Source organism: Ligilactobacillus murinus (genome assembly GCF_003288115.1).
Lineage (GTDB): Bacteria > Bacillota > Bacilli > Lactobacillales > Lactobacillaceae > Ligilactobacillus > Ligilactobacillus murinus.
This window is the reverse complement of sequence record NZ_CP023565.1, coordinates 406,692-464,362: the sequence shown is the minus strand read 5'-3', so window position 1 is coordinate 464,362 and position 57,671 is coordinate 406,692. Positions and strand designations below refer to the sequence as shown.

Sequence of the window (57,671 nt, the reverse complement as noted above, 5' to 3'; positions counted from 1 at the left end):
ATACGAATTTTATGAAAAATAGCCGAAATATCCGAGTCTAATACACCTACACGCTCTAATTCACGAAGTTTATCTACTTGTGTTTCTAGATTCCACGGTGTTAATCTTTCCAAAGAAAAAATCGCTTCCGTCATTTGCTCTGCAAATTGGCGAATTTTAATCATGGAAATATTTGGATCACTATAGACATTTACCTCTGCACGCCCACCTAATTTCGCAAATATTGGCCATTGTTTTTGAAACATATCGAAATTACTCATTTTAAACTCAACCCTTTAATTTCTTATCTCACAATCAGCTCTCGAGAGCTTTGCACTTAGTATTTATTTATATTTTCGCTCAAATTTTAGTTCTCATAATAAAATTATAAAGAACTTTTACCATACAAGTATTATATCACGTTTTTTCAAGAAAATATGGGAAACTATAACTACGTATGCTAACTATATGACAGCGTAAAAACTTGCAAAGCACGTGCATATATCAGACAATATGTTCATCGTATCGACGATTTATGATAAGAATCGTATACTGTTTTTATCATCCATTTAGGGTGACATAGAAAAGGTGATTATTTGCAAAATAAATTAGGTATTACTGATCAAGCGGAGTTAGCGAAACAAGAAGAGAGCTTATCTAAAAAGAGAGCTAAAGAATTGATCGAAACCAAAAAATTATTTGAGTTTGAAATTGGAACCTTTAAGGGCTTATCGGCTATTCACCACTATCTATTCCAAGATATTTACGATTTTGCAGATAAAATACGTGATGTAAACCTTGCAAAAGATGATTTTTCAAGGGCTCTATACTTTTTACTGTGTAATGATACTATTTCATTACGCAGTTTTTGATTTATCATAAAATAAAGAGTATCCTGGTATACACAAAAAGAGCCATAATGGCATCTTTCTCTTGTGTATCCTACCACGAAAACTCAATTAGAAAGTATGGTGTCCATTATGACCTCTTTAAATTATACTACAAATATTATTGATTCAACAGTTAAATCTTGCCTTAATTGTCATGACCCGCATCTTATCTTTGATGACGAACCTTATAAAGATACTCTTAGAGGAACTAAATATCTCCTTTTCCCTGCTACTATTTACTTCTTGCCTCAGGAATTAGCTGATTTTAGATGTCATAATTGTGGTTTTACCTCTTTCTATCGTAATGGGTTCACTCCTATGCATCTTATAAAAGTTCCTTCTGTCAATTCAACATATCAAACAGCTATTGCTGCTCGTTCTGCCAGGATCCGTTGTCGTAACTGTAACTCTACTTGCTCCGCAAGCTCTGAGCTCACTGATCATGGTTGTCAGATCTCTAAACTCCTTAAAGCCAAAATAGCTGTCAGATTAAGAATGGATATCAGTGCTAAAACTATCGCATTTGAAGAAGGTGTTTCTGCCTCTACTGTCAATCGCACGCTAGACTCTACTCGTTGCGAGTTTCGGAATAACTTTAACTTCTTACCGCTCCATCTGTGCTTTGATGAATTCAGAGGCACTCACAACACATACCACTTTATTTGTCTAGATGCTGATAACCACGCCATTCAGACTATCTTACCTAACCGATTGAAACAGACTATTTTCAACTATTTCATGCGTTTCCCCGCTCCTGTAAGAAGCTTAGTTCGTACTGTTAGCTGTGATCTGAATTCGTACTACGTTGATCTTATCAAAAAGCTTTTCCCTAATGCTAAGATCATCATCGATAGATTTCACATCGTTCAAATGCTCAATCGCGCCGTAAATTCAATGCGTACTGATCTGATGAATCGGTTTGATAATAATTCTAAAAATTATAAGCTGTTTAAACGTAATTGGAAGCTCTTTTTAAAACGATATGATGATCTAAACTGTACCTATCAGTTTTATGAAAGATCTCAACGTGAATGGGTGACTGCGGAACAGTTAGTCAATCAAGGACTTCAATTAGCTGATCAAGACTTCCGCAAAGCATATTGGGACTATCAACGGCTCTTAGAGGTTATTGATGACCCAACACCTTCTAAAATAAAAATATTCAAGCAGTGCCTTACTGAAGTAAATCAAAAATACTCTGGCTCCCGTTCTGAAGCATCTAAGGCTGACAAAGCACTTCTAACACTTTATGATAATTTGATTCCCGTCATTACAGCTTTAGAACCCCAATATTGTCACTATACTAATGGGCCTTTAGAGGGGATAAATCGTAAAATAAAACAGATCCAAAGAACAGCCTATGGTTATCGTAATTTTGAACATCTCAAAGCTCGTATCTATCTCCAAACATATCTTGGTAAAGATACAAGAAGTTCTGTGAAAATAGCCTAAGCTATTCTCACAGAGCTTCTCTAAAAATATTTAATCTTTACACAGTGGTTGACAAAGAGCCAGTGTTTTTAAAGTATGATCTGTGCTCTAGTCGCGGTTGCCACCAGCACCAGTAAAGATATTCAACAAGAAGATAAAAATGTTGATAAAATCTAAATAGAGCTGTAAAGCACCCATCAAGGCCAAATTATTAACATTTACTTGTGAACCCATTTGAAGATACATTTGACGTAAGCGTTGGGTATCCCAAGCTGTCAGACCAGCAAAGATCACTAAACCGATAAAGGAAAAGACATAAGTGATCATTGGGCTTTGCAAGAACAAGTTGATCAACGAGACGATGATAAACGCGATCAAAGCGGCACGAGCTTGGCGACCGATCCCTGAGAGATCTTTTTTAGTTGTTGAGCCCATAAAGGACAAAACAGCAAACATCACAAAGGCGGAAACAAAAGCACTGGTAATGTTTTGAGCAGTGTAGACGATAAAGATCCCACTAAAGAGTAGACCTTCCAACCCTGCAAAGACGAACAAACCTAAAGCACTCACTAAAGGTGAACGTTGTGACTTAAGCGACGACATGGAGTAAGCCAAAACTAATTGGACCCCAAAGACTGCAAATAAGGCGATCGGATTACTCATAAACCGGATCACAGTTGGGCTAAACGAACCAAAGAAAGCCGTTAGCGCCGAAACTGCTACTGCAGCACTCATATACCCATACATCTTAGTAAAGAAACTGTTCAAGCCGGCATTACTATTGTTGTAAACTTCGGGATTATTATTCATAAAATTCTCCTTCTTTCAAGTATTTAATTGATCATAAATGTAGCTAATCTTGCTGACGCGGAGGCCGAGCCATGACAACTGAATCTAAAACACGTTCATTTTGACGGTTACTACCCTCAACTGAGATCATCACAACTTCTTTCATCGTATCAACTTTGATCACTTCAAAACTGAATGTGACGATCTCATCATGATAGACTGGCCGAATGAAGTTAGCTGAAAAATTCACCACTTCACTCCCAGGTCCAGGTAATAATTTTGAAACTGAGCTCGTAATGATCCCACTCAACAATACTGGCGGTACAACTGGACCAGCGTGCCCTAATTTTTGTGCATATTCATTTTGAATATACAGTGGGTTATTATCGTTAGTCAGTCCCAAATAGATCAATAGATCTCGTTCTGAGATACTTTCCGTTACAGTCAATGAATCGCCTTCTTTGATCTCAGCGATCGTTTTGCCCTGCCGATGCACATCATCAGGCATATAGCTTCACCTTCCTCTAAGTGGTCTGCCTTAATAATAGCATACCCCTTCTTTTTGCTCAAACGTTAGGTCTAGATCAAATTACCTAGATTTAGGGATAATTATTGTTCTTGCGCATTATATTGGGTACAATGTAATAAAATTTAAAAAATCGGAGTGATATGATGCGTTTAAAACGCGATTTTAGCTTACATTGGAAAAATTATCTGATCCTCTTTTTAGTGGTCGAACTTTCACTTGAGGTCGCGGTTATCCCCCTCTTTAATGCGTGGACTTCGTTACTATTGAATTTAGGTGCGATCCCCTATTTATCTTATACCAATGCACTTTCACTCGTTACGAGCCATCCCTATATCACCTTGGGCTTACTTTTGGAATTGATCATTTTGATCATCTGTGTTTTTGGACAATTTGCACTCATCCTAAATGGTGTTGTTTTGATCAGGCAAGATGAATTCAGCTTTCGTGCGATCTTAAAAAACACGGCTCGGCAATTACGCCAGCTTGATCCACTCGGGATCTTCTTTTTTGCCGGCTATTTCTTATTGATCGTGCCTTTTAGTGGGATCTTCTTTAGTTCGCCACTTTTGAGTAAAGTAGTCATTCCTGAATTTATCTTGGATTTTCTCTTACAAAAGCCGCTTTATGCAACTTTGATCAGTATTTTTTATTTAGCGATCTTTATTTTGAGCATCCGCTTGCTCTTTGTTTTACCCCTGATGCTTTTTGAAAAAGTCAAGATCAAAACAGCACTCGCGCAAAGTTGGCAACTGACTAAAAACAAGTTTTGGTCTTATACGCTAAAACTCCTAAAGATCTCACTTATTGCGCTTATCACCAACTTAGGGCTGACTGGTATTTTATACTCGATCCAGCTTGGACTCGATCAGACTTCTCCGTTGAGTGCACTTATTGGTGGAAGTATCAATGTCACCTTACTGCAGATCGGCTCATTTCTGATCTCGGTCTGGGCTAGCGTTGCTCTTTTGCAGCTCATTTTACCAACCAATGTTCCTTTAGCGACTTACAAAAGCACTAAAAAAAGCTGGCTCAGCAAGATAGCTAAGCCATTGTTCGCTTTATTTACACTTGGAACTCTTTTAGGTAACGGGGCCTACTTAGTTCATTTAGGTCAAACACCATTGATCATCTCACACCGTGGAGTCGATGCAAAAAATGGCGTCCAAAATACGATCCCTGCTCTTCGTAAGACTGCCCAAGCTAAACCAAATTACATCGAGATCGATATTCAAGAAACCAAAGATCATAAATTTGTCGTCATGCATGATGAAAATCTAAAGCAACTCGCCGATCTTGATACTAGCCCCCAAGAGCTGACACTGGCTCAATTGACTGCTTTGACCGTACACGAAAATGGTCACCAAGCTAAGATCCCTAGTTTCGACGAGTATCTGAGCGTTGCCAAGCAATACAAGCAAAAACTATTAGTCGAGATCAAGACAACTAAACGTGATTCAAAAAATATGTTAAAAAATTTCTTTGACACATACAAAACTACGCTCAAACAAAATAATCATGAGTTACAATCACTTGACTATAAAGTTATTACTAATGCTAAAAAATATGCTCCTACACTAAATGCTTACTATATCCTACCGTATAATTTCATCTTCCCGCAGACACCAGCTAATGGTTATACGATGGAAAAGACAACGTTAAATGACTCTTTTGTCACCCAAGCCAAGCTCAGTTTTAAAAAAGTTTATTCTTGGACTGTCAATAGCGAGGAAGATCTTAAAAAGGCTGCTTTCTTGGATGTAGATGGGATAATCACCGATAATGTCACTGAAGCAAGATGGGTCTACCATAACTTCAATGCTAATACCAGTTATGCTAACCGCTTGTTAGATGCTGTCATTCTCTTACCTGAATAACAAAAAACCTCACTATGCTGTTAAAAATCTGCATCATAGTGAGGTTTTGTTATTCATAGAGCGCTTAACGCATCGTCTTTTATTAGTTATTATTCAAGCTAAGATCGCTCAATAATTTTTCATAAGCATATTCGTATTTTTGAATATCACCGGCACCCATAAAGACAACGACATCATCATGGTAATCAAGTAATGGTGACATATTGTCTAGAGCTAAAACTTCGCCCCCCTTGGTGATCTTTTCACCTAGATCCTTGGCCGAAACTTTACCGTCATGTTCACGGATCGAACTGAAAATATCAGTCAAATAGACTTTATCGGCTAGATCTAAGCTCTTAGCAAATTCGTCCATCAATGCGACTGTTCGGCTAAAAGTATGCGGTTGGAACACTGCAATGATCTTCTTGTCTGGGTATTGTTGGCGCGCAGCATCTAAAGTCGCAGTGATCTCAGATGGATGGTGGGCATAGTCATCAATGATCACCATGTCAGCAACACGCTTTTCAGTAAAACGCCGCTTGACCCCCTTGAAAGTCAATAATTCTTTTTTGATCTCTTCTTGATCGACTTTTTCCATGTGCGAAACAGCGATAACAGCTAAACTGTTCAAGATGTTATGCTTACCAAACATTGGGATCTCGTAGTTGCCTAAATATTCATCGTGTAAATACACATCAAAAGTTGAGCCCTTAGTCGTACGTTTGATATTTTCAGCACGCACATCATCATCAGCTTCAGTCCCATAATAATATACTGGTACATCGGCTTTTAGTTTGCGAAGATATTTATCTTCACCCCAGACAAAGAGGCCTTTTTTAGTTTGTTTAGCCAACGTTTCAAAAGCATCACAAACATCTTCGATCCCCGTGAAATAATCAGGGTGATCAAAGTCGATATTGGTCATGATCGTGTAGTCTGGATGGTATGCTACAAAATGGCGACGATATTCATCAGCTTCAAATACAAAGAACCGTGCATCAGGAATCCCTTTACCTGAGCCATCTCCGACCAAATAACTTGTTGGTGAGACCCTACTTAAAACATGGGCCAACAAACCTGAAGTACTCGTCTTACCATGGGCACCAGCGACCCCAATGCTTGTCGTCTCTTCGATCAACATTTCAACAACTTCCGGATAACGCATAACTTTTAAGCCTAAGTCATGTGCTTTTTTGATTTCTTCTTGATCATCACCAAAAGCATTACCAGCGATGATCGTCATCTTGTCATGGATATTTTTTTCGTCAAATGGGAAAATCTCAATTCCAGCCTGTTCTAAACCACGTTGTGTAAACGTGTATTTTTCAATGTCTGAACCGGCAACTTTACAGCCCTTGTCGTTTAAAATAAGGGCTAATGCACTCATCCCCGTCCCCTTGATGCCTACAAAAAAATATGTGGTGTCCATATTCATGGTAAATATCCTCTTTTCTTAATTAACAATTAAGCTAAGTTTACCATAGATCACAAACCTTTTTAAAGTCATAGCCATACAAAAAGCCGGTCAAACTTTTGATCGGCTCATTTCCTATGCTTGCATCTTAAGTGCACCGACAAATTCAATTATCTCGTGCATCTGTTCTTTAGTCTCAGTATTGAAAATATAACCAACATCTCCCATGATCTCAGCAAACACTCCTGGAACATGTTGGATCTCTTTTAGCTCATCTCCATATTTTTGTTTGATATTATCTAGGTCATAGCGATAGTCTTGCTTGTTACTTCGCGAAATATAAACACTGTAATACGGACAAGTACTATCTCCATAAAATTTATTTTCTTTAACTATATGAGCATACTCTTCAAATAAGCTCAACTGATGGGCATGATTCATCAGATCGATTGAAGGCCCACCTGGTGGACGACAGTTGATCTCTAAAGCATAGAGCTTATCATCTGCTGTTCTAAAGAACTCGAAGTGGAAAAATCTTTCCCGAATATCAAAAGCTGCTACACTTTTCATCCCTAACTCATAAAGATCCGCGTCAATGTCACGTGTCTCATAAAAATACATGTCACCTGTGCGATGGACTGTATCTAAAGCAGGCTCCTGGTAAACGAGTGAAGAATAAAAAACCACACGTCCGTTTTGATCTGTCAGCCCATCAAAAGTTATGATATCTCCTTTGATGAATTCTTCCATAAAATAAGTCACATCGGGATTACGTTTGGTCAAAAAATCAGTGAAGTCTTCGGGCGTACTGATCTTATACGTGTCACTAGCTCCGACTCCAGAATCGGGTTTAACGATCACTGGATAACCGAACTGTTCTAGTAAATTCCAGCCTTCCTCTGCGGTCTGAAAAACTTTTCCTAGTGCAACTGGAATATCGTGGCTCAAAAAGACCTGTTTCATCTTTGACTTATACTTGATCTTATCCATCTCATCACTCTTATAGCCGGGGATATTAAAATCTGTCCGCAATCTAGCATCCTGAAACAGCCAATATTCATTATGTGATTCCAAGCGATCGATCTTACCGTATTTAAATGCAAAGTACGCTACTGCTCGATACATTTGGTCATAATCTTCCATATCATCGACTCTGTAGTACTCATGCAACGCGGTGCGCAAACTAGGTGTCAATTCATCGTAAGCTTTATCCCCGATCCCCAAAGTCGTGATCCCATTATTGCTGAGACTCACTGAAAATTGCTCAAAATTTGCAGGAAAATGGGGCGAAATAACAATAAAATTCATTACAACTTGTCCCTTCTACTCAAATTTGTCCCGTTTCAGATAATTTACTTAAATAATATGGCATCTGTTTTTTCCACCAGATCCAGTCATGCGAAACATCTTCTCCCCAGTAATCAAACCAGCCGGGGATCTGCTTAGCCTTAAAAACTGCTTCAAGCTTACGAGTCTCATCAACTTCTTCCCAAGGTCCTAGACCGGTACAGATGATATAAGTATTTTGCCGATATTTTTCAAAAAACCATGAATCAGCTAAATTCCATAGATAATCAGTTGGTGAATTGTAGTAAACTAGCTCATCAGCGCCATAATCACCTACGACAAATCGCAGATCATATAGTCCACTTAACGAAATAACAGTATCAAAGATCTCAGGGAATTTGAGCCCAAAATTCATCGCATGATATGCCCCCATCGAACAGCCAGTTGTTATCAAACTTCCGGACCAGTTTGTCTTGTCATAGATAAGTGGTACTAATTCTTCAACGATAAAGCGCTCATAAGCCATATGCGCTAAGGCACGATCATGGGGACTTTTCTCATTAGCCTCAAAAGCTTCCTTATCAAACGAATCTGGGGTAAAAAAGCGTACCTGACCACTATCGATCCAGCGCTGACATGCTGCGATCATCCCAAAATCACCATATTCATTATGACTACCACCAGAAGCCGGAAAAACTAAGATCGGCTTTCCCGCATGCCCATAAACATTAAAATTCATCGAACGTCCTAAAACCTTACTATGTAATTGACATTCCTCAAAATGCATATAATTTCCTCCACCTTTTTTAATTTACAATACCTTAGTCACTCTAAGCGCTGATCTCGCTTAAAAAACCAAAATAAATTTTATTTTACCCAGCGTTAACTAACTTTTATTTAATTTTTCGTTAATATTAACACAAATTATAACTAATGTGAATACTATTTTTTATCATTTTATTTTTATATAAATAAAATTTTGACCATAGCTGGACAAAAAGTTTTTTTCAGTATATCTTGGTCATATATGCAAGAAATTGGGAAAGGAACAGCTATATTATGCCTCAAAACAGTTATTATCTCGAGCTACGGACTCATTATCTATTTGTGCCTTATTTTTCAAATGAGCGCAGGATCCGAGTACTACTTCCCCGAGATTATTTTAAAAATGAGCGTCATTATCCGGTTTTATATATGCACGATGGGCAAAATGTTTTTTACAGTCGCGAAGCGTTTGCAGGTTATTCGTGGAAGGTCATTCCCTTGATCAAACAACACCTCGAATTGCCACAAATGATCATTGTTGGGATCGACAATAGCGCCGAACACCGTCTCGATGAATATTCGCCATGGAAGACTGAATTTCAAACATCTGATGGTACCGGGTATTTTGGCGGTCTAGGTCGAGCATATGTTGACTGGCTAGTAGATACTGTCAAGCCATTCATCGATAAAAAATATCGTACCTTGCCTCAACGTGAGACCACGTTACTAGCCGGAAGTTCAATGGGGGGCTATATCACAGCCTATGCCGGTTCACTGTACCCTGAGATCTTTGGAAATTTGGGCGTTTTTTCTAGTGCTGCCTGGTTGAATCAAGTAAAATTCACGCAATTTATCGCTTCTCATCCCTTGCTCCCTGACAATAAGATCTATATTCAAACCGGAGCTAGTGAAAATGATGCCGGTGACGATGAAGTTTTGGCTCCTGAAAAGCAGGCCCAAGCCTATATTGATGAATCTTTGCGCTACTATCAGACACTTTTACGAACAGGGCACCCAATGGATAATATCTCACTAAATATTTTTGCAGCTGAATCCCATAGTGAATTTTACTGGGCTAAACATTTCCCAGAATTTTTAAATTTTGTATTTAACGAATAACTGTATCAAAAAAAGACTGAGTATACCTCAGTCTTAGATCGAAGACAAACTTCACTTATTGAGCGTTTGTCTTTTTATTATACACTGCGCAATTTATTCAAGCCTTCTTGAGTCAAAAAGACCTTCCGTGGCTTGGCACCATGCGCTGGTGAAATATATTGTTTAGCTTCAAGATCATCGATGATCGCGGCAGCACGATTATAGCCGATCGAAAAGACTCGTTGCAACTTGGAAGTTGAGATCGTCTCTTCATTAACGATATAGTCTAAAACTCGAGGCAAAAGATCATCTTGTTTTTCTGATTCTACCGCACGTTTTTTCAAACTATCGGGATCAAAAGCGTACTTAGGCTTACCTTGCTGTCTAACAAAATCAGTCACCGCATCGACCTCATCTTCAATATAAGTCCCTTGCAAACGGGTCGGTTGCCCCGAACCATTTCCCAAATAAAGCATATCGCCACGACCTAAAAGGCGTTCGGCCCCAGCATTATCCAGGATCGTTCGTGAATCGACTTGGCTTGAGACCATAAAAGCGATCCGAGTCGGAATATTATTTTTGATCGTTCCGGTCAAAACATCCACACTTGGTCGTTGGGTCGCAACTAATAAGTGGATCCCAGCTGCCCGAGCTTTTTGCGTGATCCGGGCAATATGATCTTGGACCTCAGACGAAGCCGCCATCATAAGATCAGCTAATTCATCGATCACTACCACGATATATGGCAATTGCAGACCATACTCACCAGCTGCCTTAGCTTTTTCATTATAAGCCTCTAAGTTACGAGCCCCAGCAGCAGCTAAACGTTGATACCGCTCTTCCATCTCATTTACGAGCCATTTCAACGCGGCCGCAGCTGCTTTAGCATCAGAGATCACAGGCGCTAATAAATGGGGGAGATCATGATAAGGTGCCATCTCGACTGCTTTAGGATCGATCAAGACCAACTTCACTTCACTAGGTGAAGCTTTATAAAGCAAAGAAACAAGCAGACTATTGATAAAGACTGATTTACCCGAACCGGTAGCCCCTGCGATCAAGCCATGGGGCATTTTTTGTAAGTCTGTGATCTGGGGCTCACCAAATAGATCGACTCCTAAAGCTACTGTCAATGGTGAAGAAGCTTCTTGGAATTTATCTGAACGTAGGACTTCAGATAACATGACTGGGCGTGAAGTTTTATTGGGGATCTCGATCCCAACACTACTTTTACCTGGGATCGGTGCTTCGATCCGAATGTCTTTAGCAGCTAAGGCAAGTTTGAGATCATCATTTAAATTGGTGATCTTGTTGACCTTGACTCCCCGTCCTAAAGTCAATTCAAATTGCGTAACCGTCGGGCCAATAGTCCAATCACTAACAGTCGCCTCAACATGAAACGCTTTGAGTGTCTCATTTAACGTTTGGACCTGACTTTTGACCCAATCATCCAATGCAGGATCGTCATCGATCACTGGTGCAGGTAATAAACTAAGTGCTGGAAATTGATAAGGCTCAGGTCCATCCTTAGGTGATGTCAGTTTGGCTGACACACTTGGTTCGCTTTGCGTCAAAGAGCTCTCATGTGCCAAAGCTGCTTTGAGCCCGGTCATTTTGGGAGACTCTGGTCTAGTAGTGATTTCACTAGTGAGGTCAACTTGTGAACTAAGCTCTGAAGTTACTTGACTTTGGCTTACACTCTTTGCCTCACTGTTACTGTTAGCTGGGCTCGTGCTTTGAGTGCGCGTATCACTTACTGAACTTTGCAACTGGCTAGTCGAACTTGTCGAATGGACCTGGCTTGTGGTGTCGCTCATACTTTCACTAGTCGCTAAACTAGAACTAGTTGATCGACTGTCCGAAGCTAATGTTGGTGTTTTTAGTTGTGATGATACCGTCGGGTGTTTAGGCAATTTAGTATCTGTATTATCAAACTGGCGACTTACCGTCAGATCAATCGCTTGAGTTCCTAGTAAAACAGTCCCTTCAAAGAGTAAATAATCTTCGGGGGCTTTCTTTAATGAACGCACCAATTTATCGTAATCAGGGCGTTTTTTTACAACACGCTCGGCAACTAAAGAGCGCGGGACTTTTCTTGGACTAAAAGCCCGTGAAGTTCCATTTAAACGTTCCTTTTGGTTACTTGTCGCTATTTTAGTCGGCGCTTTTTCAGTTTTAGCTGGTACTTTAGTCTGAACCCGCGTTTTTGTAGCTGGGCGACCATTATTTCTGTAAAAGGCTGGTCCATCATAATGTTCCATGGTGTTCATCCTAACTGTCTGTCTAATTTACTTCTAAATTCATTATAGTAATTATTCAAAATGGAGAAAAGGTTTTTTACTACTTTTATAAAACTTTATGTAAAAAAACACCTAGGACTTATCACAGTCCCAGGTGAGGTCTACTAAACTAAGCTGTAAATAGCTTAGCCCCCTTTTCAAAATCAAAAGCTGTCCTAGCTGCAAATTCAGCGGGATCAAGAACTAAGATACCACGCTTTTTAGGCGCATTAGGTAACTCAAGCTCACGAGCAGCACAAACCATCCCATAGCTATCGACACCACGCAATTTACCTGGCCAGATCATCGCACCATTTGGCATCATCGCACCAACTTTAGCAACGACCACGTTTTGCCCAGCTTCAATATTCGGTGCGCCGCATACGATCTGCAAGGTTTGGTCATTATCGACTTCGATCTTAGCGATATGCAAATGATCTGAATCTGGATGTTCTGTCAATTCAGCTACATAGCCCACCACAAATTTAGGTTCATCATCAAAGACCAATTCAGGTTCGAACCCCGCTGTTTGTAAAGCTTGATTCAAAGTTTCAACTTGAGCTTGATCCAAGAAAACTTGACCTTTGACAGCTAGATCAGCCAAGATCTCACTGACATCAAAAAAGTTAAACCCTAAAGTTTCATTATTTTCGGCATTAAAAATACGAACGATCCGTCCTTTTTGTTCAGTTGCTTGCGCTGCTGCTTCAGGGCGCACCATCGTCAGTAAAACATCACCCATTTGGGTCGGATTATAGCTAGCAATTAACATTATTTGATACTTCCTTTGTTTTAGATATTATTCAAGAAGTCTTCTACTTCTTTTTTCGTCTTACGATCTTTATTCACAAAACGAGCTTTTTCTTTACCGTCTTCATACACGACAAAACTTGGGATCCCCATGATCATCATTTCTTGGCAAAGGTCGATATTTTCATCACGATCGACTAAGATAAATTCGAATTGTGAAAAGTTGGCTTCGATCTCAGGCATTGCTGGTTTGATAAAACGGCAATCTGGGCACCAGTCAGCGGTAAAGAATAATACATACTTCCCTGTGCTCAATTTTTCTTCTAATGCTTTTTTATCCATCTTTGCTAATTTTTCCATCTTAAATCCCTCCAAGATAAATTACTTACTTTTTGTATATTATAACTTATCCTCTTAGCTTTTAAAATTTTTTTGCCTAAGCTTTGAAATGAGCTTCGAGTTTATAGATCGGTTGACCTTTTTGGCTGAATTTTTCTTCATATTCAGTCATCACATTATCTTCAACATCTGGTGTCTGATGAAGATCTAGCCATACTTGATCAAATACCATCCCATAATTGTTCAAACTCGTCAATGAATATTCAAATAAGCCACGATTATCGGTCTTGAATTCAAGATGACCGTCAGCTTGCATCACTTCTTCATATTGAGTCAAAAAACTCTTATAAGTCAAGCGCCGTTTTTCATTACGATTCTTAGGCCATGGATCAGAAAAATTCAAATAGATCCCACTAACTTCATTTGGTTCGAAGAATTCGGTCAAACCACTGCCGTTAGCACACACTAACTGGAGATTAGGCAATTTGGCCTCGAGTTGTTTTTTCAAGGCGATCCCTGTAGCAACTGTTTGCATTTCAAGACCGATAAAATTACGCTCAGGATATTTCTTGGCCATCTCAACGATAAAACGGCCCTTCCCCATCCCGATCTCGATATATAGTGGTTGTTCTTTTTCAAAACGACTTTGCCAATTACCACGTAAAGTTGCCGGATCAGTTACGACATATTGTGGGTTTTCTTGGATCAAGGGCTTAGCCCAAGGTTTATTTCGTAAACGCATGATAAATTGCTATGTAGTTAATACATAGACTTCCTTTCAACTAAAATTCACTAAATAAGGGACAAAAGGTTTTTGATGCCTTTTATCCCCATCAATTTTAAATATAATTTTGCTTCTTGATTACTTGATTAAGCTTGATAATGTCTTGGTTCATTTCATGGAAATGACCACGCTGATAGTTGTGTTTGATAACTAACAAAAGATTCATGACCGCATACCAATAAATGCGTTTCATCATATCCGGTGACGGTTCTTTTTTTGCATACCGCGTCAACCATTGCTTCCAGTCTTTGCGTGGGACATATTGACACATTAACATACTAAGGTCTAAAGCCGGATCAGCCAACTTAACGGCTTCCCAATCTACTAGATATAGCTGTCCTGTCTCAGATAAGAGCCAGTTTTTATGATTTAAATCGCCATGACATACTTCGTAATTCGAGCGTTCAAGTTGCGGCTGGTTTGCCTTCAATCGCGACGTTGCTTCGGATAATAGTGGATGCTGACGTAATTCAGAACTCAAACCATTAAAATATTGTGCTAACAGATCAACCGGCGTATACGTCTTGCCTCCGACTCGTAACAGCATCTTTTTTAAAAGTTTGGAACCATGCATCCGAGCTAATAATTCCGAGACCTGGAGCGAACACATCTCTTCACGTTTTAGCGAACGACCATTCAACCACTCTTGTGCAGTCAGAGTGTCACCTGAGACTGTCCGCTTTGACCAGATCAAGCGTGGAACGATCTCTTCTAATGAAAGAGCCGCCAAAAACGGCGAAGTGTTACGCTTGATAAAGATACGTTCATCGTTATTCACCGCCATATAAGCAGTGCCAGTATCGCCATCGATCGGTAAGATCTCCCAGCCATGTTCCAAATTGAAATCCATCTGGGGCTCTCCTTTTGAAAATATCGATAACTAAAATAAGTCTACAAAGAACTAGACTCAGTGTCAAGCTCTTTTTGCTAAGCGTCCCTTAAGATAAGGCCGAGTCAATAATACGATCTCAAGCACTAAAACACCTAAAAATTCGAGACTAAATAAAATATTTTGTAACTGTATCCAGCTAACTAACGTAAAGATCACCGCGATCACAAACAATAATTGCCCTAACATTTTCTGAAATGCTTTTTGTTTATTTCCTGGATCTAACGGATAGATATGCATAAAAACTACTTCGTCGTAGTGGTGATACAAAGAAAACAATTGAAATCCAAGCAAATAGACAAATAGCACTGCTAGAGCTAAGGCTAGCCACGGTTCAGTGATGAAATACAAGATAACAGCACCTAAGACCGTTAACCGTAATACTAAGCCACTAGTTTCACCATTGCGTACCAAGGCCCGCCAGTAGAGGTAAGTAAAACTTCCACCAGGCTTAGCTTGTGGTAACAGACGATCTAAATAGCGCCGTCGTTTGGCTGCGACTTGCAAATTAGGTACATCGGTAAAGAGCGCAAAGAAACGATATAACTGCAACATTCTTTCATTTTCAGTCTCAATGGCCACTTCCCAGTTGAATACAGCCTGTGTCGTGAGAGCTTTTTTTGACTTATCGATATAACCTGTCAAAAGTGCAGCTACTAATAATAGATATAATGGATCTAAATAAAGACTTGTCCCTAATAAGAGACCACAAAAGCCAATATCTAAGAACCACTTCCATCGTCCACTAGCAAATTGAGCTTGATAAAGGCCTAGTAGTTTTCGCTCTAGTTGTAAATATTTCAATACTAGTAGCAATAGCCATAAAAAGATGAGCTGGACTACTGTCAATTTGGCAGCAACAAGTAAGAATGGCGTCAAAGCCAACATCACTAATGTATCAAACACCCAAGCAAAAATTAACGATGACTGTAAAGCTTTTTGTAAATATTGTCCCATTTCAGCTTGTCGGGGTGAAATAAATACGATATCAGCTGGTTTTAACAATGTTGCCAACCGTCCGACTTGTAAGCTTATGACTAAAATAAGTAACACTAACGGTTTAGCATACCAGATCTCTGCTTGGGGCGAGAGGGCTTTGAGATAATTTGAATAGCTCAAAGCTAAGCCACCCAAGATGAAAAGCAACGCTAAGATGAAGTGATCATTTAGTACATAGCGTAAATACTTAAACATCTGCTTTTGATGAGTTTTTTGGCGCATTTTCCACAGATCAAGCATGTTTTTCACCTGCCCCTGTGAGCTTGAGATAGATCGTTGCTAAAGAAGCTGTTTCATCGCCAAACTGTGTCCGCAAACTTGCTAGATCACCTTTAGCAGTTACTTGACCTTGATCGATCATGACAAAGCGATCACAGTATTCTTGGGCTGTGCTCAAAACATGCGTCGACATCAAAACGGCTGCCCCAGCTTGCTTTTTTTGATCGATCAAATCTAAGAGATCTTGAGTCGCTAAAGGATCAAGTCCCAAAAATGGTTCATCGATGATATAAAGTTTAGCCTCTGTTATAAAGGCACAAACGATCATCACCTTTTGTTTCATCCCCTTAGAAAAATTAGCTGGAAACCAATCCAATTTATTTTCTAATCTAAAGAGCTCAAGTAGCTTTTGAGCGCGTTGCCAAGCACTTTTAGCTTCTAATCCATAAGCCATGATCGTTAACTCGATATGCTCACGTAAAGTCAATTCTTCGTATAGGATCGGAGTCTCAGGAATATAAGCCATTTTTTGCTTGTATGTTTTAGGATCTGATTTTAAGGTCACACCTTCTAAAGTTATCTTTCCCTTTTGTGGGCGTAACAATCCAATAATGTGCTTGATGGTCGTAGATTTACCTGCCCCGTTCAAGCCGATCAAACCGACTAATTCACCGGCTTTGACCGTAAATGAAATATCTTTTAGAACTGGAACACGTGAGTAACCACCGACTAAATTTTCAATTTCTAGTGTCATCTAAATTACCTACTTATCTAAATTTTGGTGGGATCATAGCCCGTTTTATCAGCTGCTGTGATCTTTCGTGCGACTCGGCAAGGATCGCCATATGCGACCACGTTAGAAGAAATATCATGTGTGACCACACTTCCCGATCCGATCACAGTATTATCGCCGATCGTGCCCCCTGATTGATATGCACTGCTGCGCCGATCCAAACATTATCGCCGAGCGAGATGTTCTTCCCAAACTCGCATCGAAAAGTCGGTTCAAAATGAACATTTTTTCCGATCTTGCCTAAAATTTTTGCTAACAATGCTTCGCGTTTTGCTGGACTTTGCGAGTAACTTTGAGCATACGCAGTCGTTAAGGCCATAGTCTTTTGACGTGCTCGCATCAGCTCAGGATCTAAATCATTATACATCATACCGCACTGCATTCTATGTGTTTGTTTTCCCAACATGATCTTACTACATTATTTCCTTTTAATATTTAGTTTACAACAAATTCGGCTCAAATAGTGTATACTAAGAGCAGATTTAAAATTTTTGAAAGAAGGTTTTTATATGACAGACTGTATCTTTTGTAAAATCATCGCCGGGGAGATCCCAAGTGTGACCGTCTATGAAGACGATAAAGTCAAAGCCTTTTTAGATATCTCACAAGCAACCACAGGGCATACATTGGTAGTTCCTAAAAAGCACGTTTCTGACCTTTTTGAATACGATGAACAATTAGCTAGTGATGTTTTTAGCCGCTTACCTAAGATCGCACGTGCAATCAAAGCGTCCGACCCAACGATCAAGGGACTAAACATCGTCAATAACAACGGTGAAGTCGCCTATCAAACGGTCTTTCATTCACATATCCATCTCTTACCACGTTATAGTAATGAAGATGGGTTTGGGATGACCTTTACCGATAATTCTGCTGACTACACACCAGAAAAATTGCAAGTGGTCGCAAATAAGATCACCGAGCAGATAAAGGACTGAAAAAAATGAAAAAATTTTTGTGGACTTTGACCATTACTGGGGCTCTCGGCGCTTATGCTTATAGTAAGCGCGATGAGATCTTAAAATATCTCATCCAAAAAATGATCGCTTTTGATCAAACTGTAGAACAAACAACAGATTATCTTGCTAAAGTCGAAAAAGTCAAAGAAAATGTGGCTAAATTTTCAGCAGAACTCAAAGCTTCTGAGCCTGTGATCAACAGTTTGACCCAAGAGATCGAAAACTATCGTGAACAAGTAGAACCCTTAGCCAAAGAGATCCAAGCTAAATTGCCTCAACAAAACAATTGATTTTTCTTAAAAATTATTAAAACATTGATAATTTAGACGTGACTTGTGTTATATTAGAATTATTAATTTTACGATTGGATGTGTAACATAATGAAAAAATGGTTTGCCGCTTTAGCTGGCGTCTTGTTGACTTTCACCTTGGCAGCTTGTTCATCTAAGACAGTTGCAACAACATCAGGTGGTAAGATCACTGAAAGCCAATACTACGACAGTATGAAAAAGACTACTTCAGGTAAGCAAGTCTTACAACAAATGATCTTAGATAAGATCTTAGAAGGCAAGTATGGTGATAAAGTAACTGATAAAGCAGTTAACAAAGAATACAACAAGTATAAAAAACAATATGGTTCTTCTTTCTCGACTGTTTTAGCACAAAATGGTATGACAGCTTCAGCATTCAAGAAGAGCATTCGTTCTAACTTATTGCTACGTCAAGCTGTGATCGCTAATACTAAGATCACTAATGCCGACTTAAAGAAACAATGGAAGAGCTATGAACCAACGATCACAGTCGCACAGATCTTAGTATCTAAGAAAGAAGATGCTGATGCGATCATCGAAGAATTGAAAAAAGATGGCTCTTGGGATAACTTCAAGAAGTTAGCTAAAGAAAAATCGATCGATGAATCAACTAAGAATGATGGTGGTAAATTACCTTCATTCAATAACATGGATACTTCTCTTGACAGTGACTTCAAGAAAGCTGCCTTTGCTTTGAAACAAGGTGAATTCTCACAAGAACCAGTCAAGACGAGCTATGGTTACCACATCATCTACAGTATCAAGAACCCTGGTAAGGGCAAGATGGCTGACCATACAAAAGAATTGAAAGATCAAATCATTGATGAAAAACTAAATGATTCAACAGCATTACAAAAGATCATTGCTAAAGAATTCAAAGAAGGTAATGTAAACATCAAAGATAGTGACTTAAAAGATGTCTTATCCGATTACATTTCTTCTACATCTAGCTCCAGCTCAAAATAAGCTTTGGGCTTTCACGGCTACCTACATTTCGTGGGTAGCTTTTTTTTACCATAAAAAAAGAAGCCTAATACAGCTTCTTTTGTACTCAACTAGTTATTTCTGCGGCTTGTTTAGCTAATTGATCGGCCCGTTCGTTGAATTTTACCCCTGTATGAGCCGAGATCTTTTGAAACTGGACCTGTAGCCCCTCTTTTTTGATAATTTGCTCAACAAATGCAGCATAGCGTTTAGTAATATCTTGTTTTGCTTGCCAAGAACCATCTGCCCAGCTAGCGATCCCTTGGTAGTCATGACAGATCGTAACTTCTTTCATTCCAAGCGACAATGCATACTTTAAGGCATAGATCGTAGCTAACAGTTCACCTCCGACATTGCGTAAACGCAAGATCTCAGTATGCTTATCATCTCGGATCGTTTGTTCATGAACACTTTTGTCATCTTTTACCAGTACAAAAGCACCCCCGACGATCGCTTTATCCGCATTAAAACTACCATCGACGAAAATACTTTCACTTGGTAAACTTGCAGTCGGACTTTTTCCTGCTAAAAATGCCTTAGCTTCTGCTTCAGTGGCAAAGCCCTTGAATACAGGTGCTTTGACTTTTTTAAGTGCTGTTTGGCATTCCGCCCAAGAGCGATAAATTTCCCCCGTATTTTTTATTGCATAAAAATGTTTTTTTGCCATATGACCTCATTGATCTTTCTTATCTATTTTGTAATGTAATTTCTCAATTTCATAGTTTAACACGTGATTTTCAAAATTATCTAACTTGTAATTTAGATAATTCAAAGTTTTTTCGATCTCGCGCTTTTGTTGCTCTAATTTATCTCGTTGTTCGACAAGTAATTGTTTTTGGGCAGCGCGCGTATCAGTCTTTAGACGATATAGCTCAACAAATTCAACTAGCGCCTCGATCGATACTCCAGCTTTGCGCATAGCCTGAATAAAGAAGATCCAATTCAATTCATATTCTCCATAATCACGATAACCACTCTCATTACGTGGGATCGTAGGTAGTAATCCTGATCTTTCCCAATAGCGCAAAGTTTCTTTGGTGATATCAAATTTTTCACTGACCTGTGCGATATTCATCATCTCTGCCCCCTTTAGTTTATTGTAAGGCTCTTTGCTTTATGTGCTTTTAAGGCCTAAGCTACATAAAATCCACTTTCTGATCTATAGTTTTCATCGTAACTACAAAAACCAAAGTGACCCTATCAGGCAACTATTTTTGTTTAGGCTGATAGAAATTACGCCCCTCCATCCCAAAGATCCGCTCTGAAAAATTTCCTGGCTCGGTATGGGCTAAACTTTTCTTTAGCATTTGGATCGAAGCATCAAGATTATCTAATTGATGTAAAATATCAGCCTCTAACAAATGTGGTTGCACTGGTGAACCATACTCCAATAATCCATGATGAGCTAAGATCATGTGTCGCAATAAGATCGCATCTTCACCTTCAAGCTCGATCTTTAACGCCGCGCAAGCTTTAACGATCTCTTCATCGACCAAAACGATATGTCCGATCAAATTACCAGCTAGCGTATAAGTTGTTGCTACGGGTCCCGACAACTCTAAAACCTTACCTAGATCATGTAAAATAGTTCCCGCATAGAGTAAGGCTTTGTCAACTTCTTCATATTGTTCCGTTACCGCTTTAGCCAAGCGTAAGATCGATAATGTGTGGAACGCTAAGCCCCCTGCATAAGCATGGTGATTGGATTTAGCAGCTGGAAATTTAAAGAACTCATCATGGTATTCTTTGAGTAAATAACGCACGATCCGATTCCATGTTGGATTAACGATCTCAAAAACATATTGATTCAGTTCTTCTTCCATCACAAGGGTCTTTTCTGGTGCCGCTTGAAGATAAAGCGCCGGATCATTTGGCTCTTTGTCATTAGCCAACCTGAGCTTGAAGATCTTGATCTGGGGATTGTTTTGATAATTTTCGCGTTTACCTTTCAAGAAAACAACTTTGCCCGCCTCAAACCGCTTGATATCATCATCTGAAGCATCCCAAAATTTAGCACTGATCACACCAGAGGTATCAGCAAAATTAAAAGCAATAAACTTTTTACCATTCTTAGCGATCCGCGTTTCAGCTGACTTGATCAATACAAATAATTCTAAATTTTCATCAACTTTATAATCAAATAATTTTTTTAACACGCTCTTGTCCTATCCATTCATTTATTTTTCCTCGTTTCGTACTAACTTTACCACATTTTCGATCTAGTTAGTAGGACTAAAAAAAGAGCCCCGCAGAGCTCTTTTGTTCATTTTAATCTTGGTATAATTCTTGAACTGGTTGGAAGATGATCTTGCTTACTTCATCCATCAACATGCTCAAAGCTTGTTCTTTCAACATCAATGTTTGTAATGTTTCAAAGTCCTTAGCTTTAGCACCAGCTTCTTGTAATTCTTTGAAATCTTCTTCTGTGATATTGCCTTGCATTTGTTTTTGTTGCAATTGACCTTGAAGATCTTGCAATTCTTTGAAACAAGCATAAGCTTTTCCATCAGCTTTCAAAGCTTCATAAGCTGCTTTTAATTCTTGATATTGTTGTGTTTGCTTCAAATCTTGTTCCATTTGATTAGCTGTATCATAAATATTGACCATAATATCGCTCCTTTGATTCTTAATAAATCTATTATAACGTACTTTGATAAAAAAGTTTTACCTAAAGCCTTAAAAAACTAATTTCCAAACAGGCTATTTAATGCATCTTTTCCTTTTTGAAGCCACGAATCTGCAGTTTGTTTCCAATCACTTGTACCCTCTTGTCCCGCATTCTTGATCTTATCCCACCAGCTCTCATTGCTATTATCGACAGCACTATTCTCAGCTGCCATCGTTGAAGCTGCCTTGACTTCGAATTTTGTTTCCTTAGTATATGGTAAGATACCTTCCATCTGGGTCTTAAAAAGACTAGCTCCACCACGATTGCCAGCATCTTCGATCGAATCTTTGCTAGAATCATAGCCGACCCATGTAGCCACAACTACATCTGGTGTATAGCCCACATACCAATGATCAGTATCGGCAGCCATCGGATCGACCCCATTACCTTGCGTCGATCCCGTCTTACCAGCGATCGTATAACCAGCTGGTTTAGCATTCGTTCCTGTCCCCATCGTATATACATCGATCAACATACTCGTCATCTCATTGGCATTCTTAGCTGAAAGGACTCGCGTTGAATCAACTTCAGTATTATCAACGATCGTCTTGCCCGAAGCATCAACGATCTTCGTGATAAAATGGGGATCATAGCGTACACCATCATTAGCAAAAGCCGTATATGCACTTGCGATCTGATAAGGCGAGACCCCTTTTTTTAGTCCCCCTAGTGCTAAGCTCAAATTTTCATCAGAAGGATCCAGCGTTATCCCAAATTTCTCAACGCTATCAAAACCAGTTTTGACCCCGATCTTATTTAACAACCATACCGCTGAAGTATTTTTACTTTCAGCTAAGGCTTTATACATCGGAAGATCACCGCCGTAAACATTATTCCAATTATGTGGCGTATATTTATTAGTTCCATAAGCTTTCAATTCGTCGGGCAGTTCCGAATCATAATGGTAACCCTTATTTAAAGCCGGAGCGTACACGGCCAATGGTTTGATCGTTGAACCTGGTGAGCGCACCAACTGTATCCCCCGATTATAGCCACGAAAGACATGGGTCCCACTCCGACCACCAACGACAGCCGCTACACCACCTGTTTTGGGATCAAGCGCCACCGAAGCTCCTTGCGCTTTAGCCCCATTAGCAGCGTTATCTGGAAATAAGTAGTCATTAGCAAAATCTTCTTGGAATGTCGCTTGGTAATTTTGATCAAGTGAAGTATAGATCTTATAGCCACGGTTCATAATATCTGCTTCACTCAAACCATACCGATCGATCGCTTCTGAGATGACTGCATCAAAATAATATGGATACTTATAGCCTGAATTATAGGTATACGTATTACTTGTTACCATCGGTGTAGCTTGATATTCTTTAGTTTGAGTTGCTGTCAGTTTATTGTTATCTTCCATCAAACTTAAGACCACATCCCGCCGTTTTTTAGAAGCCTCGGGATGATCGGCTGGATTATAGGCATTCGGACTGGTCAACATCCCAGCTAAAGTAGCTGCTTGCGGAACCGTCAATTGGCTAGCAGTTGTTCCAAAATAACGTTTAGCTGCATCACCAACACCCCAGACCCCATTGCCAAAGTAAGCGTGATTTAGATACATTGCCAAGATCTCTTTTTTACTATAAGTATTTTCAACTTGCATCGCAATAAAGATCTCTTTAGCTTTCCGAGAAAGCGTCTGCTCTTGTGAAAGGAAAGCATTTTTAACTAACTGTTGCGTTAAAGTGCTCCCCCCACCGGTGACCGCATTTCCACCAGTCAATTTATTTTTAACGTGCATCAACCCCGCACGTGCGATCCCCTTGACAGAAAAACCATATTCTTTATAGAAGTTACGATCTTCTGTCGACAATACTGCATCAATAACGTTAGGTGAAATATCATCGATCGCAGTCCAAGTACCTTTTTGGGCATAAAGATAGCCTGCTTTTTGATCATTTTTATCGTAGATCTCAGTCGCTTGCTCTAACGCATTCTTTAGGCCTTTAACATTAGATGTTTTGGCTATAAATGTTAGATAGATACTCATGCATAAAAAACTCGCTAAAAAAATAACTACCAACCACCGCCATAATTGGTAACGCCGGCTCTTGGCTAGAAACCAACTCCAGAACTTTTTACCATAGTAGCCTATCGCTTGGCGCAATTTTTCTAAAAAATCGTTCATCGCATAAATTCCTTTTCTGTTTATCGTTAATTATCATCTTAGCACATCTCGGCTAAGTTCCACCAAACTTGAAAAAAATTTAATATTATTTAACGAGCAAAAAACCGTAACACAACTGTCACGGCCTTTTAAGAAATAATTATCAAAGTAGATTATCTGGATCAACATGTTCCATAAATAGTTCATACAGTTTAATGGCTAACTCACGTGAAGGGCTGATCACAACTACTGTGTCGAAACCAGCTAAAGTCCCTGCAACTTCAGGTAGCGCTAAATCATCCAAGATCGCTGCCAAAACATTGGCATTTCGCGGTGTCGTGTGGATCACGTTCATAAACTCGACAGTCGTGATCGCCGTAACTGCATCAGAAATCGCTTTATACAGTTTATCTTGCTCAGATTGATTATTAGCTTTAAAGATCACATAGCGCAAGTTACCATTACCATCCTGTTGCTTAACGATCTGCATCTCACGGATGTCTCGTGAGATCGTAGCTTGCGTCGCACTGATCCCGATCGCTTGCAATGCTTGCATCAGCTCTTCTTGATTAGAGATGACTTGCTGATTTATCAGCTGCTCGATCTTTCCTTGGCGCATTTCTTTTTTCACAAAAATCACCTCAAAACAAAAGATTGTATCTCTATTTTAACAAACTTCTGCTAGCAAGCAAAATCAGGCTCACTCGACCGCTACCAAAAATTTATTAAAACCTGTCTTTGCAACATAATCCATCACTAACTTGCGGTCTAGCAATAGCTTTCTTCGTCCCCGTTTAGCTAATCCTTGACTGCAATATTCTTTGACGATCATATTGACTAGTGACGTAGATGCACGGGTATAAGAAGCTAAAACATTTTGGTCGATTCGCCGAGGCAAACGGACCCACTTCTCATCTGTGACATCCCCATAGAGCACAGCCAAGTAGAAAAGCGTATTCTTGATCCGTTCTCTTGTCGAGGATAGATTGCAATATATATTATAGAGCCGTTCTTTTTGCAATTGATAAGCCATCTGCTCGCGCAACATTTCATTGAAGAAGGGCGATTTATCTTGGTATTCATGCATAATATCTTCGGGAATAACAACAATGATAGCTTTATCCGAAAATACGACCAGTTCTTCTTCAGTATGATCTTCATCAAATACCTCATGCGAGGGATAAAATAACTCTTGTTGCTTATAAAACGTCATATACTGGTCTTTATTACTTTCAAAATTGTAATAACGGCTTGCCACCAATCCACTGACTAAAAAGCAAGCAAACTCACCACTAAACCCATTGAACATCAACATGTCGTTATAGTCATAAACCATTACTCGACAAGATGTTCGAAATTTTTCTTGGTCTTTTTCTGGTAAACTTCCGATTTTTTGAATCAAATCAAAAACATAGTCCTCTTTTTTGGCATAATTGTTGATCTTCACCGTGAAACTCCCCCTCATCGTTTTATTGCACCAAGTTTACCACTAAGTTTCCTTACTAAAACTTATTTGTCAATAAATTATTTCTAACTATGATTTCATAAAAAAACACGAGGAGAACTAAAATAGGCCTCCTCGTGTCTTCTTTAAAATCAGCTAGTTACGATCTCTTGCTAGATCGTTTTTTCTTTTTAATTTCATCTACTAAATCTAACATTCCGGCAATGAGCAAAGCACCAACACCAAGCATATTCAGGCTCGGTCTGTAGCACTGTAGCCTGTTTTACCATAGTTGTTGATACTGCATTCATGACTGGTACTGTGACTTTTTTATCGCCTAAGATAGTAGGTGTGATCGCAGTTTCAGTTGATGTTGTTTCATTTGGTGCTTCAGGTCGAGTTAAAATATTTTATACGACTGGTATATCAACCGCTAGATCACTTAGATCGTTTCGATACTGTAGTGTTGGAACATTTGGAATTGGTACACTACTTAGATCGACTAGCATCACCTTACCTAATCGACTTTTTCTATCAAATCAGTTTGTTCAATTGGCTTTTCTGAAACTACTGCAACATTTACTTTAGAGTAATTTGATCTATCTGATGTCTAAGCTTCATTTGGATTTAAGCTCTCGCCTGGATTTATCTACATTATAAAGGACGTATCCATATAGATATTTGCTTATCATCAGGAATATTAGGCATCTTATTGCCTTGTTCATCAACAAATTCAATGGTTGAAGTATATTTCTTTTCGTATTTGTCTTTTGTAGCCCATTTGGGATCGCCTAGATCATCAGCAAATATTTGACCGTTCATTAGCAAAAGTTGAACCTACTCAAAATATATCGTAGAATGTCAGCGCTCAGATTTCAATTTACAGGCTTAAAGTTTATAGTTATTTTTTGAAATCATCTATAATTTCTCCATCCTAGCTTAATAATGAATTATATTTTGGTTATATTGTCACAGAGTAAGTTTGATTTTTGTTAAATAAAATTTAAAACCATTTTCTTCAAGATAGCAAAAGAATAATAAACGCCGGAAGCTGCGACATAAGTAAAAAGACATCTCCAAATTCCAAACATTGAAATTTTGAAGATATCTTTCTTTATCTCTAAACATACCATTTTTCAAAGATTTGTAGAGGTAAGAACAACGACACTACTTAGGTCACAGCCTCTGTTTTTTAGCTTTTCAAGTCTTATTTAGTAGTATATTTTTACATTTCATCTGGTGCCGCTACACCTAAAAGACGTAAGGCTTCTTTCAAAACATCAGCTACACTAGCTACTAAAGCCAAGCGCGCTTCTAATTGGTCATCTTCTACTAAGATCTTAGAATGTGCGTAGTACTTGTTGAAGGCTTTTGCCAAATGGATCGCATACTTAGCGATCACAGATGGTTCGTATTCCGCGACTGCTCGAGCGACAGTTTCTGGGAATTCACCTAATAGGCGCAAAGTTTCCCAAGCATTTTCATCTGTTACTGCATATGCTTTAGCCGGATCGATCTCAGTCACACCCGCTTTACGCAAAATACTCATTGCTCTTGCATGTGAATATTGAACATAAGGTCCAGTCTCACCTTCAAAACGAACGACTTCTTCTAGGTCAAAGTCAAAGTTATTCAAACGTTCATTCTTAAGGTCATGGAAGACTACGGCACCAACACCGACTTCTTCAGCCACTTGATCTTTGTTGGCTAAATTAGGATTTTTAGTTTCGATCTGCTCTTTAGCCAAAGCAACCGCATCATCCAAAACTTTTTCTAACAAGATGACACGTCCTGAACGTGTAGAGAGTTTCTTACCCCCTTGTGTGATCAAGCCAAATGGAATGTGATGGATATCATCGGACCAATCATAACCCATTTCTTTTAAGACTGCCTTCAATTGTTTGAAGTGATTTGATTGTTCGTTCCCAACGACGTACAAGGATTGCGCAAAATCATAAGTCCGTTTACGATACATTGCTGCTGCTAAGTCACGTGTAATGTAAAGGGTAGCCCCGTCAGTCTTTTTGATCAAAGCAGGATTCAAGTTATACTTTTCAAGATCCACGATCTGAGCTCCTTGACTTTCTTTTAATAATCCCTTATCTTCTAAGATCTCGACGACTTCATCCATCTTATCGTTGTAGAAAGCTTCACCGTTGTAAGAATCAAATTCGATCCCTAGACGGTCATAGACAGTTGTGAAAGCTTTAAGTGATTCTTCTCTAAACCATTTCCAAAGACGAGTCGCTTCTTCATCCCCATCCTCTAAACGCTTGAACCAATCACGAGCTTCATCATCTAATTGAGGATTTTCAACGTCTTCTTTGTGGAAACGTACGTAATAGCCTAATAAGGAGTTGATCGGATCATTTTTAACTTCTTCTTCACTTCCCCAAAGTTCATAAGCGCGCATCAATTTACCAAATTGTGTGCCCCAGTCACCTAAGTGGTTGATCTTGACCGGTTTGTAACCAGATTTTTCCATTAAAAGTGCGATTGAGTTACCGATCACAGTCGAACGTAAGTGGCCCATCGACATTGGTTTAGCGATATTAGGTGAAGACATATCGATCGGAACTTGACGACCATTTCCAGTCGTTGCATCGCCAAAATGTTCTTGTTTAGTCAAAACATCATGTAAAACATCTTCACTGAAAGCTGCTTTATCTAGAAAAAAGTTTACGTAAGGTCCGACAGCTTCAACTTTTTCAAAATTAGTCGTATCGATCTTTTCGACCAATTCTTGTGCGATCATTTGTGGTGCTTTACGCAAGACCTTAGCCAACACGAATGCTGGAAAAGCATAGTCCCCTAACTTAAGGTCTTTTGGTTGTTCGATCTTTTCAACGATCGCTTCTTCACTTAACTGGCCATCAACTGCTGCATATACTGCTTGAGCCACTAATTGTTTGTAGTCCTTCATCACTAATATCCTCCTTTAAAAATAAAAACGTCTCTTGCATAGCGTTAAATAACACTTTGCAAGAGACGAGAAATTCCCGCGGTACCACTCTATTTGATCAATATCCACTCAAATATTCACTTGTACTCTAAAAAGCGCGCTTCACCTGTTTACACGATCTGGCTTCCACCCTCCCAGACTCGCTTAACGCTGCCACAGGTTACTTTTCTTCTATCATCGAGTTTTCTTAACTTAAATAAAAAACATCTCCGGCCGAGACCAAAGATGCTCTTTGAAGCGGGTGACGAGAATCGAACTCGCGACATCAGCTTGGGAAGCTGGGATTTTACCACTAAACTACACCCGCAACAACAAAGATAATTATAGCACCCTTATCTTCGTTTGTCATCTTTTTTTTGAATTTTTATGCCGTTTTCTTTTTCATGTGATCTAAAGCTACTACAGCACGATTATGGAAATCGCTCACAACTACGGTATCATCTTTATGATGTTCTAAGATCTCAACAACTGCAGAATTTTCATAGATCTTTTCGATCGCACCGACAAAATCATGTGTCAATGAAGCAAACTTATCACATGTCACTTTGTCGCCAACTTTTAATTTTGTTTCCATTGATTAATATTCACCTACTTTGCCTGGCAATGTCCTATGAATATTAACAAACTTTAATGCTATATGCAAGTACCTTAGTCCATAAATTCGACTTTATTTAAAATTTTTAACAATTCTTACTATGATCAGTTACACTAAACCACCATAACGCTTTGTTAAATAGTCCATAATGACTCGGATAAAAGCCCGTGTCGAAGGTGTTTGCTGGGCTTTATTATGCGTCACTAGAGCAATTGTCCGAAAATGTCGCTTGGCAAAGGGATACTGCACGACATTACCTGAAAGTTTTTGTAGAGCTAATTCTGGTAAGATCCCAAACCCCAGTCCTGATTCGACCATTGCAATGATCGAGGCATCATCGATACTGTACTGGATCGAATTGACAGAAACATTATAATCATCCAAGGCTTCTTTAGTATTGCGATCATAATCGATCTCTTGGAGAATAAACGGTTTATCCGCCACATCACTAGCCACAACAGCTTTTTTATCTTGTGGTGTAAATCCTTCAGGCGCAACACAGTAGATCTCATCTCGATATAACGGTAAAACTTCCAGATTCTCTTTGATCGGTAGAGCGGAAAAGCCAATATCGAGCTCACCTAATTTGATCTGTTGGATAACTTCATTAAAGTTCCCCTGCCAGACCGAAACTTCGATCTCGGGATAATTCTTCTTGAAGGTATTGATCATATCAGGAAGCCAATTGATACAGACACTACTAAAAGCCCCGATCCGCAATCGTCCCTGATCCAGCCCGTTGATCCGAGCGGCTTCTTCTAATAACTTATCTTCAGTATTCAATAGTTCACGGACGATCGGTAAGATCTTTTCCCCAGCAGAGGTCAATTGAACTCCATTGCGATTACGGAAAAATAGTGCAAAACCCAGCTCTTTTTCTAGGCCATTGATCGAATGACTGATCGCTGATGGTGTCACATTCAATACTTTAGCTGCCGTTACAAAAGCTTTTTGCTTAGCGACTTCACTGAATGCTTGATACATAAAATTACTCATCTAGTTTCCTACCTTGTCCAAATTATTTCTCCCTAAAAATACCATTTCTCAAAATATAAGACAAGTCAAAAAAGTTTTTATTGTCCTTCATAGATAATGAACAACAAAAGGCCACCACAACGCTATGCATCATGATGACCAAAATTATCTCACACGTTTTATCCTAGCTCAAATTTTCGAGTTTTCCAGTAACTCCAGCAAACTTTCCTGTAGCTTTAGCCCCGATATCGTGTCGATAATAGCAATCCACAAATTCATGTTGAGCCAAATAACTATATACCTTCGCTTGTGCCAACTGAAGGTCGTCTTCTAGCGCTAAAACACACAGTAAACGACCACCATTGCCCACAAATCGCTCTACCTTTTCACTGACATTAGCATAATCGACCTTGATCTCATCTGTTGCTTGCAATCCGGGCAAAGCTTGCCCTTTGAGATACTCACCAGGATAGCCAGCAGCCGCTACGACTACACCTAAGCAAGCTTTAGCTGTTACTTCGATCGCTGGCAAGGCGTCACCATTAAGGGCACAGTCGATCAACTGCGCAAAGTCAGATGTGATCCGGGGTAAGACGACCTGCGTCTCAGGATCGCCTAAACGCACATTGTATTCAATGACTTTAGGACCTTGCTCAGTCATGATCAACCCGATATATAAGATCCCACAGTAATCAAACTTCTCTTGACGCAAGCCAGCGATCGTTGGTTCAACAACTTCATGTAACATCCGCTGATAATCTGTTTCTGGCAATTGTGGTAATGGACTATACGCCCCCATCCCGCCAGTATTCAAACCTTTATCAAAATCAAAGGCTCGCTTATGGTCTTGAGCCATTGGAAGTATCCGGTAGTCTTTACGACCTACCGCAACAAAGAGTGAGTATTCTGCTCCAGACAAAAATTCTGAGAGTACGAGGCGCTTTTGCCCTTTTTTAAACATCAACGCGATCTCTTCTCTAGCCTGGTCTTTTGTTTGGGCGATCACGACCCCCTTACCAGCTGCTAATCCATCTGCTTTGATCACGACGGGTTCACTAAATTCTGCTAGCCCTTCGATCGCTGAAGCCGAGTCAGAAAAAGTGGCAAATTTTGCCGTTGGAACAGCATACTTATTCATAAAGCGCATCGCAAAGTCTTTTGAACCTTCCAACTGAGCTGCTGTCTTAGCTGGACCAAATATCTTTAGACCATCTGCTTCAAATGAATCCACGATCCCAGCGACTAATGCATTTTCGGGCCCTACAAAAGTCCAGGCGATCTTTTCTTCATAACAAAAACCTTTAAGTGCCAAAAAATCGAGTTCAGAGATCGCAACTGGTATGATCCCATCCACTGTCATTCCCGGATTACCTGGGGCACAATAAACTTGACTAACATGTGAACTAGCTAATAATTTTTTAGCGATCGCATGTTCACGTCCGCCAGAACCAACAACTAACAACTTTAAATCATCTTTCATTTGCGTTTCACCCTCGCCTATCAGTGTCTAAAGTGTCTGATACCCGTAGTCAACATTGCGATGCCATACTTATCAGCCATTTTGATCGAATCTTCATCGCGGATCGACCCGCCCGGTTGAATGATCGCCTTGATCCCATTTTTAGCCGCATATTCAACACAGTCATCCATTGGGAAAAAGGCATCTGAGGCCAAAACTGTTTCAGCATCAATAAATTCTTTAGCATGGCCCACTGCGATCTTGGTCGAGTCGATCCGATTAGGTTGACCAGCTCCGATCCCTAATGTACGTTCAGTATTAGCTACTACGATCGCATTAGATTTAGTATGCTTGACCGCCTTTAAAGCAAGTAATAATGCTTTTTCTTGTGCTTTAGTTGGCGCTTTTTTCGTAACAACAGTCCAATCGGCGAGATCTTCTAACGTCATATCTTGTTCTTGGACCAACAAGCCTCCCATAACAGAAACCGTTTCAAAAGCTGGCGTCTCATCTTTAGCACTAAAATCTAACTCTAATAAACGTAAATTCTTCTTTTGCTTCAAAACTTCTAGAGCAGCAGGCTCAAAACTAGGTGCGATAATGATCTCTAAGAAGAGCTTATGCATTTTTTCAGCCGTTTTGACATCGACTGGACGATTCAACACGATAATACCACCAAAGATCGAGATCGGATCGGCCGCATAAGCTAGATCCCAAGCTTTTTCCAAGTTGTCTGCTTGTCCGATCCCACATGGATTCATATGTTTTAAAGCGACCACTGTTGGTCCTTCAAATTCGCGTGCGATCCGCAGTGCAGCATCGGCATCCTTGATATTGTTATAGGATAATTGCTTACCATTTAATTGCTTAGCGGAAGTGATCGCATATTTTTTAGGCAAAGCATCCCGATAGAACCAAGCCGGTTGATGCGAATTTTCGCCATAGCGCATTTTTGATTCTAATTCATAAGTCAGCGTCAACTTCTCTGGTGCAACTTCATGTAATTGCTCAGCAAAGTAATGTGCGATCATCGCATCATAGCTCGCTGTATGTTCAAAAGCTTTAGCCGCTAATTTTTTACGTGTTGCTAAAGTCGTATTACCTTCATTGTTCAATTCTGCTAAAACTTTCTCATAATCAGCTTTATCTACGACCACCGTCACATCATTGAAGTTTTTAGCGGCTGAACGCAACATACTTGGGCCACCGATATCGATATTTTCGATCGCATCTGCAAAATCCTTGCTAGGATCGGTGATCGTTTCTTTGAAAGGATATAAGTTGACACATACTAGATCGATCGGTCTGATCGCTAATTTTTCCATTGTTGCAACATGCTCGGATAAGTCACGTCTACCTAAAAGACCACCATGGATATATGGATTCAACGTCTTGACCCGACCATCTAAGATCTCAGGAAAATTAGTTACTTCTTCTACCGCCAGGGTCTTGATCCCAGCTTCTTCTAACATTTTTTGGGTGCCCCCTGTCGAAATGATCTCAAAATCATTTGCGACTAATCCTTGGGCGAATTCAACGATACCACTTTTATCTGAAAGACTGATCAATGCTCTTTTCACGCTTATTCTCCTTTAAATATCTGCTTTAGTGCTTGAGGATACAATTCATGTTCACACGCATGGATCCGCTGCTCGAGCGTTTCTAACGTGTCATCTGGATAGATCGGGACATGCTTTTGTAAGATCGCTGGCCCCGTATCTAAGCCAGTATCGACATAATGGATCGTCACGCCGGTCTGACTTTTGCCTTGCGTTTGATGATCGCTAAAAGCACGTTCGATCGCATGTAGCCCTTGGTATTCAGGCAAATATGCTGGGTGTAGATTAACGATCCGTTTATCATAGGCTAAGACGATCTTTTCACCTAAAACACGCATATAACCCGCTAAGATGATAAAATCGATCCGATACTTCTTTAAGGTCTCCATAATACGTTTTTCATATGAAACTTTGTCCCCACATTCTTTGACGGTAAAAGTCTCGTAGGGGACCTTTAGTTTCTGGGCACGTTTGATCACAAAAGCGTCCGGATGGTCACTAAATAATAGCACCAGCTCAGCCTTAAATTCACCGGCTTGAAATTTTTGGGCTAAAACTTCAAAATTTGAACCGCTACCCGAAGCAAAAATTGCTGTGCGCATCAAATCCCCCCTTAAAAATCGATCTCGATCTTAGCTGCATTTTCAGGCCGTTTTACCAGTTCTCCGATCTCGTAAAACGGCTCAGCAGCCTGCTGTAATAAGTCTTTGACCGCTGGAACATTCTGCGGCGCAACGGCTAAAACTAATCCGATCCCTAAGTTGAAAGTCTCTAATAAATCAGCTTGCTTTAACTCACCTAGATCTCTCAAATACCCAAAGATCACAGGCTTATCCCATGAAGCATAATCCAATCGTGCCTGCAACCCATCTTCAAACATGCGCGGTAAGTTTTCGAGCAGACCACCGCCTGTGATATGACTAACACCACTTATCAAGCCCTGTTTGATCAATGGTAAAACAGCTTTGACATAGATCCGAGTAGGCTCTAATAACACTTCGCCAACACTTTTGCCTAAAAGTTCTGCTGGGCGATCGTCCAAGTCTAGCTGATGATCTTTGAATAAGATCTGTCTAACTAATGAAAAACCATTAGAGTGTAGACCACTTGAAGGCAGACCGATCAATTTCATCCCTGCTTTAGGGTGAGTTTCATCCAAAAGTTTACTCTTTTCGACCGCTCCGACAGCAAAACCAGCCAGATCATATTCAGTTGGAGCATACATATCAGGCATTTCAGCTGTTTCGCCCCCGATCAAAGCTGCCCCGGCTTGGCGACAGCCTTCTGCTACACCAGAAACGATCTGTGCCATCTTAGTCGGATCATTTTTTCCAGTAGCGATGTAATCTAAAAAATATAACGGTTCAGCCCCTTGAGCTAAAATGTCATTGACACACATCGCTACGCAATCGATCCCGATCGTGTCATGCTTATCTAATGCCTGAGCGATCATCAATTTCGTCCCTACACCATCAGTTCCTGAAACTAAAACCGGATGCTTTAGATCTAAAACACTCAGATCAAACATCCCACCAAAACTTCCTAGACTACCTAGCATCCCTAAACGTGCAGTCGAAGCAACATCTTGTTTGATCTTTTTGACCATTTCATAACCAGCATTAACGTCAACACCAGCTTCTTGATAACGACTCATCGCAAAAAATTCCTTTCTTCTTGTTGCTTGAGTGAGGCTAAATAATCAGCTTCATAATCATACAGTGGCGTCGGATATTTGCCATCAAAATAAGCGACTGTTAGGCCACCATTTTCAACCTTTCTACCACTAGGGATATCGATCGCCTTGATCAAACTTTCCGTACTCAAAAATCCCAGTGAATCAGCACCGATCAACTCACAGATCTCTTGAACACTGTGATCAGCTGCGATCAATTCTGCTCTAGTTGAAATATCGATCCCATAAAAACATGGAAAACGTAATGGTGGTGAGGCGATCCGCATATGTACTTCCTTAGCGCCCGCCTCTTTTAAAAGTTTAACGATCTGCTTTGAAGTCGTCCCCCGCACGATCGAATCATCAATGATCGCAACTTTTTTACCTTCCACGACCCCCCGAACAGCTGAGAGCTTTAATTTTACCCCCCGCTCACGTAACTCTTGGGTCGGCTGGATAAAAGTTCTAGCCACATATTGACTCTTGATCAAGCCCATTTCATATGGTAATCCAGCTTCTTCGGCAAAACCCGAAGCTGCTGATAAAGATGAATTGGGAACGCCGATCACGATATCAGCATCAACTGGTTGTTCTTTTGCCAACAAACGCCCCATCCGTTTACGAGCAGTATGCACATTAACACCGTGGATGATCGAATCTGGTCGCGCAAAATAAATATATTCCATTGAACAAACTGCCAATTTAGTGGCATCAGTATAAGTATCGATATGCAGACCGTCTTTATCGATAATGATCAATTCACCTGGGTTAACATCTCGGACGAATTTAGCGCCGATCATATCCAAAGCACAGGTCTCGCTTGCAACGACATAAGCTTTATTTTTAAGTTGTCCGATGCATAACGGCCGAAAGCCATTGGGATCTAAAGCTGCGATCAAGCGATCCTTTTGCAACAAAAGAAAGGCAAAGCCACCTTTGACCTCATTTAAGCTTGCTTTTAAGGCATCAATAAAATCCAGATCTCGCTTTTGCCTGATCAAATGGATCAAGATCTCAGTATCAGAATTAGAGTGAAAAACAGAGCCAGCTTTTTCCAATTGATGTCTGAGGCTTTTAGCGTTAGTCAAATTACCGTTGTGTGCCAATGCAACTTCATCATCATAAAAGTTGAATAAAAAAGGCTGGAGATTATTGATCGAATCATTACCACTAGTTGCATAGCGAACATGCCCGATCGCAGCGTTCCCGTCTAAACTATCCAGATCAGCTTCATTAGCAAAGACTTCAGCCAATAGACCCTTATTTCTGAATTGCTTGAGTTTGGTACCATCACTTGAGACGATCCCCGCACCTTCTTGACCGCGATGTTGTAGACTGTGTAAACCAAAATATGTCAGTTGATTGGCCTTTTTAGTATCAAAAACACCAAATACACCACATTCTTCGTTTAATCCTTTGATTTCATAAGGCACGGTATCGCTTCCTCCCATAATTTTTGTGCTTCGCTTACTTCAACTTCAAATTCTGCATCAGTTAAGGTCACAGCTAACTTAGGCACACTATCTACTTCACCTAAAAAACTTTGCGCTGTCCCTAAAGTTTTCTCAAATTCAGTGCGCTTATTTTGCGGAACACTGACGATAAAACGACCTGGCGTTTCACTAAAGAATTCTGAACTACTCAAGTTTAGCGTTACTTTAGCCCCTAGCTCACTGTTAAATAATGTTTCAGCTAAACAGACACCTAAACCACCTTCACTAGCATCATGACTGCTTGTGACCAAGCCAGTTTGCATGGCTGTTAAAAGTTGTTTCATTACCTTATTTAAATTAGACAGATCTAATTCATTTAGCGTCCCAAAGATCTTACCCGTCTGCATCTTTTGGATTTCACTACCCGAAAAGTCAGCTTTTGTCTTTGGACCAACTAAATACAATGCATCACCCGCATTTTTTACAGTCGAAGGGATGATACGCGTAACATCTTCGATCAACCCGACCATACCGACCATCGGAGTTCCGTAGATCGCTTCACCATTGGTTTCATTATATAAAGATACGTTACCTGAGATAACTGGCGTATCAAAGACTTCACAGGCTTGGGCCATCCCCGCAACAGAATGATGTAATTCATAGTAGATCTCAGGATCATTGGGATCACCATAATTCAAACAATCTGTCATCGCTAGCGGCAAAGCACCACTAGAGATAATATTGGCACAGGCTTCAGCGACTGCCATTTGCCCACCGATCTTTGGATCTAAATAGATAAAACGCCCATTACCATCTGTTGTCATCGCTAAAGCTTTATTTGTTTTTCGAACTCGGATCACACCTGCATCGCTTCCTGGTCCTAAGACTGTGCTCGTGCGTACTTGTGAATCATAAGTCTGTGTAAACATTTCTTTTGAAGCGATCGTTGGTTGTTGCAACAACTCGAGTAAAGTTTGTTTAGGCTCGGTGATCGTTGGGACCCATTGGGGCATTTCTTTAGCTTTTAGCAAACGTTTGGGTACTTTTTCTTGGCTTGGTTCTTCTAAAACGTCATCCGTTAACGTTTTGACTGGAATATCACAAACTACTTGACCATGATGTTTCAAAAGATATTGGCCATCATCTGTTACGCGCCCGATCACAACCGCTTCAAGCTCAAAATCTTTGAACAAGTTGATGACCTTTTCTTCATAACCTTTATGCACACAAAGTAACATCCGTTCTTGGGATTCAGATAACATGATCTCATAAGCAGACATTTCACTTTCACGTTGTGGCACTTTATCTAACTCTAAAACTAATCCGCTATTTGCCTTTGAGGCCATCTCACACGAAGATGAAGCGATCCCTGCTGCTCCCATATCTTGGATCCCGACCAACCAATCTTTATGGTCATGGGTCAATTTCAAACAAGCTTCCATGAGTAATTTTTCCATAAATGGATTACCGACCTGAACAGCCGAACGTTGCGTCTCTTTTTCGTCACTGAAATCACTTGAGGCAAAAGTCGCACCGTGGATCCCATCACGTCCAGTCTTAGCCCCAACATAGATCACCGCATTCCCAACACCAGCCGCACGTCCTTTTTGCATGTCTTTTTGTTCCATCAAACCGACACTCATCGCATTAACCAAACAGTTGCCACGATAACATTCATCAAATGTCATCTCACCGCCAACAGTTGGGATCCCCATACAGTTGCCATAACCGCCGATCCCGGCCACAACGCCATTGACTAAGTACTTGGTCCGCGCATCTGTCAATTCACCAAAATGTAATGAGTCAAGTGAGGCAACGGGGCGCGCACCCATACTAAAAATATCGCGCAAGATCCCACCGACCCCAGTGGCTGCACCTTCGTAGGGTTCAACAGCAGAAGGATGATTATGACTTTCAGCTTTAAAAACTACCGCTAAGCCATCACCAATATCAACGATCCCGGCACCTTCCCCTGGTCCTTGTAAAACACGTTCATTTTTGGTAGGAAATAAGCGCAAAACTGGCTTAGACTTTTTATAAGAACAATGCTCGCTCCACATGACCGAAAACAGCCCTGTTTCCGTATAGTTTGGTAAGCGCTGGAGCAATTCATCACAGATATAATCGTATTCTTTTTGCGTCAAACCCCATTCAAGATATGGTTTTTTGGTTTTAATCTCTTCTGGTGTCATTTCAGCCATTAGCTTTCCTCCGTTTTAACTGTGCCATTTTCCAATAATGATTTGAAGACACGTAAGCCATCTTCATTGCCTAATAAAGCTTCTACTGCTCGTTCTGGGTGTGGCATCATCCCCAAAACATTTCCTTGCTTATTGCAGATCCCCGCAATATCATGCAAACTACCATTGGGATTTTCTCCCGCATAACGGAAAACAACTTGTCCATTAGCTTCTAGTTCAGACAAAGTAGCTTCGTCAGCAAAGTAACTGCCATCAGCATGTGCGATCGGTAACTTGATCACTTCATCTTGCTGATATTGATGTGTAAATGGCGTTTTAGTATTTTCGACTCTCAAAGGTACTGTCTTGCAAACAAATTTCAAACTATCATTTTGTTTCAATGCGCCTGGCAACAAACCAGCTTCAGTCAAGATCTGGAAACCATTACAAGTTCCAAAGACTGGTTTACCTGCTTTGGCCATTTTTACGATCTCAGGCATGACTTTTGAAAAACGCGCGATCGCACCACAACGCAAGTAATCCCCATAAGAAAAACCACCGGGTAACATTACAGCATCAAAAGCGCTCATATCTTCACATTTATGTGAAACATACTCTACGTCTGCATCTAAAACTGTGTGCAAAGCTTCGTAGAGATCGATATCACAATTGGATCCTGGAAAAACAACAACTGCGATCTTCATTAGGCTTCCTCCATGATCTCATAGTGATAAGTTTCAAGATTAAAATTGACCAGTAATTCTTCAGCTACTTCTTTAACTGCAGTCTCAATATCTTTTTTACTTGGATCAAGAGTCACATCAAAGAATTTACCTACCTTAACATCTTTGACTTCATCATGACCTAATGCATGGATCGCTTGTTTGATCGTATCACCTTGGGGATCAAAGACGGATTCCTTATAAGTCACATAGATTCTTACGTCAGTCATTACTTTTCCTCCTCTAAAGCTTGTTGTAAGCGGGCTAAAACTTCTTCATAAACCGGGGTCAACTCACCTAGATCTTGTCGATAAACATCTTTGTCCATATGAGCCTTAGTTTTTTTGTCCCAAAGCCGGCAATTATCAGGTGAAAATTCATCGGCTAAAACTAAAGTACCGTCACTTAAACGCCCAAATTCAAGCTTGAAGTCCACTAAAGTCAGATCAGCTTTAGCAAATAACGCTGTTAGCAATTGATTTGTCTTACGCGAAAGCTCCCAGATCTCTGTGAGTTCAGCTTTGGTCGCTAAGCCCAGAGCTAAAGTCTGTGATTCGTTGATAAAAGGATCATCTAAAGCATCACTTTTGTAGTATGTTTCTTCAACTGGTGTCTTAAACACCTGACCATCTTTAACGCCAAAGCGTGTGACAAAGTGCCCTGTGGCTACATTACGTGTCACCGCTTCGAGTGGAATGATCTCAACTTTATGTACCAATTCTTCTGTCGGGGATAACTTTTTGATGAAGTGGGTCTTGATCCCTTGCTCAGCCAAATATTCAAAGACCAATGTCGAGATCTCATTATTGATCTGTCCTTTACCTTTGATCTGGTCTTTTTTCTTACCATTCAAAGCAGTTGCCTGATCCATATAAACGACCCGCAAGACCTCGGGATCATCTGTACTCCACATTTGTTTTGCTTTTCCTGTATAAATTACTTCACCCATGGCTATATTTTTGCTCCTTTAACTTTAAAAAACGAACTTTAAAACAACATGCAACAAATATAATTCGACAATTCACATCTATAAGATAACAAACTCCTTCTATCACGTCAACAAAAAACACCGAATATTCATTGTTAAAATTTTAAAAATATAAACTTAAATATATAAAATAACTCAAATAAAGTTCGTATTTCAATATAAAGGTACATCAAAACACGAACTTTCCTTTGGATACCGTTTTTTAACTAACTAAGGTCGGCCACTACACTGTAAATTTTATGTTGTTTATAAAAAAGCCTTGATCACACAGATCAAGGCTTTTTAAATCTTAAATTTATATTATAGGTGCTATTCTAAACCAACACGTTTAAAAATATCATCAATATGTTTCAAATGCCAATGATAATCGAACGCATCGTCAAGATCTTCTTTGGATAAACGACTCATGATCGTTGCATCACTTTCAAGCAATGGGCGGAACTGTGTTTGTCCATCCCAAGCTTTAGCTGTATATGGTTGCACAAGGTCATAAGCTTCTTCACGGCTCATACCAGTATCGATCAACTTCAGCAAGACCCGTCCACTGTAGATCAAGCCAAATGTCTTATCCATGTTGCGCTTCATGTTTTCTGGGAAAACCGTCAAATTCTTCACGATCCGACCAAAGCGATTCAACATGTAATCGATCAAGATCGTTGTATCTGGTAAAATGATGCGTTCTGCTGAAGAATGAGAAATATCACGTTCATGCCATAAAGCAACATTTTCATAAGCTGTGACCATATGACCACGGCAAACACGAGCTAAACCACAAATATTTTCTGAGCCGATCGGGTTACGCTTATGTGGCATTGCAGATGAACCTTTTTGCCCTTTAGCAAAATATTCTTCGACTTCACGTGTCTCTGATTTTTGTAAACCACGGATCTCAGTTGCAAATTCTTCCAAGCTTGTAGCGATCAAAGCTAAAGATGCCATGTAATCAGCATGCAGATCACGTGGCAAGACTTGACTCGACACTTCTTGTGCACGGATCCCTAATTTTTCACAGACGTATTCTTCAACAAAAGGATCGATATTAGCATATGTTCCGACCGCACCACTGATCTTGCCTGCTTCAACACCTTTAGCAGCACGATCAAAACGTTCGATATTACGTTTCATTTCTGAATACCAACGAGCTAACTTAGCACCAAATGTTGTTGGTTCAGCATGAACACCGTGAGTCCGCCCCATCATCACTGTATTTTTATGTTCTCGTGCTTTATCAGCTACGATCTGAGTAAAATCTTTAAGGTCTTTTCGGATGATATCGTTAGCTTGCTTTAATTGATAACCATAAGCTGTATCGACCACGTCTGTGCTGGTCAAACCATAGTGGACCCATTTTTTTTCTTCCCCTAATGATTCAGATACATTACGTGTAAATGCGATCACATCATGGTGGGTCACCGCTTCGATCTCTTGAATGCGGTCAACGTCAAATTTAGCATTTTGCTTTAATTTTTCGACATCTTCGGCTGGAATATGTCCTAATTTAGCCCATGCTTCATCAGCAGCCAATTCAACCGCTAACCAACATTCAAATTTTTTCTCATCTGTCCAAATTGCAGCCATTTCAGGCCGTGTATAACGTGAAATCATTAATGATTCTCCTTTGATTGTGTTTAATCCCAAACTTGAGTTGCTTTGATCTCAGCTAAAGTCTGTTCTAGATCGTCAGTCAAGATCGTAATATGCCCCATCTTACGATCTACTCTAACATCTTTTTTGCCATAGTCATGGAAATGCCATTGTGGCTTTCGGGCGATCAAGTCTTCACTTAAAGCCTTATGTTGCCCTAAAATATTGACCATGATAGCCGGTTTCAACAATTCGATCTTAGGCAAAGGCCAATTCATGACTGCCCGATTATGTATATCAAATTGCGAGAAGTTGCAGGCTTCGATCGAATAATGTCCTGAATTATGCGGACGTGGCGCTAGTTCATTGACGTAGATCTCACCGTTAGGCTCTACAAAAAGTTCCACACCTAAGATCCCCCGTAAATTTAAACTTTGAGCGATCTTTATTGCAATGGTCTGTGCTTTTTTATGTTCCTTTGAAGTGATCCGGGCTGGTATGATGCTTTCATGCAAGATATGGTCACGATGAACATTTTCACTGACTGGAAAGACAGTTACTTCTCCTTTAGCATTCCGTGCGACCATAACAGAACATTCCAAAGAAAAATTCACAAAGCCCTCTAAGATACATGGACCTTGTGCTAGTAATTCGCTGGCAACATCAAGATCAGCCTCTTCTTTGAGCGTAAACTGAGCTTTACCGTCATAGCCTCCTTCACAAGTCTTTAAAATACTTGGAAAACCTAATTGAGCTACTGCTTGCTCAAGCTCTGCCCTTGTATTGACTGCTCTAAATGGAGCTGTCTTTAAACCATGCTCATGTAAGAAAGCTTTTTCGGCTAAGCGATTCTTAGTTATCTGCAGCAATTTTGTCCCTTGTGGCAATAATTTAGCATCTGTTAAATGCTCTAAAGCTGCTAGATCGACATTTTCAAACTCATAAGTCAAAACATCAGATCGCTTTGCTAATTCTTCTAAAGCCAAAAGATCATCATATGGCGCCACTATCTGGGCATCAGCTGCCTGTCCAGCTGGACAAGTGGCATCAGGATCTAAAATGATCGTCTTTAGCCCCATCGCTTTAGCCGATAAAACTAGCATTTGCCCCAATTGACCACCACCGATGATCCCGATCGTTTGCCCTTGTTTGAGTTGCGCTGTATCAGCCAAGAAGATCACCGCTTTCCACAGCTTTATCATGCATTTCCTGTCGATAAGCAAGGAGATCTTTTTGGATCGTCTTATCGGTAACACCCAGGATCTGCAGTGCCAATAGAGCAGCATTTTTAGCGCCTGCTACGCCGATCGCAGTCGTTGCGACTGGAACCCCCGCTGGCATCTGAACGATCGATAATAACGAATCTAAGCCATTTAAGGATCGTGACTGAACTGGAACACCAATGACTGGTAAAACAGTATTAGCAGCGACCATTCCCGGCAGATGGGCCGCACCACCAGCCCCCGCAATGATCACTTCGATCCCATTATCTACAGCGTCTTTAGCAAAGGCCATCATTTCTTCGGGCATACGATGAGCCGAGATCACAGCCTTATCATATTTTACACCAAATTCATCTAAAACAGCAGCTGTATTTTTCATGGTCTCCCAATCAGAATAGCTGCCCATCACAATACTAATTCGATTACTCAATCTAAGCGCCCGCCATATCTATGTGGGATCGCATAAAACACGACCGAAAGCGATATAGCATATCCTTTCTTGGTTATTTTCAAACTCAAAAGCTTGGGGGACACCACTACCACACTATTTTCCAGCGGCTATCAAGATCTTGATCAGCCCTCAAGTTGCTTTAAGCATAACAAAGTGGCTTATAATTGTCAAAATAAAAAATCGAACTATTTTTTAAAATATAATAATTTTATCCGTATAATATATAAAAAAACACACAAACACATTTTATTTTAAGGAAAACACGAAAAAGCACCCAATAACTGGGTGCGATCAATTATTCGCAAGTACTGCGTTTGATGTCTTTAGGATTTAAGATCACCCGTTGCTCGATCACAGGTACCGAACGCTTCTTCAAGAAAAGTGGGACCTTTTCAAGGTGGACCTCACTAGTTTCAAGTCCGAACCACTGAACTGGTGTCGTACTGTGATTTTGAATAAAGATCCGTGCCGAGATCAACAAGCGCATCCAGGCTGAGATACGCGTATCTGGCGATAAAACTTCTTGGATCGCTAAAACAGAAAAGTTACCCACGATCCGTCCAGGAACTGTCGTATATTTTTGTGGCTGTTCATCGATAACATCTTTTTGCATCAGATCAGAAACTATCTGATAAAGATATAAGTTGACGCTTGGATTCATCTTATAGCCTAAATATAACTGTAAATTAACGATATTACGTGTGCCGAGCATATCGACCGTATAATAGTTAGTGTAAGGTTCATCGGTCGTATTGACAGTAACGAACCAGTAAACTTTAGCGCGCTTAGGCTTTTTATCTAAGATCGAATACAACAATTCACGTTTGACACTAAGATCGCGCTTTACCTTAGCTAAAACGATCAAGTTATCTGTAAAAAGTGGTTCACTTTCATCTTTGGCTAGCGCTTGTAACATCGACTTATAATCCTTTAAATTGACCATCTCAGATCGATCTGCATAACGCTCACGTAAACGATTTCCAAAGAACCAAACAAACATCAAGCTTAAGATCAACAAGGTGATAAAGACCGTCACATAACCGCCATGCATGAATTTACTTAAGCTAGCAGCTAAAAATATCAGTTCGATCACACTAAAACAACTTAAGACTAAAACTGCACTGATCCGTTTTTCTTTAGACCGCAGATACTCAAATAATAAAAGCGTCGTCATCAACATCGTCAAGGTGATCGCTAGACCGTAAGCTGCTTCCATATGTTCAGAAGTCTTAAAGTAAAATAAAACGATCGTCGTAGTCAAGCACAATAACCAGTTGACTGCAGAAATATAGATCTGCCCGCGCGAAAGACTAGGATGCTCAACTTTCATGCGGGGGAAAAGTTTTAAACCAACTGCTTCTTGAACTAAGGTAAATGAGCCTGTGATCAAGGCTTGTGACGCAATAATGGCCGCCAACGTTGCCAAAACTACACCAAACAAATACCAATCTGAACTTAAAACAGCATAGAATGGATTTTCAAAGTTAGTTTGGGCTTTTATCTGAGCTAAGTGTGTACTCAAATATGCTCCTTGGCCAAAATAATTCAATATAAGCGCCGTGCAGACGAAGGGCCAGGTCAGATAGATGTTGCGCTTTCCAACATGCCCCATATCTGAATACAGCGCCTCAGCCCCTGTCGTTGCCAAAAAGACGCTCCCTAAAATAAAGATCCCAACTTTATTTTCTGGTGAAAACAGCAATTTTAAACCATAATGTGGTGACAAAGCGACTAACATCCCAGGGTCACTAGCTAAATTGATCAGACCAACGATCGCTAAAAAGCTAAACCAGATAAACATCACCGGTCCAAAGCCTTTACCGATCAAACTTGTCCCAAATCGCTGGATCAAAAATAAAACTAATAAGATCACAAATGTTACAATGATCACACTATTTTGAGATGCGATCGGAACATTTTGACCAAATGCAACCCCCTTTAAGCCTTCGATCGCACTGGTAACGGTCACCGCTGGGGTCAAAGTCCCATCAGCTAATAAAGCAGCCCCACCGATCAAAGCCGGAATGATCAGCCACTTTTTTTGATGGCGCACTAAAGCATACAGGGCAAAGATCCCCCCTTCACCGTGATTATCTGCTTTCAACGCGATCAAAACATATTTGATCGTTGTCATCAGCATCAGAGTCCAAAAAACTAACGAGAGACAGCCAATAAGATATCCACGGGTCAAGTTTTGCGGACTTCCTAGATCCGCTAATAAAGCCTTCATCACATACAAAGGCGAAGTTCCTATATCCCCGTAAACGATTCCTAGGGTGATCAAAGACCCTAAAAATAGCTGTCTTTTTTGTTTTTCCATTATCTCACGAGCCTTTCTGGCAGGCTATCATCTTGCCTACAGTCTGCCACATAAAAAATTTTATATAGAGAAATATATGCCTCTCATAACAATTAGTCAAGTAATTCACCATTTGAAAAACAAGCGCTAAAAATGTAAGATAGTTAAGTACATTAACCGAGAGGATGAACTTTCTATGATCACACTAGCTGGGATAATTGGATCAGGTAAATCAAGCCTAACACAGATCTTGGCCCAAGAATTAGGTTCAGAGCCGTTCTTTGAACCCGTTGAAGACAACCCTGTCTTACCCTTATTTTATAAAGGTAACGAAATCGCAGCCAAAAAACGTCAAGCTGGCGATAAGGATGCTACTAATCCCTATGCCTATCTGTTACAAACTTTCTTTTTAAATCGACGTTTTATGATGATGAAGCAAGCTATGCGACACCCAAACAACATTTTGGATCGCTCGATCTATGAAGATGCGATGTTCATGAAGATGAATACCGATATGGGAAATGCAACTCAGATCGAATATGCGACCTATCAAGAACTTTTAGGCCATATGCTGACTGAACTTAAGGCAGCTACTCCGACTAACGATACTGATCTGATGGTCTTGATCAAAGTTTCCTATGATACGATGATCAAGCGCATCCAAAAACGTGGACGTAAATATGAACAGATCTCAACTGATCCTTCATTGATCGAGTATTACCAACGTCTCTTACGGTATTATGCTGACTTTGAAAAAAATTATGAACTCTCTCAACTATTGATCATTGATGGCGATAAATACGATTTTGTTGAAAATCAAGCAGATCGTAATTACGTTTTAGACCTGATCGAAGACCGTTTAGTTACCCTCGGCAACTTGAGTGCTAAACAGGCTGAGAAATTAAAAAAAGAACGCCGTGCCTAATAAAAAAACTGTAGCCCTGATCGGACTACAGTTTTTTTGATACAATTGCTAAAACTATTACTTAGCATATTCGACCGCTCGTGTTTCACGAATAACGGTAACTTTGATATGCCCTGGATATTCAAGTTCTTCTTCGATCTTATTTCGAATATCACGTGCTAAAACAGTTGCCTCTAAGTCGTTGACCTCATTTGGTTTAACGATGATCCGAACTTCACGCCCAGCTTGGATCGCATAACTCTTCTTCACACCTTCAAATTCATTAGAGATATTCTCCAATTTTTCAAGGCGGTGAATGTAGTTTTCTAGCGACTCGCTCCGAGCCCCTGGACGTGCAGCTGAAACTGCATCAGCCGCTGCAACTAAAACTGCGATCGTTGATTTTGGTGCTACATCCCCGTGATGAGATTCGATCGTATTGACAACGACATCGTTTTCTTTATATTTCTTCGCCAATTCTACCCCGATCTCAACGTGAGAGCCATCAACTTCATGATCGACCGCTTTTCCGATATCGTGTAGTAAACCTGCGCGTTTCGCTATTGTAACATCTTCACCTAACTCAGCTGCAAGGACCCCTGTGATCTTCGCAACTTCGATCGAATGATCCAACACATTTTGACCGTAACTTGTCCGATAATTCAAACGACCGACCGTCTTGATCAAATCTGGGTGCATTGAATGGATCCCAAGATCAAAGATAGCTTCTTCACCAGTCTGGCGGATCCGGCTATCCATTTCCTTAGTAGCCTTTTCGACCATTTCCTCAATGCGTGCCGGATGGATCCGACCATCTTGGATCAATTTTTCTAAGGCCATTTTGGCAATCTCACGTCTTACAGGATCAAAACCACTCAAAACGACAGCTTCAGGAGTATCATCAATGATCAGATCGATCCCTGTCAAAGTTTCAAGTGTGCGAATATTACGCCCTTCACGCCCGATAATGCGGCCCTTCATCTCATCATTTGGTAAGTTAACGACTGAGACGGTGGTTTCAGAGACCATATCAGCTGCACTACGTTGGATAGCCTGCGCGATCAAACTCTTGGCTTTTTTGTCAGCTGTGGCTTGAGCTTGTGCTTCACTTTCCTTGATCATCACAGCTAACTCATAACTCAAACTGTTACGTGTCTCTTTAAGAATAAGCTCCTTAGCTTGGTCTTTTGTCAAAGCGGCGATTTCTTCCAGCTTATCTTTTTGTTTTTGTTCAAGTGAAGCGACTTCTTTGCTCTTTGCATCTAATCTTTGTTGCTCAGCACTCAATTGATCTTCTTTTTGTGTAAGCACTTGTTCGCGTTTGTCTAAGACTGAATCCTTGCGATCAAGGTTCTCTTCTCTTTTCAACAAACGATTTTCTTGTTTCTGAACTTCAAAGCGTCTCTCTTTCAATTCGCCTTCGACTTCTTTACGGTAGCGATGACTTTCATCTTTTGCTTCCAGTAAAGCCTCTTTTTTGGCACTAGCAATAATACCTTTGGCCGTTTGAGTTGCGGCATCTAGCGATTGTTCATAACTACGCTTTCGATAAAAGATTCCTAAAGCAAAACCTAGCACTAAAGTCAAAACAGCGATTGCGAGGATGGCACTAATAACAATATAGTTCAAGTTTGCACCTCCGCGATCTATTTTATCGTGGTAAATCGACGGCTTAGGTCTAATTTACACACAATAATATTTTAATGTTTAATGTTGGTAAATGTCAATCATTATCAGTCTGTTTGACCTTTTATCTAAATAATGTCGAAAAAAAGAGTAGTCCTAGCAACCGGCTACTCTTTAAAGTTTATTTTTCATCATTGCCTAAGTCTAAACTGACCGGCTTATTAGCTGCCTTTTTATCAGCTTTAGCCGCTTCTTTTTCCTTAGCTTTTTTTTCTTTTTCAAGTGCTTTTTTCTCTTTTTGTGTGAGCGTTGGTGTATCACGAACTTTTTGGGTAATCTCGTCGGCCACTTCAGGATGTTCACTCAAGTAAGCCTTTGTCTTTTCACGACCTTGACCAATATGACTACCACCATATGAAAACCATGAACCACTCTTTTCGATGATATCTTTTTCAACTGCTAAGTCGATCAATTCACCCATCTTCGAGATCCCTTCGCCATACATGATATCAACTTCTGCCGTTCTAAATGGTGGTGCGACCTTGTTTTTCACAACCTTGATCCGAGTCCGGTTACCTAAGACATCGGAACCATCCTTGATCTGTTCAGCACGCCGAACTTCCAAGCGGATCGTTGAGTAAAACTTAAGGGCCCGTCCACCAGGGGTCGTTTCCGGATTACCAAACATCACCCCAACTTTTTCACGGATCTGATTGATAAACAAAGCGATCGTCTTAGTCTTGTTGATCGTACCTGAAAGTTTACGCAAAGCTTGAGACATCAAACGCGCTTGTAAACCAACATGTGAGTCGCCCATCTCACCTTCGATCTCAGCTTTAGGAACTAAAGCCGCTACGGAGTCAATGACCACGATATCTACCGCACCAGAAGAGACCAAGGCATCTGCGATCTGTAGACCTTCTTCACCAGTACCGGGTTGAGAGAGCAATAAGTCGTCGATATTTACGCCCAAAGCTGTCGCATATGCAGGATCAAGCGCATTTTCCGCATCGATATAGGCTGCTAGACCGCCTTGTTTTTGAACTTCAGCTACCGCTTGCAAGGCAACGGTGGTCTTACCAGAACTTTCAGGCCCATAGATCTCCACGATACGTCCCCTTGGGAAACCACCTACTCCCAAAGCTTCATCAAGGGCCAATGAACCACTTGGAACAGTTGAGATCTGGGTATCAGCCTTTTCACCCATCTTCATGATGGCACCTTTACCGAAATCTTTTTCGATCTTCTTGAGCGCTTTGTCTAAAGCAACTTGTCTTTCGTCAGCCAAATTTACTCCTCCTCTTTGTCATCTACTCACAAAGAACGTTTCCTAATCTACGTTCAATTACTCTGTACCATATATCATACTTATTTTTTTCAAAAAAAGCAAGCGTTTTGCGAACTAATGTTTGACATGTTTTAGCCTCACTTTAAAGATACGCAAAATCTTTGGATCTCTATGCAAATAAATAGACCACTTCACCAGTTGAAGTAGTCTATCGTTTTTAATCGTTAAAAGAATCGGCAAAAATACTTCTACTCTTCCAAAAATAATCCAAACCTGAATATACTGTAAAGAATAAGCAGATGTACAATAAGATCTCACCGATCATGATATTTGCATTGATAAAGAAAACATTATTCAAATACAAGAACAAGATCGCAAACATTTGGGTCATTGTTTTGATCTTACCTGGGAGTTCAGCCGCCATGACTTTACCATCATTTTCAACGATGATCAAACGCAAACCTGTTACAGCCAATTCGCGGCAAACAATGATCGCTGCGACCCACGCAGGTACCTTGCCCATTTGTACTAAGATGATAAATGCAGTCATTACTAACATCTTATCAGCTAAAGGATCAGCAAATTTGCCAAAATTGGTAACTAATTTTTGTTTACGCGCGATCTGACCATCCGCAAAGTCCGTGATCGAAGCAACCGCAAAGATCAACGCTCCGAGCAATTGTGTGGTCGGAATAACAGTACCAGCTAAAACTACCTCGCCCCAATCAAGCGGTAATAGTAAGACCAACATGAAGATCGGGATCAAAATGATCCGTAAAACTGTCAATTTATTCGGTAAATTCATAATTTTCTACTGTGTTGGCGGAAAAGTTTCACACTTTGAAAAGCGCACAGTTTCCTTTCTTAGATTTACTTATACTTTGGCATCCACCGTTTTCTGCCATACTACTTTTATTGTGCTGTTGTTTGGGCAACATTTAGGGTGATCGTACGTACGGTCAAAGTCTCGTTTTCTTTTAAGAAATCAAATTTCTTACCGTTGATCTTGATCGAGGTAGCCTTTGAGTTTCCTAAATTCAAAGTGATCGTTGTTGTATTTTCAGGGATCTCAACTGTTTGTGACGTATTAGCAGCATTGAGCGTCCCTTGCCAGACTTGAACTCCATTAGCTGAAACAGCATTCCAAGCTGTTGCGCCATCAGAAACTGTCATTTCGATCTTGTTTGTAGCCGGAGCATTTTCTAGATCATATACGAAAGCTGAACCCGTAGCTGAAGTATTAGTGATCTTTTGTTTAGTTGTCTTTTTAGATTCCTTCTTAGCTTTTGTACTTGAGCTTTCTTTTTTAGATGTGCTGCTACTACTTTCACTACTTGAAGCTTTTTCCTTAGAACTACTACTCTTAGCAGAACTTTCAGAAGAAACTGAGACTTTTTGGCTGTTATCGGCGATCTGTGTACTGCTATTACGTTCACGATCTCCCCAAGCAAAGATATAGATCGTTCCTAAGATCGCAACTACGATAGATACGATAATGATCGTAGGTAAATAACGGATCAACCCTGCAAGAATCGGTGACATAGTTTTTTCTTCTTCGCGCTTGACCGCTTCAGTACGCGTCGTTGCTTCTGTTTCTTCTAGTTTGGGAGCCTTATCTTCATCTAGCTTAGCTAGCAACTCTTCTGGATCGATCCCAACAGTTTCTGCATATTGCTTGATAAAAGCTCGCACATAGAATTTACCTGGTAGCGCTGCAAAATCACCGTCTTCGATCGCGATCAAATAACGTTTTTGAATCTTGGTCGTTTGTTGCAAGTCGTCTAGTGTCAAACCTTTTTCTTTACGCGCTTCTTTTAAAATTGTTCCAATATCTGTCATTTTATCTAATTTCTCCGTCTCTTTTTTAGATTCTATCGTCTACACGAGCCAACCACCGGTCACATAAAGTGTCTGACCCGTTAAATAACTAGCTTTAGGGGCTAACAACATTTTTACGAAATAACTTATCTCACTTGGCTGAGCAAAGCGACCACTGGGGATCTCTTCTTTTACTGCTTGCCGTTCACTACCAGAAAACATCTGATTCATCTGCGTATCTATTGCTCCAGGTGCGAGCGTATTGACCGTGATCCCCAAAGAAGCTACTTCTTTACTATAAGCTTTGCAAAAAGCACTTTGCGCTCCTTTTACCGTACTATAACCGACTTCTAAAGCACTACCAGCCCCACCATAGACCGAGCCGATAAACACGATCCGCGCTGCTTGACTGCGGGCTAATTTAGCTTCGAGCAATGCGATCAAACGCAACGGACTTTGTAGTTGCATCGCCAACAACTGATCAAAAGCTTGTGGTTCTTGTTGGCTAAATAGACCATACTCTGTCGTTCCTTGCGCAAAGATCAATGCATCTAGACTGCCAAAGATCTGGGAAGCTACTTGCAACATCGTGTCTGGTGCTGTAAGGTCAGCTTGGATCGTTAAAAAATCCTGCTTGGGATAATTCTTTGCTAGTTCTACTACTAGATCATCTACACGCGTTTTGTTGCGATAGTAATGTAAATATAACGACCAGCCATCAGCAGCTAAGTCTTTAGCTATTTGGTGACCTAGATCACCTGAAGCTCCACAGAGCAAAGCCCATTTCATTTATCTTCATCTTCTTTCGGGAGAATTTGGTAAACACTGATCGCTTCTGACCGTAAGAACTGCTTGGCCACAGCTTTGATATCAGCTAAAGTCAATTGTTCTAAAAGCGCTCCAACATCAAACAAGGTCGCATTTTCAAACAGCTCAGCTTCATAACGATTGGCGATACTCTCTAATGAATTCATCGCTTGGATATTACGTCCGATCAGCTCACGTTTAGCTAATTCAAAAGCAGCTTCTTTATCGTCTAAAAACTCTAACGCGTGCTCAGCGATCTCGATCACGGCATTGGATAGTTCTTGTGGTTTATTGGTATCACCCGAGATCGTAGCAAAATGAAAACCTCGTTCTAAAGAAAAATCATAACCAAAACTGTCGTCTAAGATACCTTCATCATAAAGTTCTAGGTATTTATCTGAAGTTTCGCTGTAAAGTAAGTACAATAATAATTCGACTGCTAGCTTATATCGCAGACCTGCTCGACCTGCCGGTACTTTATCCAGTCCCTTGATCCCTATGATCGTTTTAGGACGCTGGACCTCCAATTCCGTCATCCGATAAGGAATAATATCTCTACCTTCTAGATCAAAAAATTCTTCAGCTCGCTTGATCGGCTCAGGACTTGGGAATTCCTTAACTGCTTGATTTTCTTTGATCAACTCGAGCATAGCTTCAACTTCAAAATTCCCGACTAAGAAGAGATCCATGTTACTTGGCTGATAAAAAGTCTTGTAACAGTCATAAAGATCTTTGGCAGTGATCTTATTGATCGAATCAACTGTCCCAGCGATATCTATACTTAATGAATTTTTAGGATACATGTTCTCAATGATCCCAAAATATAAGCGCCAATTGGAGTCATCATCATACATTTTGATCTCTTGACCAATGATACCTTTTTCTTTTTCAACTGTCTTTTCCGAAAAATACGGCGTTTGCACAAAATCCAATAACGTCGTCACACACTTAGCAACATTTTGTGTCGTTTGAAATAGATAACTCGTACGCGTAAAACTGGTAAAGGCATTCGCATCAGCCCCATATTTACCAAATAGTTCAAAGGCATCGTGATCTTCTTTTTCGAATAATTTATGTTCCAAAAAGTGGGCGATCCCATCAGGAAAACGACGAATTTCAGTCTCACCTAGAGGAACAAATTCGTTATCAACTGAGCCATAATCAGTCGTCAAGATCCCATAGGTCTTATGAAAATCTGTTCGCGGCAAAAAATTGACTTTTAGCCCATTATCCAAAGTAGCCGTATAAAGCGTCTCGTCAAATTGCGGATAACTATTGATCTCCACTAAATATGCCCCCCATCTAAGAAAAATACGGCTTGAAGCTCAGCTAAATTTGCCACCTCTACCACGTCTTGATGTGAAACTTGGTTGATCTTTTCGATCCAGATCGCTGGTGTTTCCGACACTTGACTCAATATATCTAGCTGACTACGTGTGATCGCCGTCATTTGATTATCTAAACGGCTTTCATAACCGTTGATCAAATTTAGTTTGATATTTTCTAATTCAGTTTCACTGAATTTTCCTGCAGCTAGATCAGTAACTTGTTGTCTGATCAAGCTGTAGGCTTTTTCTTTGTCCCTTGTCTTGATACCCGTCTGGATCAAGAGCACCTGCCGGAAGGGATCAAAATTACTACTTGCATAATAAGCAAGACTTTCTTTTTCGCGTACATTAGCAAATAATTTGGACTGTGGCGAGCCCCCCAATAAGGCATTAAAGACTACAGCAGCATAGTGGTTAGCATCGCGATAAGTGGTCGGCAATCGATAAGCTAAGTCTAACTTGCTTTGATTTAAAGTCTGTTTTTCGACGACTTCGACCACTTGGGTCCGTGTTGGTTGCTCATAACAAAGCTTGGTGATCGCAGTCGTTCTTTTGCCAAAAGGTAATGCAAGCACATTTTCCTCAACTTCAGCTTCTAAGACATCACCTGACACGAAGATCTGGATCTGATCATTTTGAAGCATTTCCAAATAATAAGCGTAAAGTTCAGCTGCCGTAACTGAAGCTAGATCCTCCACTGTCCCATAGTTAGCAGCTTGTTGGATCGCATCCTCAAAATAAACCTTTTGCAATTCTAACGCCGCATAGGACTGTTTATTATCTTTGACTGCTTCGATATAAGCGGTCAAATTAAGCTTTTGACGCTCAAAAGTTGCTTCATCAAAGGCTCCATCATTGGCTAATGGGGCAAAGATCAATTCTTTTAAAAATGAGAAAACTTGACCTAACAAATCTTCGGGATGCAAAAGATAGTTATCATTTACACAATTCAAAACAAAATTTAGAATATGTACTTGCCCGCGCCGGCTGACTGTTGTACCAAAACTTGCTCCATACATCTTGGAAAGCTCTAAGGCAACTGCTTTTTGTGTCGGATAAGCTTGACTACTCGTTTCTAAAATATTAGCTAATAGCGTTCGCATAACGAGTTCTTTGCGATCTGTCAACTCTTTTAAAAATGAGATCACGACTCGTGTTGTCTTGAACTGTTGTGTAGGGATCACATTCAACATGACCCCCGTATTGATTTCTTTTTGCACTAACAGTTCCCCCTTCGATATGTTACTGATATATTTCTAGTTGTTTAGTCAAATAGTTTATATACTCTCTAACTATGATAAGGTAAAAGACCTGCATTGACAAGTTTCAATCACAAGGTTTTCGTTTAAAAAATAAATTTTATTTCTACCAAAAAAGCTCGTCTAGATCAGACGAGCAAAAATGCGATCAATCATCGACTTTTTTTGATTTTAAATAAACTTGGCGTGGTTTAGAACCAGCTTGTGGGCCGATCATGCCTCGATTTTCAAGCTCTTCTACCAGATTGGCAGCTCGATTATAACCGATCCTAAAATGGCGCTGGATCAATGAGGTACTACATTTTTGTTCCTGCGTGATAAAAGCTACGACTTCATCAAAAAGCTCATCAGTCCCATTATCATCTGGAGTTTTAAGCTCACTTTCAGAAACTTCTAACGCTTGATCATACGTCACTTCGGCTTGAGATTTGATGAAATCAACAACATTTTGAACGTCTTCATCATAGATATATGCCCCTTGGACTCGCGATGGTTTATTTTGGCCCATTGGTAAATAGAGCATATCACCACGACCTAATAATTTTTCAGCACCAACTTGATCGATGATCGTCCGTGAATCAGTCCCGCTTGAGACCGCAAACGCCATCCGCGAAGGCACATTAGCCTTGATGATCCCCGTGATGACATCCACAGAAGGCCGTTGGGTAGCTAAGATCAAATGGATCCCAGCAGCCCGTCCCATTTGCGCGATCCGTGTGATCGCAGCTTCGACCTCGTTACCAGTCGTCATCATCAGATCGGCTAATTCATCGACTACAACAACGATATATGGCATCTGTTCATAATTAGCAGGATCTTTAGCCGCCATTTTATTATAGCCCGTTAAATTTCTTTGCCCCGTTTGAGCAAAGATCTCATAACGCTGTTGCATTTTTGCAACGACTTTTTCCAAAGTCACCGCTGCTTTACGCGGTTCTGTTACAACTGGTGTCAATAAATGTGGCAGATCATGATACATTCCAAGCTCTACTTTCTTTGGATCGATCAAGACCAGCTTGACTTGCTCAGGCAAACAATTCATCAATAAACTCGTCAAAATAACATTGATCGCGACCGACTTTCCACTCCCAGTCGATCCTGCGATCAACAAGTGTGGCATCTTAGCTAGATCAGCCGTGACCAACCCATTTGAGATATCACGTCCCAAAGGCACTTCAAGTGGTGAAAAATCAGTCTCACGAAATTCAGCCATCAATTCTTTAAACGAAACAGTCGCTACTTTTTGATTAGGCACTTCGATCCCAACTAAAGCTTTCCCCGGGATCGGCGCTTCGATCCGAATATCTTTAGCAGCCAAGGCTAAAGCAAGATCATCTGCTAAACTGACAAACTTAGATACTTTGACTCCGATGGCGGGATGTAATTCATATTTAGTTACCGCTGGACCTAAGATAATATTTTTTAGTTCAGCCTGAACCCCAAAACTTTTGAGCGTTTCTGTCAAGACTACTTGATTTTGTTTGATCTTCTTTTTTTCACCCGTGCGATCGGGAACCAAAACTTCGCTCAATAGATCTAGACTCGGTAATTCATACGTACCATCACCTTTAACTGATAGTACTTTTTTGGGTTTAGGAATTGTTTTTTTCTCGGGTGGTATGCTCACTGTAGGCTCAGCTACTACTGGTGTTGGTTCTGGGATCGGCTCTTGTGATGCAGGGGCTTTTCTATCAGAACTAGGTTCAACTTCGGTAAACAATTCCTTAGAAGTCGTCTGTTTGAAACTTTTTAGTTCAGTTCTAGCCTTTTTTAGTAAATTTAATGTCCCAAAGACTAAAGTTTTAAATATCCGTCCGATATTTTCTAATACTGCACTAAAGGAGATCTGACAGATAAACAAGACCCCAGCCCCTACTAGTAAGCAAGCTAACAGATAAGAGCCGATCTGACCTAACAAAAAATACGTCAAGCTATACAAAATGACCCCTATGATCCCTCCTGCTAGATCCTCGTTCAAAGTCCCTGAAACAAGATCATGCCCCGCTCGTTCAAAAAAGGCTTCAATAAAATCAGTGTGGATCGCCAAATTTTGAAAAGTAGAAGCGCTGATCCACAAAACGACCCCTAAATATAACAAGATCGCCCCTACAAGATAGTTGGTTCTTAATTTGAAAACACGGTCAAACAATAACCAGTAACTTCCTAAGATCCCCAAAAGTACTGCTCCTAATTGATAAGTATTTCCGACTACTAAGCGTAACATGTTAGCAAATAATGTCCCTAAAAAGCCTAGATCTAGTATGATCGCTACTGCAAAGATCAATGCCAAAGCCCCGTATGCTCTCCAAGTCAACTTGAGATCTTTACTATTTTTTGTTTGCTTTTTCTTATTGTTTTTTGGTTTACTTCTAGTATTTCTTCTGTGCGCCAAATTTACCCCTCGATTTCTTTTGGAATCACCCTAAATTCCACTCAATGCTCACTAAATTATAACACATTTACCTCAAGTTGCTATTCTTTAAAATATAATAAGCAAAAACTTTTGATATCGATCATCAACGAAAAAGATTAAATCCTTTTATATTAATATTTAATAGATATTTTTATTTTTTAAAAAAACTAAATAATTATCTTGAAATTATAATTTTTATAAAATATAATAATAGAAATTAAAAAATTACTTTTTTAATTTAGGGGTAGCTTACAGAACAATTATTTTAAGGGGGAATAATCTATGTCATTAAAAAAACTACTCATGACCAGTAGTACTTTACTTGTTGCCACACTGACACTAAGTGCTTGTGGCAACTCCAACTCTAAACAAACGACCAACAAACCTGCAGCTAAGCAAGTTTTAAATTGGTCATTAAAAAGTGAGATCGCCACACTTGATTCAGCCCTTGTTCCAGAAAACGGGAGCGCTAATATGATCAACAACGCTATGGAGGGGCTTTTCCGAATCAAAAATAATCATGCTGAACCAGGGTTAGCTACAAAGACTAAAGTTTCAAAAGA

The 57,671-nt window shown here is 40.1% G+C and carries 55 protein-coding genes, 1 tRNA gene and 1 pseudogene (2 of these 57 cut by a window edge); 9 read left to right on the top strand and 48 right to left on the bottom strand.

Annotated features, from left to right (window positions below):
* Nucleotides 1–260 carry the 5' end (the start) of a type I restriction-modification system endonuclease gene (gene hsdR / locus CPS94_RS02315; RefSeq protein ID WP_112195393.1) on the bottom strand. Its footprint begins 2,983 nt before the window's first position, so only the first 260 of its 3,243 coding nucleotides appear in the window; its start codon is at nt 258–260; the stop codon falls past the left edge of the window.
* 315 nt (nt 261–575) lie between these two features.
* Between hsdR and CPS94_RS02310 the strand changes: the two are divergent.
* Together CPS94_RS02310 and CPS94_RS02305 are read left to right on the top strand one after the other, a co-directional pair.
* Nucleotides 576–794 (top strand): annotated as a pseudogene (locus CPS94_RS02310) (cell division protein); the annotation flags it as partial.
* A gap of 393 nt (nt 795–1,187) precedes the next feature.
* On the top strand, nt 1,188–2,321 hold the full coding sequence (locus CPS94_RS02305) for an ISL3 family transposase (RefSeq protein ID WP_238145371.1): 1,134 nt from the start codon (nt 1,188–1,190) through the stop codon (nt 2,319–2,321).
* A gap of 87 nt (nt 2,322–2,408) precedes the next feature.
* On the opposite strand, the gene CPS94_RS02300 is transcribed toward CPS94_RS02305, so the two are convergent.
* Together CPS94_RS02300 and CPS94_RS02295 are read right to left on the bottom strand one after the other, a co-directional pair.
* Nucleotides 2,409–3,110 carry a Bax inhibitor-1/YccA family protein gene (locus tag CPS94_RS02300; RefSeq protein ID WP_004048096.1) on the bottom strand — a complete coding sequence of 234 codons (702 nt, stop codon included), beginning with the start codon at nt 3,108–3,110 and terminating at the stop codon, nt 2,409–2,411.
* Nucleotides 3,111–3,153: 43 nt separating this feature from the next.
* Nucleotides 3,154–3,597 carry a MaoC/PaaZ C-terminal domain-containing protein gene (locus tag CPS94_RS02295; protein ID WP_004048097.1) on the bottom strand — a complete coding sequence of 148 codons (444 nt, stop codon included), beginning with the start codon at nt 3,595–3,597 and terminating at the stop codon, nt 3,154–3,156.
* Nucleotides 3,598–3,761: 164 nt separating this feature from the next.
* On the opposite strand from CPS94_RS02295, the gene CPS94_RS02290 reads away from it, so the two are divergent.
* Nucleotides 3,762–5,492, top strand: coding sequence for a glycerophosphoryl diester phosphodiesterase membrane domain-containing protein (locus CPS94_RS02290; protein WP_004048098.1), 1,731 nt, complete (start codon nt 3,762–3,764; stop codon nt 5,490–5,492).
* An 82-nt stretch (nt 5,493–5,574) separates the two neighbouring features.
* Here CPS94_RS02290 and murC read toward each other — a convergent pair whose 3' ends face one another.
* The 3 genes from murC to CPS94_RS02275 form a co-directional block, all read right to left on the bottom strand.
* On the bottom strand, nt 5,575–6,906 hold the full coding sequence (gene murC, locus CPS94_RS02285) for a UDP-N-acetylmuramate--L-alanine ligase (RefSeq protein ID WP_004048099.1): 1,332 nt from the start codon (nt 6,904–6,906) through the stop codon (nt 5,575–5,577).
* Nucleotides 6,907–7,020: 114 nt separating this feature from the next.
* Nucleotides 7,021–8,193 (bottom strand): ATP-grasp domain-containing protein, encoded by a 1,173-nt coding sequence (locus tag CPS94_RS02280; RefSeq protein WP_004048100.1) that lies wholly within the window; start codon nt 8,191–8,193, stop codon nt 7,021–7,023.
* Between the two features lie 19 nt (nt 8,194–8,212).
* Nucleotides 8,213–8,959 carry an esterase family protein gene (locus tag CPS94_RS02275; RefSeq protein ID WP_004048102.1) on the bottom strand — a complete coding sequence of 249 codons (747 nt, stop codon included), beginning with the start codon at nt 8,957–8,959 and terminating at the stop codon, nt 8,213–8,215.
* A gap of 272 nt (nt 8,960–9,231) precedes the next feature.
* Here CPS94_RS02275 and CPS94_RS02270 point away from each other — a divergent pair, with 272 nt between their 5' ends.
* Nucleotides 9,232–10,056 carry an alpha/beta hydrolase gene (locus CPS94_RS02270; RefSeq protein WP_004048104.1) on the top strand — a complete coding sequence of 275 codons (825 nt, stop codon included), beginning with the start codon at nt 9,232–9,234 and terminating at the stop codon, nt 10,054–10,056.
* Between the two features lie 77 nt (nt 10,057–10,133).
* Here CPS94_RS02270 and CPS94_RS02265 read toward each other — a convergent pair whose 3' ends face one another.
* From CPS94_RS02265 to CPS94_RS11775, 9 genes are all read right to left on the bottom strand, one after another.
* Nucleotides 10,134–12,296, bottom strand: a complete 2,163-nt coding sequence (locus tag CPS94_RS02265; RefSeq protein ID WP_004048107.1) for a DNA translocase FtsK — start codon at nt 12,294–12,296, stop codon at nt 10,134–10,136.
* 148 nt (nt 12,297–12,444) lie between these two features.
* Nucleotides 12,445–13,086 carry a YtpR family tRNA-binding protein gene (gene ytpR / locus CPS94_RS02260; RefSeq protein ID WP_004048109.1) on the bottom strand — a complete coding sequence of 214 codons (642 nt, stop codon included), beginning with the start codon at nt 13,084–13,086 and terminating at the stop codon, nt 12,445–12,447.
* A gap of 20 nt (nt 13,087–13,106) precedes the next feature.
* Complete coding sequence (locus tag CPS94_RS02255) at nt 13,107–13,424, bottom strand: thioredoxin family protein (protein ID WP_004048111.1); 318 nt, start codon at nt 13,422–13,424, stop codon at nt 13,107–13,109.
* Nucleotides 13,425–13,500: 76 nt separating this feature from the next.
* Entirely contained in the window at nt 13,501–14,145 is a 645-nt protein-coding gene (gene trmB, locus CPS94_RS02250; RefSeq protein ID WP_004048114.1) for a tRNA (guanosine(46)-N7)-methyltransferase TrmB, read from the bottom strand.
* A 97-nt stretch (nt 14,146–14,242) separates the two neighbouring features.
* Entirely contained in the window at nt 14,243–15,037 is a 795-nt protein-coding gene (locus tag CPS94_RS02245; RefSeq protein ID WP_004048116.1) for a phosphotransferase family protein, read from the bottom strand.
* Between the two features lie 63 nt (nt 15,038–15,100).
* Nucleotides 15,101–16,315: an ABC transporter permease gene (locus tag CPS94_RS02240; RefSeq protein WP_004048118.1), complete on the bottom strand. Its 1,215-nt coding sequence runs from the start codon at nt 16,313–16,315 to the stop codon at nt 15,101–15,103.
* Nucleotides 16,308–17,048, bottom strand: a complete 741-nt coding sequence (locus tag CPS94_RS02235; protein WP_004048119.1) for an ABC transporter ATP-binding protein — start codon at nt 17,046–17,048, stop codon at nt 16,308–16,310. The genes CPS94_RS02240 and CPS94_RS02235 overlap by 8 nt, the downstream gene beginning before the upstream one ends.
* A 17-nt stretch (nt 17,049–17,065) precedes the next feature.
* Nucleotides 17,066–17,194, bottom strand: a complete 129-nt coding sequence (locus CPS94_RS11780; protein ID WP_371824645.1) for a hypothetical protein — start codon at nt 17,192–17,194, stop codon at nt 17,066–17,068.
* The gene (locus tag CPS94_RS11775) at nt 17,191–17,457 is read right to left on the bottom strand and encodes a maltose acetyltransferase domain-containing protein (protein WP_039936027.1); all 267 of its coding nucleotides are present in this window, start codon (nt 17,455–17,457) and stop codon (nt 17,191–17,193) included. The genes CPS94_RS11780 and CPS94_RS11775 overlap by 4 nt, the downstream gene beginning before the upstream one ends.
* Nucleotides 17,458–17,596: 139 nt before the next feature.
* Between CPS94_RS11775 and CPS94_RS02225 the strand changes: the two genes are divergently transcribed.
* From CPS94_RS02225 to CPS94_RS02215, 3 genes are all read left to right on the top strand, one after another.
* On the top strand, nt 17,597–18,025 hold the full coding sequence (locus tag CPS94_RS02225) for an HIT family protein (RefSeq protein ID WP_004048123.1): 429 nt from the start codon (nt 17,597–17,599) through the stop codon (nt 18,023–18,025).
* Between the two features lie 5 nt (nt 18,026–18,030).
* Nucleotides 18,031–18,336 (top strand): hypothetical protein, encoded by a 306-nt coding sequence (locus CPS94_RS02220; protein WP_004048124.1) that lies wholly within the window; start codon nt 18,031–18,033, stop codon nt 18,334–18,336.
* A gap of 90 nt (nt 18,337–18,426) precedes the next feature.
* Complete coding sequence (locus tag CPS94_RS02215; RefSeq protein WP_004048125.1) at nt 18,427–19,323, top strand: peptidylprolyl isomerase PrsA; 897 nt, start codon at nt 18,427–18,429, stop codon at nt 19,321–19,323.
* Between the two features lie 85 nt (nt 19,324–19,408).
* Here the strand turns inward: CPS94_RS02215 and CPS94_RS02210 are convergent, their stop codons facing one another.
* The 25 genes from CPS94_RS02210 to CPS94_RS02095 form a co-directional block, all read right to left on the bottom strand.
* Nucleotides 19,409–20,008: a ribonuclease H1 domain-containing protein gene (locus CPS94_RS02210; protein WP_004048126.1), complete on the bottom strand. Its 600-nt coding sequence runs from the start codon at nt 20,006–20,008 to the stop codon at nt 19,409–19,411.
* A gap of 6 nt (nt 20,009–20,014) precedes the next feature.
* A complete protein-coding gene (locus CPS94_RS02205; protein WP_039936028.1) occupies nt 20,015–20,416 on the bottom strand; it encodes a MerR family transcriptional regulator in 402 nt (133 codons plus the stop codon).
* Between the two features lie 133 nt (nt 20,417–20,549).
* A complete protein-coding gene (locus CPS94_RS02200; protein ID WP_004048128.1) occupies nt 20,550–21,497 on the bottom strand; it encodes a 3'-5' exoribonuclease YhaM family protein in 948 nt (315 codons plus the stop codon).
* Nucleotides 21,498–21,609: 112 nt separating this feature from the next.
* Nucleotides 21,610–21,948, bottom strand: coding sequence for a YlbF family regulator (locus CPS94_RS02195; RefSeq protein ID WP_004048129.1), 339 nt, complete (start codon nt 21,946–21,948; stop codon nt 21,610–21,612).
* Between the two features lie 77 nt (nt 21,949–22,025).
* Nucleotides 22,026–24,140, bottom strand: a complete 2,115-nt coding sequence (locus CPS94_RS02190) for a PBP1A family penicillin-binding protein (protein WP_004048130.1) — start codon at nt 24,138–24,140, stop codon at nt 22,026–22,028.
* 142 nt (nt 24,141–24,282) lie between these two features.
* Nucleotides 24,283–24,750: an arginine repressor gene (locus CPS94_RS02185; protein WP_004048131.1), complete on the bottom strand. Its 468-nt coding sequence runs from the start codon at nt 24,748–24,750 to the stop codon at nt 24,283–24,285.
* Nucleotides 24,751–24,819: 69 nt separating this feature from the next.
* Nucleotides 24,820–25,566 (bottom strand): Crp/Fnr family transcriptional regulator, encoded by a 747-nt coding sequence (locus tag CPS94_RS02180; RefSeq protein ID WP_004048132.1) that lies wholly within the window; start codon nt 25,564–25,566, stop codon nt 24,820–24,822.
* A gap of 651 nt (nt 25,567–26,217) precedes the next feature.
* Nucleotides 26,218–26,391, bottom strand: a complete 174-nt coding sequence (locus tag CPS94_RS11285) for a hypothetical protein (RefSeq protein ID WP_155820272.1) — start codon at nt 26,389–26,391, stop codon at nt 26,218–26,220.
* 397 nt (nt 26,392–26,788) lie between these two features.
* A complete protein-coding gene (gene argS / locus CPS94_RS02175) occupies nt 26,789–28,486 on the bottom strand; it encodes an arginine--tRNA ligase (RefSeq protein WP_112195397.1) in 1,698 nt (565 codons plus the stop codon).
* Nucleotides 28,487–28,761: 275 nt separating this feature from the next.
* Nucleotides 28,762–28,832, bottom strand: a tRNA-Gly gene (locus CPS94_RS02170).
* 57 nt (nt 28,833–28,889) lie between these two features.
* Complete coding sequence (locus CPS94_RS02165) at nt 28,890–29,099, bottom strand: hypothetical protein (RefSeq protein ID WP_004048157.1); 210 nt, start codon at nt 29,097–29,099, stop codon at nt 28,890–28,892.
* A gap of 129 nt (nt 29,100–29,228) precedes the next feature.
* Nucleotides 29,229–30,116, bottom strand: coding sequence for a LysR family transcriptional regulator (locus CPS94_RS02160; protein ID WP_112195399.1), 888 nt, complete (start codon nt 30,114–30,116; stop codon nt 29,229–29,231).
* Nucleotides 30,117–30,279: 163 nt separating this feature from the next.
* The gene (gene purD / locus CPS94_RS02155) at nt 30,280–31,575 is read right to left on the bottom strand and encodes a phosphoribosylamine--glycine ligase (RefSeq protein ID WP_112195401.1); all 1,296 of its coding nucleotides are present in this window, start codon (nt 31,573–31,575) and stop codon (nt 30,280–30,282) included.
* Between the two features lie 20 nt (nt 31,576–31,595).
* A complete protein-coding gene (gene purH / locus CPS94_RS02150; protein WP_112195403.1) occupies nt 31,596–33,134 on the bottom strand; it encodes a bifunctional phosphoribosylaminoimidazolecarboxamide formyltransferase/IMP cyclohydrolase in 1,539 nt (512 codons plus the stop codon).
* A gap of 2 nt (nt 33,135–33,136) precedes the next feature.
* Complete coding sequence (gene purN / locus CPS94_RS02145; protein WP_112195405.1) at nt 33,137–33,715, bottom strand: phosphoribosylglycinamide formyltransferase; 579 nt, start codon at nt 33,713–33,715, stop codon at nt 33,137–33,139.
* Nucleotides 33,716–33,726: 11 nt separating this feature from the next.
* Nucleotides 33,727–34,767 (bottom strand): phosphoribosylformylglycinamidine cyclo-ligase, encoded by a 1,041-nt coding sequence (gene purM / locus CPS94_RS02140; protein WP_112195407.1) that lies wholly within the window; start codon nt 34,765–34,767, stop codon nt 33,727–33,729.
* Nucleotides 34,764–36,218 (bottom strand): amidophosphoribosyltransferase, encoded by a 1,455-nt coding sequence (gene purF, locus CPS94_RS02135; protein ID WP_112195409.1) that lies wholly within the window; start codon nt 36,216–36,218, stop codon nt 34,764–34,766. Before purF ends, purM begins: the two co-directional genes overlap by 4 nt.
* Nucleotides 36,194–38,419, bottom strand: a complete 2,226-nt coding sequence (purL, locus tag CPS94_RS02130; RefSeq protein ID WP_112195411.1) for a phosphoribosylformylglycinamidine synthase subunit PurL — start codon at nt 38,417–38,419, stop codon at nt 36,194–36,196. Before purL ends, purF begins: the two co-directional genes overlap by 25 nt.
* Nucleotides 38,419–39,102: a phosphoribosylformylglycinamidine synthase subunit PurQ gene (gene purQ, locus CPS94_RS02125; protein ID WP_112195413.1), complete on the bottom strand. Its 684-nt coding sequence runs from the start codon at nt 39,100–39,102 to the stop codon at nt 38,419–38,421. The genes purL and purQ overlap by 1 nt, the downstream gene beginning before the upstream one ends.
* On the bottom strand, nt 39,102–39,350 hold the full coding sequence (purS, locus tag CPS94_RS02120) for a phosphoribosylformylglycinamidine synthase subunit PurS (RefSeq protein WP_004048169.1): 249 nt from the start codon (nt 39,348–39,350) through the stop codon (nt 39,102–39,104). Before purS ends, purQ begins: the two co-directional genes overlap by 1 nt.
* The gene (gene purC, locus CPS94_RS02115) at nt 39,350–40,069 is read right to left on the bottom strand and encodes a phosphoribosylaminoimidazolesuccinocarboxamide synthase (protein ID WP_004048170.1); all 720 of its coding nucleotides are present in this window, start codon (nt 40,067–40,069) and stop codon (nt 39,350–39,352) included. Before purC ends, purS begins: the two co-directional genes overlap by 1 nt.
* 348 nt (nt 40,070–40,417) lie before the next feature.
* Nucleotides 40,418–41,713 carry an adenylosuccinate lyase gene (gene purB / locus CPS94_RS02110; protein WP_004048171.1) on the bottom strand — a complete coding sequence of 432 codons (1,296 nt, stop codon included), beginning with the start codon at nt 41,711–41,713 and terminating at the stop codon, nt 40,418–40,420.
* Nucleotides 41,714–41,736: 23 nt separating this feature from the next.
* Nucleotides 41,737–42,894, bottom strand: coding sequence for a 5-(carboxyamino)imidazole ribonucleotide synthase (purK, locus tag CPS94_RS02105; RefSeq protein ID WP_112195416.1), 1,158 nt, complete (start codon nt 42,892–42,894; stop codon nt 41,737–41,739).
* Entirely contained in the window at nt 42,857–43,294 is a 438-nt protein-coding gene (gene purE, locus CPS94_RS02100) for a 5-(carboxyamino)imidazole ribonucleotide mutase (protein WP_407936379.1), read from the bottom strand. Before purE ends, purK begins: the two co-directional genes overlap by 38 nt.
* Nucleotides 43,295–43,661: 367 nt before the next feature.
* Nucleotides 43,662–45,686, bottom strand: coding sequence for a KUP/HAK/KT family potassium transporter (locus CPS94_RS02095; protein WP_112195421.1), 2,025 nt, complete (start codon nt 45,684–45,686; stop codon nt 43,662–43,664).
* Nucleotides 45,687–45,861: 175 nt separating this feature from the next.
* Between CPS94_RS02095 and CPS94_RS02090 the strand changes: the two genes are divergently transcribed.
* Nucleotides 45,862–46,590, top strand: a complete 729-nt coding sequence (locus tag CPS94_RS02090; protein ID WP_112195423.1) for a deoxynucleoside kinase — start codon at nt 45,862–45,864, stop codon at nt 46,588–46,590.
* Between the two features lie 57 nt (nt 46,591–46,647).
* Here the strand turns inward: CPS94_RS02090 and rny are convergent, their stop codons facing one another.
* The 8 genes from rny to CPS94_RS02050 all read right to left on the bottom strand — a co-directional run bounded on the left by rny (nt 46,648) and on the right by CPS94_RS02050 (nt 57,087).
* Nucleotides 46,648–48,198 (bottom strand): ribonuclease Y, encoded by a 1,551-nt coding sequence (rny, locus tag CPS94_RS02085; RefSeq protein ID WP_004048183.1) that lies wholly within the window; start codon nt 48,196–48,198, stop codon nt 46,648–46,650.
* Between the two features lie 178 nt (nt 48,199–48,376).
* Entirely contained in the window at nt 48,377–49,483 is a 1,107-nt protein-coding gene (recA, locus tag CPS94_RS02080) for a recombinase RecA (RefSeq protein ID WP_112195425.1), read from the bottom strand.
* A 217-nt stretch (nt 49,484–49,700) separates the two neighbouring features.
* A complete protein-coding gene (pgsA, locus tag CPS94_RS02075; protein ID WP_004048187.1) occupies nt 49,701–50,288 on the bottom strand; it encodes a CDP-diacylglycerol--glycerol-3-phosphate 3-phosphatidyltransferase in 588 nt (195 codons plus the stop codon).
* Between the two features lie 107 nt (nt 50,289–50,395).
* A complete protein-coding gene (locus CPS94_RS02070; RefSeq protein ID WP_112195428.1) occupies nt 50,396–51,322 on the bottom strand; it encodes a helix-turn-helix domain-containing protein in 927 nt (308 codons plus the stop codon).
* Between the two features lie 39 nt (nt 51,323–51,361).
* A complete protein-coding gene (ymfI, locus tag CPS94_RS02065) occupies nt 51,362–52,090 on the bottom strand; it encodes an elongation factor P 5-aminopentanone reductase (RefSeq protein ID WP_004048191.1) in 729 nt (242 codons plus the stop codon).
* On the bottom strand, nt 52,087–53,394 hold the full coding sequence (yfmH, locus tag CPS94_RS02060; RefSeq protein ID WP_112195429.1) for an EF-P 5-aminopentanol modification-associated protein YfmH: 1,308 nt from the start codon (nt 53,392–53,394) through the stop codon (nt 52,087–52,089). The genes ymfI and yfmH overlap by 4 nt, the downstream gene beginning before the upstream one ends.
* On the bottom strand, nt 53,394–54,656 hold the full coding sequence (yfmF, locus tag CPS94_RS02055; protein ID WP_191981791.1) for an EF-P 5-aminopentanol modification-associated protein YfmF: 1,263 nt from the start codon (nt 54,654–54,656) through the stop codon (nt 53,394–53,396). The genes yfmH and yfmF overlap by 1 nt, the downstream gene beginning before the upstream one ends.
* Nucleotides 54,657–54,843: 187 nt before the next feature.
* Nucleotides 54,844–57,087 carry an FtsK/SpoIIIE family DNA translocase gene (locus tag CPS94_RS02050; RefSeq protein ID WP_112195431.1) on the bottom strand — a complete coding sequence of 748 codons (2,244 nt, stop codon included), beginning with the start codon at nt 57,085–57,087 and terminating at the stop codon, nt 54,844–54,846.
* A gap of 303 nt (nt 57,088–57,390) precedes the next feature.
* Here CPS94_RS02050 and CPS94_RS02045 point away from each other — a divergent pair, with 303 nt between their 5' ends.
* Nucleotides 57,391–57,671, top strand: the 5' portion of a protein-coding gene (locus CPS94_RS02045; protein WP_112286351.1) for a peptide ABC transporter substrate-binding protein. The gene runs 1,357 nt beyond the window's last position; only the first 281 of its 1,638 coding nucleotides appear in the window; it begins with the start codon at nt 57,391–57,393; its stop codon lies off the right edge, out of view.

What these genes read in the sequence shown, in the direction of transcription:
- trmB (WP_004048114.1), bottom strand. Translation starts at nt 14,145, where the DNA reads ATGCGTTTACGAAATAAACCTTGGGCTAAGCCCTTGATCCAAGAAAAC.
- purB (WP_004048171.1), bottom strand. Translation starts at nt 41,713, where the DNA reads ATGATTTCACGTTATACACGGCCTGAAATGGCTGCAATTTGGACAGAT.
- CPS94_RS02225 (WP_004048123.1), top strand. Translation starts at nt 17,597, where the DNA reads ATGACAGACTGTATCTTTTGTAAAATCATCGCCGGGGAGATCCCAAGT.
- CPS94_RS02275 (WP_004048102.1), bottom strand. Translation starts at nt 8,959, where the DNA reads ATGCATTTTGAGGAATGTCAATTACATAGTAAGGTTTTAGGACGTTCG.
- CPS94_RS02255 (WP_004048111.1), bottom strand. Translation starts at nt 13,424, where the DNA reads ATGGAAAAATTAGCAAAGATGGATAAAAAAGCATTAGAAGAAAAATTG.
- CPS94_RS02245 (WP_004048116.1), bottom strand. Translation starts at nt 15,037, where the DNA reads ATGGATTTCAATTTGGAACATGGCTGGGAGATCTTACCGATCGATGGC.
- CPS94_RS02210 (WP_004048126.1), bottom strand. Translation starts at nt 20,008, where the DNA reads ATGGCAAAAAAACATTTTTATGCAATAAAAAATACGGGGGAAATTTAT.
- CPS94_RS11775 (WP_039936027.1), bottom strand. Translation starts at nt 17,457, where the DNA reads ATGATGTATAATGATTTAGATCCTGAGCTGATGCGAGCACGTCAAAAG.
- purS (WP_004048169.1), bottom strand. Translation starts at nt 39,350, where the DNA reads ATGACTGACGTAAGAATCTATGTGACTTATAAGGAATCCGTCTTTGAT.
- CPS94_RS02195 (WP_004048129.1), bottom strand. Translation starts at nt 21,948, where the DNA reads ATGGTCAATATTTATGATACAGCTAATCAAATGGAACAAGATTTGAAG.
- purE (WP_407936379.1), bottom strand. Translation starts at nt 43,294, where the DNA reads ATGAAAAATACAGCTGCTGTTTTAGATGAATTTGGTGTAAAATATGAT.
- CPS94_RS02305 (WP_238145371.1), top strand. Translation starts at nt 1,188, where the DNA reads ATGCATCTTATAAAAGTTCCTTCTGTCAATTCAACATATCAAACAGCT.
- purN (WP_112195405.1), bottom strand. Translation starts at nt 33,715, where the DNA reads ATGCGCACAGCAATTTTTGCTTCGGGTAGCGGTTCAAATTTTGAAGTT.
- CPS94_RS02290 (WP_004048098.1), top strand. Translation starts at nt 3,762, where the DNA reads ATGCGTTTAAAACGCGATTTTAGCTTACATTGGAAAAATTATCTGATC.
- CPS94_RS02270 (WP_004048104.1), top strand. Translation starts at nt 9,232, where the DNA reads ATGCCTCAAAACAGTTATTATCTCGAGCTACGGACTCATTATCTATTT.
- pgsA (WP_004048187.1), bottom strand. Translation starts at nt 50,288, where the DNA reads ATGAATTTACCGAATAAATTGACAGTTTTACGGATCATTTTGATCCCG.
- CPS94_RS02235 (WP_004048119.1), bottom strand. Translation starts at nt 17,048, where the DNA reads ATGACACTAGAAATTGAAAATTTAGTCGGTGGTTACTCACGTGTTCCA.
- CPS94_RS02300 (WP_004048096.1), bottom strand. Translation starts at nt 3,110, where the DNA reads ATGAATAATAATCCCGAAGTTTACAACAATAGTAATGCCGGCTTGAAC.
- CPS94_RS02070 (WP_112195428.1), bottom strand. Translation starts at nt 51,322, where the DNA reads ATGACAGATATTGGAACAATTTTAAAAGAAGCGCGTAAAGAAAAAGGT.
- CPS94_RS02295 (WP_004048097.1), bottom strand. Translation starts at nt 3,597, where the DNA reads ATGCCTGATGATGTGCATCGGCAGGGCAAAACGATCGCTGAGATCAAA.
- purL (WP_112195411.1), bottom strand. Translation starts at nt 38,419, where the DNA reads ATGGCTGAAATGACACCAGAAGAGATTAAAACCAAAAAACCATATCTT.
- CPS94_RS02165 (WP_004048157.1), bottom strand. Translation starts at nt 29,099, where the DNA reads ATGGAAACAAAATTAAAAGTTGGCGACAAAGTGACATGTGATAAGTTT.
- purC (WP_004048170.1), bottom strand. Translation starts at nt 40,069, where the DNA reads ATGGGTGAAGTAATTTATACAGGAAAAGCAAAACAAATGTGGAGTACA.
- murC (WP_004048099.1), bottom strand. Translation starts at nt 6,906, where the DNA reads ATGAATATGGACACCACATATTTTTTTGTAGGCATCAAGGGGACGGGG.
- CPS94_RS02095 (WP_112195421.1), bottom strand. Translation starts at nt 45,686, where the DNA reads ATGGAAAAACAAAAAAGACAGCTATTTTTAGGGTCTTTGATCACCCTA.
- purD (WP_112195401.1), bottom strand. Translation starts at nt 31,575, where the DNA reads ATGAAAGATGATTTAAAGTTGTTAGTTGTTGGTTCTGGCGGACGTGAA.
- CPS94_RS02160 (WP_112195399.1), bottom strand. Translation starts at nt 30,116, where the DNA reads ATGAGTAATTTTATGTATCAAGCATTCAGTGAAGTCGCTAAGCAAAAA.
- ytpR (WP_004048109.1), bottom strand. Translation starts at nt 13,086, where the DNA reads ATGTTAATTGCTAGCTATAATCCGACCCAAATGGGTGATGTTTTACTG.
- CPS94_RS02190 (WP_004048130.1), bottom strand. Translation starts at nt 24,140, where the DNA reads ATGAACGATTTTTTAGAAAAATTGCGCCAAGCGATAGGCTACTATGGT.
- purQ (WP_112195413.1), bottom strand. Translation starts at nt 39,102, where the DNA reads ATGAAGATCGCAGTTGTTGTTTTTCCAGGATCCAATTGTGATATCGAT.
- CPS94_RS02220 (WP_004048124.1), top strand. Translation starts at nt 18,031, where the DNA reads ATGAAAAAATTTTTGTGGACTTTGACCATTACTGGGGCTCTCGGCGCT.
- purK (WP_112195416.1), bottom strand. Translation starts at nt 42,894, where the DNA reads ATGATAAAGCTGTGGAAAGCGGTGATCTTCTTGGCTGATACAGCGCAA.
- CPS94_RS02265 (WP_004048107.1), bottom strand. Translation starts at nt 12,296, where the DNA reads ATGGAACATTATGATGGACCAGCCTTTTACAGAAATAATGGTCGCCCA.
- CPS94_RS02240 (WP_004048118.1), bottom strand. Translation starts at nt 16,315, where the DNA reads ATGCTTGATCTGTGGAAAATGCGCCAAAAAACTCATCAAAAGCAGATG.
- CPS94_RS02280 (WP_004048100.1), bottom strand. Translation starts at nt 8,193, where the DNA reads ATGAATTTTATTGTTATTTCGCCCCATTTTCCTGCAAATTTTGAGCAA.
- CPS94_RS02205 (WP_039936028.1), bottom strand. Translation starts at nt 20,416, where the DNA reads ATGAATATCGCACAGGTCAGTGAAAAATTTGATATCACCAAAGAAACT.
- argS (WP_112195397.1), bottom strand. Translation starts at nt 28,486, where the DNA reads ATGAAGGACTACAAACAATTAGTGGCTCAAGCAGTATATGCAGCAGTT.
- purM (WP_112195407.1), bottom strand. Translation starts at nt 34,767, where the DNA reads ATGAGTCGTTATCAAGAAGCTGGTGTTGACGTTAATGCTGGTTATGAA.
- CPS94_RS02090 (WP_112195423.1), top strand. Translation starts at nt 45,862, where the DNA reads ATGATCACACTAGCTGGGATAATTGGATCAGGTAAATCAAGCCTAACA.
- CPS94_RS02215 (WP_004048125.1), top strand. Translation starts at nt 18,427, where the DNA reads ATGAAAAAATGGTTTGCCGCTTTAGCTGGCGTCTTGTTGACTTTCACC.
- ymfI (WP_004048191.1), bottom strand. Translation starts at nt 52,090, where the DNA reads ATGAAATGGGCTTTGCTCTGTGGAGCTTCAGGTGATCTAGGTCACCAA.